At 70.1% G+C, this 55,794-nt stretch carries 49 protein-coding genes, 2 tRNA genes and 1 pseudogene (2 of these 52 only partly in view); 30 read left to right on the top strand and 22 right to left on the bottom strand.

Annotation, left to right across the window (positions count from 1 at the left end):
* Positions 1 to 312: the 3' portion of an L-threonylcarbamoyladenylate synthase gene (locus H566_RS0102400; protein WP_028310169.1), read on the top strand. It extends 861 nt beyond the left edge of the window; only the last 312 of its 1,173 coding nucleotides appear in the window; the start codon falls outside the window, past its left edge; it ends in the stop codon at positions 310 to 312.
* A 117-nt stretch (positions 313 to 429) separates the two neighbouring features.
* On the opposite strand, the gene H566_RS0102395 is transcribed toward H566_RS0102400, so the two are convergent.
* Together H566_RS0102395 and H566_RS0102390 are read right to left on the bottom strand one after the other, a co-directional pair.
* Positions 430 to 696, bottom strand: a complete 267-nt coding sequence (locus H566_RS0102395) for a SemiSWEET transporter (RefSeq protein ID WP_034410673.1) — start codon at positions 694 to 696, stop codon at positions 430 to 432.
* 5 nt (positions 697 to 701) lie between these two features.
* Positions 702 to 1,136: a MarR family winged helix-turn-helix transcriptional regulator gene (locus H566_RS0102390; RefSeq protein WP_028310167.1), complete on the bottom strand. Its 435-nt coding sequence runs from the start codon at positions 1,134 to 1,136 to the stop codon at positions 702 to 704.
* 158 nt (positions 1,137 to 1,294) lie between these two features.
* Here H566_RS0102390 and msrA point away from each other — a divergent pair, with 158 nt between their 5' ends.
* Positions 1,295 to 1,828, top strand: a complete 534-nt coding sequence (gene msrA / locus H566_RS0102385; RefSeq protein WP_034410672.1) for a peptide-methionine (S)-S-oxide reductase MsrA — start codon at positions 1,295 to 1,297, stop codon at positions 1,826 to 1,828.
* Between the two features lie 10 nt (positions 1,829 to 1,838).
* On the opposite strand, the gene pdxH is transcribed toward msrA, so the two are convergent.
* A complete protein-coding gene (gene pdxH, locus H566_RS0102380) occupies positions 1,839 to 2,480 on the bottom strand; it encodes a pyridoxamine 5'-phosphate oxidase (protein WP_028310165.1) in 642 nt (213 codons plus the stop codon).
* A 319-nt stretch (positions 2,481 to 2,799) separates the two neighbouring features.
* On the opposite strand from pdxH, the gene H566_RS0102375 reads away from it, so the two are divergent.
* The 3 genes from H566_RS0102375 (at position 2,800) to H566_RS0102365 (ending at position 4,943) form a co-directional block, all read left to right on the top strand.
* Complete coding sequence (locus H566_RS0102375) at positions 2,800 to 3,399, top strand: LemA family protein (protein ID WP_028310164.1); 600 nt, start codon at positions 2,800 to 2,802, stop codon at positions 3,397 to 3,399.
* A 139-nt stretch (positions 3,400 to 3,538) separates the two neighbouring features.
* Positions 3,539 to 4,429 (top strand): TPM domain-containing protein, encoded by an 891-nt coding sequence (locus H566_RS0102370; protein WP_245591269.1) that lies wholly within the window; start codon positions 3,539 to 3,541, stop codon positions 4,427 to 4,429.
* A 7-nt stretch (positions 4,430 to 4,436) separates the two neighbouring features.
* Positions 4,437 to 4,943, top strand: a complete 507-nt coding sequence (locus H566_RS0102365) for a TPM domain-containing protein (RefSeq protein ID WP_028310162.1) — start codon at positions 4,437 to 4,439, stop codon at positions 4,941 to 4,943.
* A 10-nt stretch (positions 4,944 to 4,953) separates the two neighbouring features.
* Here the strand turns inward: H566_RS0102365 and H566_RS0102360 are convergent, their stop codons facing one another.
* Together H566_RS0102360 and H566_RS0102355 are read right to left on the bottom strand one after the other, a co-directional pair.
* Positions 4,954 to 7,026 (bottom strand): 3-hydroxybutyrate oligomer hydrolase family protein, encoded by a 2,073-nt coding sequence (locus H566_RS0102360; protein WP_028310161.1) that lies wholly within the window; start codon positions 7,024 to 7,026, stop codon positions 4,954 to 4,956.
* 376 nt (positions 7,027 to 7,402) lie between these two features.
* Positions 7,403 to 8,161 carry a gamma-glutamylcyclotransferase gene (locus H566_RS0102355; RefSeq protein ID WP_156924272.1) on the bottom strand — a complete coding sequence of 253 codons (759 nt, stop codon included), beginning with the start codon at positions 8,159 to 8,161 and terminating at the stop codon, positions 7,403 to 7,405.
* A 149-nt stretch (positions 8,162 to 8,310) separates the two neighbouring features.
* Here H566_RS0102355 and H566_RS0102350 point away from each other — a divergent pair, with 149 nt between their 5' ends.
* A complete protein-coding gene (locus H566_RS0102350; RefSeq protein ID WP_084544675.1) occupies positions 8,311 to 9,255 on the top strand; it encodes a tRNA threonylcarbamoyladenosine dehydratase in 945 nt (314 codons plus the stop codon).
* On the opposite strand, the gene trxA is transcribed toward H566_RS0102350, so the two are convergent.
* Entirely contained in the window at positions 9,256 to 10,116 is an 861-nt protein-coding gene (gene trxA / locus H566_RS0102345; protein WP_028310158.1) for a thioredoxin, read from the bottom strand. It abuts the gene before it with no gap.
* Positions 10,117 to 10,518: 402 nt separating this feature from the next.
* Here trxA and ppa point away from each other — a divergent pair, with 402 nt between their 5' ends.
* The gene (ppa, locus tag H566_RS0102340; RefSeq protein ID WP_028310157.1) at positions 10,519 to 11,049 is read left to right on the top strand and encodes an inorganic diphosphatase; all 531 of its coding nucleotides are present in this window, start codon (positions 10,519 to 10,521) and stop codon (positions 11,047 to 11,049) included.
* Between the two features lie 95 nt (positions 11,050 to 11,144).
* Here ppa and H566_RS22465 read toward each other — a convergent pair whose 3' ends face one another.
* The 3 genes from H566_RS22465 to H566_RS22455 all read right to left on the bottom strand — a co-directional run bounded on the left by H566_RS22465 (position 11,145) and on the right by H566_RS22455 (position 14,633).
* Entirely contained in the window at positions 11,145 to 11,642 is a 498-nt protein-coding gene (locus tag H566_RS22465) for a TssQ family T6SS-associated lipoprotein (protein WP_245591268.1), read from the bottom strand.
* A gap of 2 nt (positions 11,643 to 11,644) precedes the next feature.
* Positions 11,645 to 13,456: a serine/threonine-protein kinase gene (locus tag H566_RS27125; RefSeq protein ID WP_084544674.1), complete on the bottom strand. Its 1,812-nt coding sequence runs from the start codon at positions 13,454 to 13,456 to the stop codon at positions 11,645 to 11,647.
* Between the two features lie 67 nt (positions 13,457 to 13,523).
* A complete protein-coding gene (locus tag H566_RS22455) occupies positions 13,524 to 14,633 on the bottom strand; it encodes a GNAT family N-acetyltransferase (protein WP_342668636.1) in 1,110 nt (369 codons plus the stop codon).
* On the opposite strand from H566_RS22455, the gene H566_RS29870 reads away from it, so the two are divergent.
* Both H566_RS29870 and H566_RS0102310 read left to right on the top strand, forming a co-directional pair.
* The gene (locus H566_RS29870) at positions 14,571 to 16,208 is read left to right on the top strand and encodes an NAD(+) synthetase (protein ID WP_245591267.1); all 1,638 of its coding nucleotides are present in this window, start codon (positions 14,571 to 14,573) and stop codon (positions 16,206 to 16,208) included. The two genes, H566_RS22455 and H566_RS29870, sit on opposite strands and share 63 nt — an antisense overlap.
* A gap of 91 nt (positions 16,209 to 16,299) precedes the next feature.
* Positions 16,300 to 16,638 (top strand): P-II family nitrogen regulator, encoded by a 339-nt coding sequence (locus tag H566_RS0102310; protein WP_028310155.1) that lies wholly within the window; start codon positions 16,300 to 16,302, stop codon positions 16,636 to 16,638.
* 108 nt (positions 16,639 to 16,746) lie between these two features.
* Here H566_RS0102310 and H566_RS0102305 read toward each other — a convergent pair whose 3' ends face one another.
* Complete coding sequence (locus H566_RS0102305) at positions 16,747 to 17,394, bottom strand: Smr/MutS family protein (protein WP_028310154.1); 648 nt, start codon at positions 17,392 to 17,394, stop codon at positions 16,747 to 16,749.
* Between the two features lie 14 nt (positions 17,395 to 17,408).
* Positions 17,409 to 18,371, bottom strand: a complete 963-nt coding sequence (trxB, locus tag H566_RS0102300; RefSeq protein ID WP_034410314.1) for a thioredoxin-disulfide reductase — start codon at positions 18,369 to 18,371, stop codon at positions 17,409 to 17,411.
* Between the two features lie 170 nt (positions 18,372 to 18,541).
* Here trxB and H566_RS0102295 point away from each other — a divergent pair, with 170 nt between their 5' ends.
* The 11 genes from H566_RS0102295 (at position 18,542) to H566_RS0102245 (ending at position 30,542) form a co-directional block, all read left to right on the top strand.
* Positions 18,542 to 19,204, top strand: a complete 663-nt coding sequence (locus H566_RS0102295; protein ID WP_051377888.1) for a Crp/Fnr family transcriptional regulator — start codon at positions 18,542 to 18,544, stop codon at positions 19,202 to 19,204.
* Positions 19,205 to 19,326: 122 nt separating this feature from the next.
* The gene (locus H566_RS0102290; protein ID WP_034410312.1) at positions 19,327 to 21,741 is read left to right on the top strand and encodes a DNA translocase FtsK; all 2,415 of its coding nucleotides are present in this window, start codon (positions 19,327 to 19,329) and stop codon (positions 21,739 to 21,741) included.
* Between the two features lie 175 nt (positions 21,742 to 21,916).
* A complete protein-coding gene (gene lolA, locus H566_RS0102285; RefSeq protein ID WP_028310150.1) occupies positions 21,917 to 22,525 on the top strand; it encodes an outer membrane lipoprotein chaperone LolA in 609 nt (202 codons plus the stop codon).
* A 36-nt stretch (positions 22,526 to 22,561) separates the two neighbouring features.
* On the top strand, positions 22,562 to 23,149 hold the full coding sequence (locus H566_RS0102280; protein WP_156924271.1) for a hypothetical protein: 588 nt from the start codon (positions 22,562 to 22,564) through the stop codon (positions 23,147 to 23,149).
* 7 nt (positions 23,150 to 23,156) lie between these two features.
* The gene (locus tag H566_RS0102275; protein WP_028310148.1) at positions 23,157 to 23,801 is read left to right on the top strand and encodes an MBL fold metallo-hydrolase; all 645 of its coding nucleotides are present in this window, start codon (positions 23,157 to 23,159) and stop codon (positions 23,799 to 23,801) included.
* A 330-nt stretch (positions 23,802 to 24,131) separates the two neighbouring features.
* Entirely contained in the window at positions 24,132 to 25,592 is a 1,461-nt protein-coding gene (locus H566_RS0102270) for a replication-associated recombination protein A (protein WP_084544817.1), read from the top strand.
* A gap of 105 nt (positions 25,593 to 25,697) precedes the next feature.
* Positions 25,698 to 26,387 carry a fumarylacetoacetate hydrolase family protein gene (locus tag H566_RS0102265; protein ID WP_034410310.1) on the top strand — a complete coding sequence of 230 codons (690 nt, stop codon included), beginning with the start codon at positions 25,698 to 25,700 and terminating at the stop codon, positions 26,385 to 26,387.
* A 142-nt stretch (positions 26,388 to 26,529) separates the two neighbouring features.
* Positions 26,530 to 27,825: a serine--tRNA ligase gene (gene serS / locus H566_RS0102260; RefSeq protein ID WP_028310145.1), complete on the top strand. Its 1,296-nt coding sequence runs from the start codon at positions 26,530 to 26,532 to the stop codon at positions 27,823 to 27,825.
* A gap of 47 nt (positions 27,826 to 27,872) precedes the next feature.
* Positions 27,873 to 27,962, top strand: a tRNA-Ser gene (locus H566_RS0102255).
* 112 nt (positions 27,963 to 28,074) lie between these two features.
* Complete coding sequence (locus tag H566_RS0102250; RefSeq protein ID WP_028310144.1) at positions 28,075 to 29,448, top strand: cation:proton antiporter; 1,374 nt, start codon at positions 28,075 to 28,077, stop codon at positions 29,446 to 29,448.
* Complete coding sequence (locus H566_RS0102245; RefSeq protein ID WP_028310143.1) at positions 29,445 to 30,542, top strand: DUF1615 domain-containing protein; 1,098 nt, start codon at positions 29,445 to 29,447, stop codon at positions 30,540 to 30,542. Before H566_RS0102250 ends, H566_RS0102245 begins: the two co-directional genes overlap by 4 nt.
* Positions 30,543 to 30,659: 117 nt before the next feature.
* On the opposite strand, the gene H566_RS0102240 is transcribed toward H566_RS0102245, so the two are convergent.
* Positions 30,660 to 31,034 (bottom strand): hypothetical protein, encoded by a 375-nt coding sequence (locus H566_RS0102240; protein WP_028310142.1) that lies wholly within the window; start codon positions 31,032 to 31,034, stop codon positions 30,660 to 30,662.
* 481 nt (positions 31,035 to 31,515) lie between these two features.
* On the opposite strand from H566_RS0102240, the gene H566_RS0102235 reads away from it, so the two are divergent.
* The 7 genes from H566_RS0102235 (at position 31,516) to H566_RS22440 (ending at position 38,500) form a co-directional block, all read left to right on the top strand.
* Complete coding sequence (locus tag H566_RS0102235; RefSeq protein WP_028310141.1) at positions 31,516 to 33,324, top strand: methanol/ethanol family PQQ-dependent dehydrogenase; 1,809 nt, start codon at positions 31,516 to 31,518, stop codon at positions 33,322 to 33,324.
* 89 nt (positions 33,325 to 33,413) lie between these two features.
* Complete coding sequence (locus H566_RS0102230) at positions 33,414 to 33,818, top strand: c-type cytochrome (protein ID WP_028310140.1); 405 nt, start codon at positions 33,414 to 33,416, stop codon at positions 33,816 to 33,818.
* Positions 33,815 to 34,723, top strand: coding sequence for a quinoprotein dehydrogenase-associated putative ABC transporter substrate-binding protein (locus H566_RS22450; protein WP_245591265.1), 909 nt, complete (start codon positions 33,815 to 33,817; stop codon positions 34,721 to 34,723). Before H566_RS0102230 ends, H566_RS22450 begins: the two co-directional genes overlap by 4 nt.
* A 98-nt stretch (positions 34,724 to 34,821) precedes the next feature.
* The gene (locus H566_RS27120) at positions 34,822 to 35,409 is read left to right on the top strand and encodes a hypothetical protein (protein WP_051377886.1); all 588 of its coding nucleotides are present in this window, start codon (positions 34,822 to 34,824) and stop codon (positions 35,407 to 35,409) included.
* On the top strand, positions 35,381 to 36,376 hold the full coding sequence (locus tag H566_RS0102215; RefSeq protein ID WP_156924270.1) for a quinoprotein relay system zinc metallohydrolase 2: 996 nt from the start codon (positions 35,381 to 35,383) through the stop codon (positions 36,374 to 36,376). Before H566_RS27120 ends, H566_RS0102215 begins: the two co-directional genes overlap by 29 nt.
* Before the next feature lie 61 nt (positions 36,377 to 36,437).
* Positions 36,438 to 37,319: a quinoprotein dehydrogenase-associated SoxYZ-like carrier gene (locus tag H566_RS0102210; RefSeq protein WP_028310138.1), complete on the top strand. Its 882-nt coding sequence runs from the start codon at positions 36,438 to 36,440 to the stop codon at positions 37,317 to 37,319.
* A 92-nt stretch (positions 37,320 to 37,411) separates the two neighbouring features.
* Entirely contained in the window at positions 37,412 to 38,500 is a 1,089-nt protein-coding gene (locus tag H566_RS22440; RefSeq protein WP_051377884.1) for an MBL fold metallo-hydrolase, read from the top strand.
* Between the two features lie 22 nt (positions 38,501 to 38,522).
* Here H566_RS22440 and H566_RS0102200 read toward each other — a convergent pair.
* A tRNA-Met gene (locus tag H566_RS0102200) sits at positions 38,523 to 38,599 on the bottom strand.
* Positions 38,600 to 39,005: 406 nt separating this feature from the next.
* Positions 39,006 to 40,112, bottom strand: a pseudogene (locus H566_RS29320) (THUMP domain-containing class I SAM-dependent RNA methyltransferase); the annotation flags it as partial.
* On the opposite strand from H566_RS29320, the gene H566_RS29315 reads away from it, so the two are divergent.
* Positions 40,032 to 41,969 (top strand): hypothetical protein, encoded by a 1,938-nt coding sequence (locus H566_RS29315; protein ID WP_169732481.1) that lies wholly within the window; start codon positions 40,032 to 40,034, stop codon positions 41,967 to 41,969. The pseudogene H566_RS29320 and the gene H566_RS29315 sit on opposite strands and share 81 nt — an antisense overlap.
* On the opposite strand, the gene H566_RS0102190 is transcribed toward H566_RS29315, so the two are convergent.
* The 3 genes from H566_RS0102190 to H566_RS0102180 are packed head-to-tail and all read right to left on the bottom strand — an operon-like array spanning position 41,956 to position 45,394.
* The gene (locus H566_RS0102190; RefSeq protein ID WP_028310137.1) at positions 41,956 to 42,396 is read right to left on the bottom strand and encodes a CopD family protein; all 441 of its coding nucleotides are present in this window, start codon (positions 42,394 to 42,396) and stop codon (positions 41,956 to 41,958) included. The genes H566_RS29315 and H566_RS0102190 overlap by 14 nt on opposite strands.
* Positions 42,397 to 42,437: 41 nt before the next feature.
* Positions 42,438 to 44,105, bottom strand: coding sequence for an ArnT family glycosyltransferase (locus H566_RS22430; protein WP_051377881.1), 1,668 nt, complete (start codon positions 44,103 to 44,105; stop codon positions 42,438 to 42,440).
* A gap of 5 nt (positions 44,106 to 44,110) precedes the next feature.
* Entirely contained in the window at positions 44,111 to 45,394 is a 1,284-nt protein-coding gene (locus tag H566_RS0102180) for a glutamate-5-semialdehyde dehydrogenase (RefSeq protein ID WP_034410308.1), read from the bottom strand.
* Between the two features lie 148 nt (positions 45,395 to 45,542).
* Here H566_RS0102180 and H566_RS0102175 point away from each other — a divergent pair, with 148 nt between their 5' ends.
* Together H566_RS0102175 and H566_RS22425 are read left to right on the top strand one after the other, a co-directional pair.
* A complete protein-coding gene (locus H566_RS0102175) occupies positions 45,543 to 47,309 on the top strand; it encodes a bifunctional aminoglycoside phosphotransferase/ATP-binding protein (protein WP_084544668.1) in 1,767 nt (588 codons plus the stop codon).
* A gap of 94 nt (positions 47,310 to 47,403) precedes the next feature.
* Entirely contained in the window at positions 47,404 to 48,432 is a 1,029-nt protein-coding gene (locus H566_RS22425) for a glycoside hydrolase family 16 protein (RefSeq protein WP_051377879.1), read from the top strand.
* Between the two features lie 56 nt (positions 48,433 to 48,488).
* On the opposite strand, the gene holA is transcribed toward H566_RS22425, so the two are convergent.
* The 5 genes from holA to H566_RS0102145 form a co-directional block, all read right to left on the bottom strand.
* Entirely contained in the window at positions 48,489 to 49,751 is a 1,263-nt protein-coding gene (gene holA / locus H566_RS22420; RefSeq protein WP_156924269.1) for a DNA polymerase III subunit delta, read from the bottom strand.
* 76 nt (positions 49,752 to 49,827) lie between these two features.
* Positions 49,828 to 50,547: an SDR family NAD(P)-dependent oxidoreductase gene (locus H566_RS22415; RefSeq protein WP_051377877.1), complete on the bottom strand. Its 720-nt coding sequence runs from the start codon at positions 50,545 to 50,547 to the stop codon at positions 49,828 to 49,830.
* Positions 50,548 to 50,653: 106 nt separating this feature from the next.
* A complete protein-coding gene (locus tag H566_RS0102155) occupies positions 50,654 to 51,238 on the bottom strand; it encodes an LPS-assembly lipoprotein LptE (protein ID WP_245591264.1) in 585 nt (194 codons plus the stop codon).
* A 13-nt stretch (positions 51,239 to 51,251) separates the two neighbouring features.
* Positions 51,252 to 53,963, bottom strand: coding sequence for a leucine--tRNA ligase (gene leuS, locus H566_RS0102150; protein ID WP_028310133.1), 2,712 nt, complete (start codon positions 53,961 to 53,963; stop codon positions 51,252 to 51,254).
* A 284-nt stretch (positions 53,964 to 54,247) separates the two neighbouring features.
* Positions 54,248 to 55,794 carry the 3' portion of a chemotaxis protein CheW gene (locus tag H566_RS0102145; protein ID WP_028310132.1) on the bottom strand. 1,078 nt of this gene lie beyond the right edge of the window, so only the last 1,547 of its 2,625 coding nucleotides appear in the window; its start codon lies off the right edge, out of view; the stop codon is at positions 54,248 to 54,250.

The raw sequence follows: 55,794 nt of genomic DNA, 5'->3' as shown, positions 1-55,794 counted from the left end.
CCCAGGGTGTCGGGCTCGCTCGATTCGCATTACGCCCCGCGCAAGCCACTGCGGCTGATGTCGTCCGACGAGATTCGCGCCATTGCCGATCCGGCCGACTGGGCGCTCCTAGCCTTCGACGTGCCCGCCGGCGACTGGGCCTGGCAGGTGGCGGCGCCGCGCGATCCCGCCGCCTTCGCCCACGGCCTGTACGCCTGGTTGCATGCGATGGACGGCTCCGGCGCCGCCCGGTTGGCCATCGAGCACCTGCCCGTGGGCGAGGACTGGGCGGCAGTGGCCGACCGCCTGCGCCGGGCTGCCTTCAACGGCTGACCGTTCACCGTGCCCGGCCGAGGCGGCCTCATCGCCGAACGCTGCCGTCATCCACGGCGCGGCTTCAGCCCGGACGGGCCTTCTTCTTCAAGACCGGGCCTCCGACCAGAGGGGCCGTCAGCCGAAGCGCAGCTTCATTCCGAGAATGAACAGCGCGAGTCCCAGCGTCACCGCATTCGCGATCGTCACCGGCCAGGAGCCAATCATCACGCCATAGGCCAGCCACAGCGCCACGCCGGTCGTGAAGATCGAATACATCCCGAGCGACACACCGTCGGCGCGTCGTGTGCGCCAGGTGAGCAGTGCCTGTGGCACGAAGGCGCCTGTGGTGCACAGCGCGGCGAGATAGCCGACGACTTCGAGCTGGAATGCGGTGAGGGCCATGAGCGTCATTCGCCGTCGATCATGCGGCGCAGCAATTTCTTGAGGGTGTCGATCTCGTCGTCGGAAAACTGGCGCAGCGCCGCCGATTCGGCCATGCGCGCGCGGCGCAGCAGGTCGCGCACCAGTTCCTTACCGGCGTCGGTGGTGAAGATCGTGGTCTGGCGCTTGTCGATCTCGCCGGTCTTGCGCTCGACCAGCCCTTGCATCGACATGCGGTCGATGATCTTCGTGACAGTCGGTTGCTTGGCCATGACGATCTCGGCGAGTTGTCCGATCGTCAGGCCGTCGCCGTCCGACAGCGTCGCGAGCACGCGCCACTCGGTAGGTGCAAGCTTTTGCTTCTCGACTTCCCTGAGAAACTCCGACGAAATCGCATGGCTCGCCCGCGTCAGCAGCGACGAAAGAAAATCATCGACGAAGCGGGTACGTTTGCGACTCATCTCGGCTCCAGGGCGTCGCGTCAGGGACTTGAAACTTCCGCGTGGCGATATACCTAGGAACCATCATATATGAAAATTCATCCAAGACGGGTCACGGCTTCCGGGTGGAACAAACCGTCCGGCCCGCGCAAGGGGAGGAGACAGCAATGAGCGAGGCGATGGCAGGCGAGGAAATCGCAACCCTGGGTGGCGGCTGCTTCTGGTGCATCGAGGCGGTGTTCGTCGAGGCGGCGGGCGTGCTCGGCGTCGAGTCGGGCTATGCCGGCGGCGATGTCGATCATCCGACCTACCGCGACGTGTGCAGCGGCCGTACCGGCCACGCGGAGGTGGTCAGGGTGCGCTTCGACCCGAGCAAGGTCAGCTACCGCGAGCTGCTGGAAGTGTTCTTCGCGGTGCACGATCCGACCACGCTCAACCGCCAGGGCAATGACGTGGGCACGCAGTACCGCTCGGTCGTCTACTTCCATTCCGACGAGCAACGCGCGACGGCCGAGGCCGTCATCCGCGAGCTGGCTGCCGAACTGCGCCGGCCGATCGTGACCGAGTTGTCGCCCGCGCCGCGCTTCTGGCCGGCGGAGGACTATCACCAGGGCTATTTCGCGGCCAATGGCCACGAGCCTTACTGCCAGTTCGTGGTCGCGCCCAAGGTGGCCAAGTTCCGCGACAAGTTTTCCGAACTGCGGCGGCGCTGAGCGGCCTGCTTCAGGGCGCGAGCCGCTCGATGCGCCAGCCGCCGGCCTCGCGCACATAGCGCAGCCGATCGTGCAGGCGCGAGGGGCGGCCCTGCCAGAACTCCATCACGTCGGGCACGAGGCGGTAGCCGCCCCAGTGCTCGGGGCGCTGCGGGCTGTCGCCGAGCCTGACGCGGTATTCGGCCTCGCGCGCTTCGAGAAAGGCGCGGTCCGGAATCACCTGGCTTTGCGGGCTGGCCCAGGCGCCGAGGCGCGAATTGACCGGCCGCGAGTGGTAGTAGGCGTCGGATTCGGCGGGCGAGAGCTTTTCGACCTTGCCCTCGATGCGCACCTGCCGCTCCAGCTGCACCCAGTGGAACTGGAGCGCCGCGAACGGATTGGCGGCCAGTTCGCGGCCCTTGTTCGACGTGTAGTTGGTGAAGAAGCTGAAGCCGTTGTCGAGGCCCTTGACGAGCACGACGCGCGACTTGGGCCGGCCGTCGAGGCCGATCGTGGCGAGCGTCATCGCGTTCGGCTCGGGGATTTCGGCGCGCTGGGCTTCGGCGAACCATTGCGCGAACTGCGCGAGCGGATCGGCATGGACGGCGGCCTCGTCGAGCGCGGCGCGCGCGTAGTCGGTGCGGATGTCGGCGAGGCTGAGAGGCGTGGTCATGGCGTGCTTTCGGTGTTGCGGAGGTACGGGGGCTGCCGATCGGAAGTCGGCACTGAGGCCGGAGTGCGGCGAGGCGCGACGGCTGGTGCCGGTCCGGTCGGCAGACTTCGATCCGATTGTAGGAGTCGGGTTCGACGGGGGCTTGACGGTCGGCAAGCAGGTGGCGGCGTCGGCCCGCGCCCGGGTGGGCCGTACCGCTTTGGCTACTCCGGCGTGCGCGCGGGATGGCGCCCCGCCGCTTGCCCTTCGCCCCGCCTGCGATGACGATGCCGGCGGTCGCATCCCGGGCCACCGACCGGCCCGCTTTCACGGAGGAAACATGGTTTCGCGTCTTTGGCTCGTGTTCGCGGTGCTCGCCGGCCTTCTGCTCGGCGGCTGCGGCTACAACGATGTGCAGCGCCAGGATCAGGCGGTGAAGGCGGCCTGGGCCGAGGTGCTGAACCAGTATCAGCGCCGCACCGACCTCATCCCGAACATGGTGGCGACGGTCAAGGGCGAGGCCAACTTCGAGCAGGAGACGCTGACGCGCATCGCCGATGCGCGCGCCTCGGTGGGCCGGCTGAACGTGTCGCCCGAGACGCTTGACGATCCGGCCGCCTTCGCGCGCTTCCAGCAGGCGCAGAGCCAGCTCGGTGGCGCGCTGTCGCGGCTGCTGGCGGTGAGCGAGAACTATCCCAACCTCAAGGCCAACGCCGCCTTCCAGGACCTGCGCGCCCAGCTCGAAGGCGCCGAGAACCGCATCGCCATCGCGCGCAAGCGCTACATCGACGCCGTGGCCCAGTACAACACCACGATCGCGCTGCTCCAGAACAAGCTGGGCGCCACGCTCGCGGGCGCGAAGGAGAAGCCGCAGTTCACCGTGGCCGACGAGGCGGCGGCGAGCCGGCCGCCGACGGTGGATTTCGGCGGCGGCAAGTAAGGCCGGCGCCATGCACGTGAAGGCGTTATGGCTTGTGCGGGCGTCTGGCGATCTGGGTCCTGTCGGAGCGGCGGCACGGCCCGGCGGGCGACCCGGGCGGCAGTTGGCAGGCGCATGGCTCGCCCGCGCCTGGGCCATCTTGCTGGCCGTCCTGCTGGCGCTGCCGGCCGCCTTCGCGCAGGAACTCGTCGCGCTGCCGCCGCTCGCGCGCGTGACCGACACGACGGGCACGCTCACGCCGGCCCAGCGCGAGGCGCTCGACCACAAGCTGGCCGGGTTCGAACTGGCTCATGGCAGCCAGATCGCGGTGGTCATGCTGGCGAGCACGAAGCCGGAGCCGATCGAGATGTTCGGCAACCGGCTGGGCGAGGCCTGGAAGCTCGGCCGCAAGACGGAAGGCGACGGGCTGCTGCTCATCGTCGCGCGCGACGACAAGCGGGTGCGCATCGAGGTGGCGCGCGCGCTCGAAGGCGCGGTGCCCGATGCGGCGGCGGCGCGGATCATCCGCGAGCGCCTCGGGCCGGCGTTCTCGAAGGGCGACTTCTACGGCGGCATCGACGGCGCGCTCGACGCGATCTTCGAGCGCATCGAGGCCGAGGGGTTGACGCCGGGCCAGGGCGCGGACGGATCGGGCACGGCGGAACCGGATGCGGCGCGCCGCGCCGCATCCGACCTTGCGCCGCTGCTGCTGCCGATGTTCCTGGCCGGCCTGATTGGCGGCGTGGTGCTGAAGGCCATCTTCGGCCGCTTCGGCGCGCTGCTCGCCGGCGGTGGCGTGATGGCCGGTGCGCTCGTTGTCGGCCTCTCGCTCGTGCTGGCGCTCGCGGCCGGGCTGTTCGTGCTGATGCTGGTGCTGGCCATCGGAAGCGGTCGGGGCGGCGGTGGTTGGGGTGGCGGCCTGCCGGTGGTGATTGGTGGCGGCTCGTCAGGCAGCTCGGGCTGGAGTTCGGGTTCCGGTGATGGCGGTGGCTTCAGCTCGGGCGGTGGTGGCGACTTCTCGGGCGGTGGCGCGTCCGGTTCCTGGGATTGAGATGGCGATGACGATTTCGCGCTGGCGCCGGCTGTTGCGCCATCTGGCCTGGCCGTCGTGGCGCGTGCGGCGCGCGCTGGACGCGGCCGTGCTCGACGCGATCGCCGCGAGCATCGCCGCCGGCGAGCGTCGGCATGAGGGTGAGCTGCGTTTCGTGATCGAGGGCGGCCTGCCGCTGGCCGAGCTGCTCGCCGGCACCTCGCCGCGCGCGCGGGCGGCGGCGCTGTTCGCGCGGCTCGGCGTCTGGGACACCGAGCGCAATACCGGCGTGCTCGTCTACGTCGGGCTGGCCGACCGGGCGGTGGAGATCGTTGCCGACCGGGGCGTGGCGGCCGCCGTCGGCGCGGCCCGCTGGGCCGGGATCTGCGCCGCGATGCAGGCCAGCTTCGCGCGGGCCGACTGGCGTGGCGGCGCCGAGGTCGGCCTTGGCGCCATCCACGACGCGCTGGCCGAGGTAGCGCCGGCGCGGCCGGGCAATCCCAACGAGCTGCCCGATCGGCCGGTCCTGCTCTGACGGCGCAGCTTCAGTTCGGCACGTTCAGCCGGTTGTTGCTGAAGCTGATGAGGTTGCCCGCGTCCACCGAGCTGGAGATGGCCGGCAGGTTGGCCGTCGTGAGCGCTGGCGCCGCGCCGTCCGAGCCGCCGCGCGGCGTTGCGCGCACCACCTGCGACACCGGCAGCGCGGCGTTCGACTTGAGCTTCGCCCACATGAGGTTGAGCGCCTGGAGGTTGTAGTAGTGGACGGGAATGAAGCGCGTGTCGAAGCCCGCCAGCCCCAGGAAGCCGTCGAAATGCTGGCCGTTCGTGACCTCGATGTAGCTCAGCTTACTGCTCGCGCCTTCCACCGACTTGTTCGCCGCCAGATAGGCGCGCGAGGCATGGTTGACCGGCACCAGCGCATCGGAGCGGCCCTGCACGATCAGCGCCGGCTTGCCGTGCAGGTTGCCCGTCAGGCGGATCTCGGCCACGCCGGCCTTCACGCGCTGGGCCAGCGCCGAATTGCCGGTCCACAGCGTGCGCAGGCAGTCCGCGCCCACGTAGCCGAAATCGCCGTTGGCGAGGTAGTGGCGGATCGGGCCGCCGGTGGCCGAGTTGAGCACCAGGTTGACCGTGGACGACGGCGGCACGCCGTTGCCGCTGGCGAAGATCGTCGGCATCGGCGAGGCGGCGGGCGCGGCCGGCCTGCCGTTGCTGTCGACGGTGGCGAAGCTGTAGTCGCACAGGTTGTCGAGCACCGACGAGCGGCTGTAGGCGTTGGCATAGGTCACGGCCACGGCCTGGGTCGCGCTCAGCGCGAAATGCGAGGCATGCAGCAGATCGCTCTCGCTCTCCCAGCCGGCCGCGTGCAGCGCCGCGAGCGCCGCCGCCGACTGCGCGGCGAAGCTGCCGCCGCTGATGTAGCCGCCCGCCACGAGCGCCGCGCAGCGCGCCTGGGCATCGGCTTGCGTGACCGATGCCTGGAACGGCGAACCGCTGGCCGCTGCCGCCCAGGCCGCGCAGGGCTGCATGAGGTTGGCGACCGTCACGTAGTCGTAGAGCGGCCGGCCCGCGCTCGGCACCGTCACGCCGTTGCGCGCGATGCTCACGCCCGCCGGCAGGTTGACGTACACCTGCGGCTCGCCCACGACCACCGCGTCGATGAGGCCGGACGTGTCCTGCTCGGCCGCCGCCAGCGCCGCGCCGCCGCCGTTCGACACCGATGACGCGATCACCGTCGTGTTGGCGGCGGTGAAGGTGCGCAGCGCCTTGTTGTCGCTGTTGCGATCCCCCTTCAGCTCGTTGAGCTGGTAGAGCGCGAATTCGATCGCGCGCAGCGTCGACTTGCCCCAGTCCTTCTCCGGGTTCTGCTGCGAATGCGCATGCTTGTAGGCATAGCGGTTGGGCCAGGTGGTATTGAACGCGCTGCGCTGGGCGCTGGTGATGTCGGCGGTGAACAGGCTGTCCTTGCCGGCCGTCGTCGCATTGGCCGTGAGCCCGTTGATGAGCGTGACCGTGTTGCTGCCCAGTTCGTGCGCGCCGTTGCCGCTGCCCTTGTCGGTATAGGCCACGGCGCAGCCGCGCTTGAGGCCCCATTCGCCGGCCGCCGACACCGCGCCGTACACGCCGCGCGAGCCGGACGAGGTGGCAGTGACGATGCAGGGGTTCGCCTTGCTGAAGCTGGCGGGGATCTGGACCATGACCGTCACGTTCTGCGCGCCGTTGCCGTCGTCGGCGAAGGCGAGCGATTCGGTCCCGGCGATCTTGCCCGCGCCCAGCGTGTCATTGCCTTCGAGGTCGATGTTCGGGCCCCAGAGCCGGCCGTAGCCGCCGTTGGTGGTCATGTCCACCAGCGCGCGGTAGTTCACGTAGATCGTGTTCTTGCGGATCTCGGCGGCGGTGGGTGAGGCGGCATTGGCATAGCCGGGCGCCGCGCCCGCGAGGCCGTCCTTGCCGAGGCCGGCGGTGAGCAGGTCGTCGCTGCCGCCGTCGTAGCTGGCGGTGCTGACGCTGCCGAGCCAGCTTGGCTTGCTGTTGAGGTCGTTGTCGTTGCCATCGACCTCCCAGCACGCGCCTAGCGCGAGCGGGGCGATGAGCGCGAGCCAAAGCCTGTTCTTCATGAATCGATCTCCCTGGATGGCCGGCGCGCCGGATGTGGCGCCGCGGGCGGCGCGCGCCTGCGATGGGCGCGGTCGGCGCCGGCCGCGCAAGCTTGGTTGCGCGCATGTTGCGCGACCAATCGGGAAATCACCTCGGCTGAAACAGCCGTCACGCTTCACGCAAACATGCTGGGGCGACGTGGCTCGCCGGCCGCGCTGCGGCCGCTGTCGGCCCGGACGGTCGCGACCATCGCGGCCCAAGCGGCCCAAGCGGCCCAAGCGGCCCAAGCGGCCCAAGCGGCCCAAGCGGCCCAAGTGGCCCAAGTGGCCCAAGCGGCCCAAGTGGCCCAAGTGGCCCAAGCGGCCATCGCGGCCCAAGCGGCCGGAGGGGCTCGCGTCAGCCGAGCAGCGCGGCGACCCGCTCCAGCCCGGCATCGTGGATGCCGTGGCCGCGCAGCGCCGCGACCGTGTGCAGCACGTAGTCGCGGCTGCTGCCGCAGCGGCCATGGGCGGCGCGGCGCAGCACCTCGGCCACCTGGGCGTCGCCGAGATGGCCGGCATAGCAGGGCAGCTCGCGGTTTATGGCGAAGGCAAGGGCACTGATCGGGCCGCGCTCGGTGCGTGTGCGCAGGAACACGGGCAGATAACTGCCACGCTTCATCTCGCGCTGCCACAGCCGGGTGAAGGCGTCGCGCACGTCGCGCGCCGGCAGGCGGTAGGCCACGCCGTCGCAACTGCCGCCGGCGTCAAGCCCGAGCACGAGGCCCGGTGCGGCGCAGGTGCCGCGCGTCAGCGTGCTCCACAGGCAGAGTCGGCGATGCAGGCCGTGCACCCGCGCGCGGCGCGCTTCGATGTGGGCGAATTCTGGCTTCCAGATCAGCGAGCCATAGGCGAAGACCCAGACATCGCTCGCTCCATCCCAGCCGTCGAGCGTGGCGTCGATGCTGGCGCCGAGCCGGGTGTCGTCCCAGATCGGCGTGGCGGCGATGAGGGCGCCGATGCGTGTGAGGTCGAGCGGCGCGGTGGCGGGCGGGAAGGCGGGCGTGGCCGGGGCGGCGTCATGCCGCGCGGCCGGTTCGCAGGGCGGCGCGTCGTCATCGCGCCGGGCTGGCGGCTCGGCGGCGGGGACGAAGGCGTGATCGAGACGGTCTGACATGACGGTGCAAGGCGCGCGTGGGCGAAACGGCCATCGGATTGTAGGTCGCCGCCGACGCGCCGACCGGTGCTCGAAACCGCGATGAGCGGCGGCGTCCGGCGGCATTTGGGACAATCCCGCCCCCGCAAGCCACGACCCGCGAAGCACCGATGACTGACCAGAATCCGGCAGCACCCGCCCTCCAAGCAGGGATCGCGCCGCCCTCCGCCGTGCATCCCGCACCGGCCCTCAGTGGCGATGCGACTGGCGCGGCCCCGGCGGATGCCGTCGCCGATCGGGCCGACGCGCCAGCCGCCCAAGCCACGTCCGCCGAAGCCGCAGCCGACCATGAGGACTTGCGGGCGCGCCGCATCGGCGGCATCGCGCGGCTCTACGGCGCGCCCGCCGCCGCGCGGCTCGACGCGATGCGGGTGGGCGTCATCGGCATCGGCGGCGTGGGCTCGTGGGCGGCCGAGGCGCTCGCGCGCTCGGGCGTCGGTACGCTGCGGCTGGTCGATCTCGACCACATCGCCGACTCCAACATCAACCGTCAGGTGCATGCGCTGGAAGCCGAGGTCGGCCGCGCGAAGGTCGAGGCGATGGCCGCGCGCATCGCGGCGATGGGCACCGGCTGTGCGGTGGAAACGGTCGATGACTTCCTGACGCCCGACAACCTCGCCGAAATCACCGCCGGCTGCGACGCGGTGCTCGACTGCATCGACGACATCAAGGCCAAGACGGCGCTCGCCGCGCATGCGCGCAAGGCGGGACTGAAGCTGATCGTCTGCGGCGCGGCGGGCGGCAAGCGTGACGCCACGGCGGTGCGTATCGACGATCTGGCGCGGGTGCGCAACGACCCGCTGCTCGCGCGGCTGCGCACGAAGCTGCGCAAGGAACACGGCTTTCCGGCCGGCGGCGCGAAGAAAGTAACGGCCTTCGGCGTGATGGCGGTGTTCGTGGATGAACCGCCCGCCGCCGCTCCGGTGGCCGCCTGCGCGCCCGGCGCGGCGCTGGCCTGCGCCGGCTACGGCTCGGCCATGCATGTCACCGCGACGGTCGGCCTTGCGGCGGCGGGCTGGCTGCTGGATATGGCGGCGCGCGAGGCCGCCGTCTGATTACTTGAGGATTGCCGACGACAGCGCGCGGCGGAAACGGCTCACGAGCGGCGCGTTGTCTGCCGCGAGGTCGAACACCTGGATCATCGTGCGACGGCCGTAGTCCTCGTCGAAGGCGCGGTCGGCCTGCACGATTTCCAGCAGCTGCTCCAGCGCCTGCTCCCAAGCCTGGTGGGAGATGTACAGCTGGGCCAGCTCCTTGCGCGCATCGAGATCGCGGCCGTTGGCGGCGATGCGCGCCTCCAGTTCGGGTGCGGCGGGCAGGGCGTTCTGCTGCTTGAGCGCGTCGAGATGGGTTTGCAACGCCTGGATGTGCGGCGCGAACTCGGGGTCGGACTTGGTGCGCGGCGACAGCGCCGCGAGTTGACCCTCGGCGCCGTTGGCGTCGCCCTTGTCGAGCAGCAGGCCGATCAGGTCGAGGCGCGGCATGTCGTTGGCCGGGTCGAGCGCAAGCGCGGTGCGCAGCGCCTCGATCGCGCCCTCGACGTCGCCCTGCTCCAGCAGGTCGCGCGCCTTGGCGTGCTCGACGTCGCTCGGATTCGGCACCAGCCGCTCGATGAACTGGCGCAGCTCGCCTTCGCTCACCGCGCCCATGAACTGGTCGACCGGCCGGCCGCCGGAAAACGCGACTACATACGGAATCGAGCGGATGCGGAAGGCTTGCGACAGCTCGGGGTTCTCGTCGGAATTGATCTTCACGAGCTTGAAGCGGCCGGCGTATTCGGCTTCGAGACGTTCGAGCATCGGGCCGAGCGTCTTGCAGGGGCCGCACCACGGCGCCCAGAAGTCCACGAGCACGGGCTGCTGCAGCGAGGCTTCGATGACGTCCTGCTGGAAGGTGGCGATGGTTGTGCTGCTCATGGCGGAATCCGATGCTGTGAAGTAGTACGGAACAGGTGAAGGCGTGGCGTGCAGGCTTCAATGCCGGGAGAAGCGCGGCATTCGTCCTCCTTGGCCGGGCTTTTGCGGGCAAAGTTCACGTAAGCGCGCCGCCCGATTATCCCGCAGGCTGCCTGCCGGACCGGCCTCGACGCTGCCTGTCGAAGCTTCCTGCGATGCAAAACGTGCTGGCTATAATCCGCGCGCCTCGCAACCGGGCCGGCCGATGCGATCCATCCGATCCGGCCCGCAGCCACCAGAACAGACCCGCGCCAGCGAGCGACGGGCGCTCCTCCGGGAAGCCGTCTTCGCCCGTCGCGCGCCATCCGCGATCCGGATTCCAGTTCCGCCGAACCCGATTCACTACCACTGCAAAGCCATCCCATGAGCTTCGACAAAATCCCCGCCGGCAAGTCCCTGCCCGAAGATTTCAACGTCGTCATCGAGATTCCGATGAACGCCGACCCGATCAAGTACGAAGTCGACAAGGACTCGGGCGCGCTGTTCGTCGACCGCTTCATGATGACCGCCATGCACTATCCGGCGAACTACGGCTACATCCCGCAGACGCTCGCGGGCGATGGCGATCCGGTGGACGTGCTCGTGCACACCCCGTTCCCGCTGCTGCCGGGCGTCGTCGTGCGCTGCCGCGCGGTCGGCATGCTGCGCATGGAAGACGAAGGCGGCGTGGACGCCAAGCTGCTGGCCGTGCCGGTCGACAAGATCTGCCCGCTGTTCACGCACTGGCAGGGCATCAAGGACGTGCCGGAAATCCGCCTGAAGCAGATCCAGCATTTCTTCGAGCACTACAAGGATCTCGAAGCCGGCAAGTGGGTCAAGGTGCTGGGCTGGGACGACAAGGAAGCCGCCCACGGCGAAATCCTCGACGGTCTCAAGAACTACAAGGCCGAGTGATGCGGCGCCGCCCCCACGCGGGCGGCAATGGCAGTGCCGGACGGCGGACTCCTCCTCGGGAGTTCGCCGTCTTTTCTTGCCGGCACGCCGCAGGGCTAGGGCGTGCCGGCTCTGCGCGGCATTGCCGGCGGCACGACCGGCATCTCGATGCCGGCGGCGGGCGCCGTGCCTCGCACCCGGCGATACACCGGCCCCCAGGCGGGATGGCCCTCCTCGGCGCGGCTGAGCGCGAAGCGCGGATCGGCGTCGATCGCGGCGCGGAAGGCCAATTCGCAGGCGCTTTCGCGGCCCGAGGTGCAGTAGATGAAGGCGAGGTACTTCTGCGCCGTGGCCTTGTCGCGCGGGGCGCGCAGGTCGAGCACCAGTGAGCGTTCGAGTTCGCGCTCGGCGGCGGGATAGTCGCCGTCGTCGTACAGGCGCATGCCGGTGAGCAGCGCCTGCTCGGCCGGGCGCGCGAGCATCTCGGTGACGGAAGGCGGCGGCGGATTGATGACGGCGCACGCCGACAGGGCGAGCGCGACGAGACTGGCGGCGAGCGCCGCGCGAGCCTCCGGACGCCTGCGACGCGCCGGGGCGGAAGTGTGTCGATGCACGGTCAGAACTTGTGACGGATGCGGGTGGTGCCGTTGGACTGGATGTCGGCGCTCGTGCGGTAGGTCGGGAAGTCGCCGTTGCGGATCTCGATGCTGTAGCTGCCCGGCGCCAGCTTGAGCGACGACAGCGGCGGCGTCAGACCGCGCGACTGACCGTTGATGAAGACTTCACCCCAGGGGCTGACCGCGACTTCAAGTGTGCCGGCGATGACGGCCGGCGCGGGCGCGGGCAGGTCGCGCACCGCCGGGCGGACGGGCGCTGGCGCCGACCGCGCGGCGCGGCTGGCGGACGGGGCCTTTGCCGGCTCGGCCGGCAGGCCGGCGACAACCCGCGGCGGATCGCGGGTGCCGGCGGCGCTCGTGGGCGGAAGCGCGTCGGGCGCGAGGCCGGTGACGCTGGGGACGGACGGCGGCGGCAGCGCGCGCGGGGCGGCGCTGGCCGGGGTGGCGGCGGTGTTTGGGGTGGGCGCGGCGCCGACCACAGGGCCGGCAGGCAGGCTCGACGGTGGCGGGGCCGAGGGCGCGGCCTGCGGATTGGCCTGGGCGCCGGCCGTGGCGGGAAGCGCGGCGCCTGTGGCCGGCTCGGGCGGGCGGGGCGCCGGGTCGGCTCCGGCGGCTGTGGTGACCGGCGCCGCCGTGGCGGTCGGCGCCGGCGGGGCACCATCGCGTCCGGCATGCACCGCAGCCGTGCCATCGGTGGAGCCGGGCTCGCTCGGCGGCGAGGTCGCCGGTGCCGGTGCCGGGATGGGCTGGCGTGCGCCGGCCGTCGCGCCGGTTTGCGGCGGTGTCGCGGTCGTCGCGCCCGACGAGCTTTCGCGCCCCGACTGCCACAGCGCCACGCCGGCCGCCACCATCAGCGCGGTCGCGAGTGCGAGGCTGCGGCGTCGCGTCGGCGTGCGCACTACCGAGTCAGGCAGGGCGGCGCCGATGCGGTTGACGAGCCGCTGCACATCCAGCCGTTCGAGCTGGTGGCGCAGATCGCTGGCGAGGGCGCGCGCATCCGGATAGCGCTGTTCGGGCTGGCGGGCGAGCGCACGCGACACGATGGCCGCGATCTCGATCGGCACCTCGGGATTGAGCGTCTGAGGCGGCGCGATCGGGGCGCCGACGATGTTCTGCGTCAGCTCGTCGAGCGTGCGGCCGCTGAACGGCAGCCGGCCCGTCAGCACCTCGTACATCACGACGCCGAGCGAGAACACATCCGAGCGGCCGTCGAGCGGCCGGCCCTGGATCAGCTCGGGCGACATGTAGTTGGGCGTGCCCACCAGCGCGCCGCGCCCGCGCTGCGCCACCGGCTGGCCGAGCGACGCCGCCTGGGCGATGCCGAAATCGAGCACCTTCGGCCCCGACTTGGTCGTGAGGAAGATGTTGGCCGGCTTGATGTCGCGGTGGACGATGCCGTGGCGGTGGGCATAGTCGAGCGCGTCGGCCACGCGCGTGAACAGTTCGAGAAACTCGCGCAGCGGCATCGGCGTGTCGCGCTGGAGCCGCTGCTTCAGCTCCTGGCCGTCGAGCCGTTCCATCGCGATGTAGGGCACGCCGTCCGAACGACCGGCGTCGTACACGGTGATGATGTGCGGATGGTTGAGCCGGGCGACGGCGCGCGCCTCGTTCAGCAGGCTGTCCTCGAACACCCGCGCCTCGGCGGGCGCGAGATGCACGCTCAGCGTCTTGATGGCGAGCGCGCGATGCAGCACCGGGTCATGCGCGAGATAGACGGTTCCCATCGAGCCGACCCCTAGGGCCCGCTCGATCCGGAAGCGCCCGATCGTCATGACGTCGGGCAGGGGAATCGCGCCGCTCGCTGCATTCATGGCGACCGATTATAGGCGGGCACATTTCTCTCACCCGCCGCAATAAGCCGAAGTTTCGCCTGTCGGTTCAAGGGCTTGCATCAGCCGCCGGGCGGTCGAATTTATCGGTTTGACGAAAGGGGGCATGCGCTTCGAGTTCGTCGATGTAGCGCTCGATGCCGGCCGATTCGCGTTCCAGATAGCGCTGGACGGCATCGGAGAATTCCTGATGCGCAAGCCAGTGAAAGCTCCGCATCTCCGTCGGGAGAAATCCGCGCGCGAGCTTGTGTTCTCCCTGAGCGCCACCCTCGAAATGCCTGATGCCGCGCTCGATGCAGAACTCGATCGCCTGGTAGTAGCAGGCCTCGAAATGCAGGCAGGGGATGTGGGCGAGCGCGCCCCAGTAGCGGCCGTAGAGCGTGTCGGCGTCGAACAGGTTGAGCGCGGCGGCGACGCGCTGGCCGCCGTGGCGGGCGATGACGAGCAGCGCCTGCTCGCTCATGGTGGCGCCAAGCCGGGCAAAGAATTCGAGGTTCAGATAGGGCCGCGAATTGTGCTCGCGGTAGGTGTTGACGTAGCAGCGATGGAAAAAGGCCCAATCCTCCGGCGTGATGTCGGCGCCGGTCAGGCGCTCGAAGCTCACGCCGGCCGCCGCGACCTGGCGTCGTTCGGCACGGATCTTCTTGCGCTTGGGCTGGGCGAGGCTGGCGAGGTAGTCATCGAAGCCGGCCCAGCCCGGGTTGTGCCAGTGGAACTGCACGTTGCCGCGCCTGAGCAGGCCGGCTTGGTCGAGCAGGGCGGATTCCTCGGCATCGGTGAACAGCAGGTGCAGCGATGACAGCCCGCTTTCCTGCGCATGCCGCAGCAGCGCGCGGGCCAGTTCGGCGCGGGTGTCGGCATCGACCGCGAGCAGCTTGGGCGCGCCCACCGGCGTGAACGGGATCGCGCACAGCAGCTTGGGGTAGTAGTCGAGGCCGTGACGGTCGTAGGCCTGGGCCCAGGCCCAGTCGAACACGTACTCGCCCCAAGAGTGGTGCTTGCGGTAGAGCGGGGCCGCGCCCACCAGCTCGCCGCCACGCCAGAGCGTGAGATAGCCGGGCTCCCAGCCGGTGGCGGGCGACGCGCTGCCGCTTTCATGGAAGGCGTGCAGATACTCATGCCGCAGCGCTGGGTGGAGCCGCCCGGTTGCCGTCCGCACCAGCGCATTCCAGCGCTCGGCGCCGATCTCGGCGAGGTCGGCGACCAGCCGCGTACCATCGTCCGCATTCCCGGTTTGCATCGCGACGCTCATGGCGATCGAGTCCTTCCCGGCCGGCGCAGTCCGGCCAATGTGCCTGTGGTGTTCCGAAGCCCGCGGCGGTGCCGCATGACGCTGAAGATCGCGCTCGCCCAGATTGGTTGCGTGCCCGACGATCCCGACGGCACGCTCGACCGCGCCATCGCGGCCTGCCGCGAGGCGGCGGCGTGCAAAGCCGACATCGTGCTGCTCCCTGAGGCAACCGTGCAGGGTCCGTGCCCGGACGGGCCGCCCGAGCGCCTGCGCGCGGCGCTGGCCGACTGGCCCGACCTCGCCGTGGTGCTCGGCTGCCGGGGGGGCGGCAGCGTCCTGCTCGGCGGACGCGAGCTGGCGCGGCTGCATGACGGCAGCGACGAGCCGCGCCGCGTCGCGCTGCCGGGCGTGACGGTGGCGATCGTGTTTCCCGACGAATTCTTCGCGCTGGCAGAAGGCATCGCGGGGGTGGCGCCGATCGAGACTTCGGTTGCAGTGCTCGCGCCCCGGCTCGCGGGCGCCGAACTGCTGTTGACGCCAGCGGCCTGGCCGGCCTTCATCGACGAACTCGACTCGTGCGAGCGGGTACCCGCCGAGGTCGCGGCACGGCTGCGCCTGCCGCTGCTGTGCGCGAACGCGGTCGGCGGCGACGACCGGTTGCGGTTTGCCGGCGCCTCGTTCGCGCTCGATGCCTACGGCCGTCAGCAGGTGCGGCTGCCGCTGGCGACGCCGGCGCTCGCGCTGGTCGAACTGGACCCAGCCGGGCCTGCCGACGACCGTCATCTCGCGTTGCGCCGGGGCGTCGTGGCGCCGCTGCTCGCGCCCGAGGCGCAATGGCACCGGCTGCTGATCGCCTTCCTGCGCGAGCGCGTGCGCGGCACGGCGCGGCTGGCGGATGACGGCGACATCGGCGCGGCGGTGCTGAGAGCGCTGTGCGCTGAGGCGTTCGATGCCGGCACGGTCGCTGCGCGCTCGATCAGGCACGGCGAGGACGGCTTGCCCACCGATGCCGCCGATGCCGCCGATGTCGCTCCGACGCTGCTGCTCCCGGCCGACCGAAGCAGCCTTGCCGTCGGTGCGCGTCCCGTTCCGACGGCCCGGGGTGATGTGTCGTCCGGCGTCGGAGCGGCTGCTGCGGGAGCCGTCGTCCCGCGCCGTCTCGCGCCGCTCGGCAACCTCTATCGCGGCGAAGTCATCCGGCTCGCGCGCTGGCTGATGGAGCAGGGCCTGGCCGACATCCCGCGCGACCTGCAGCTCGTCGCCCGTGCCAGCCTGCGCGATGCCGGCGGCTCGCCGCTGCCGCCCTGCGACATCGTCGATGCCATTCTGACGCTCGAACTCGACGCGTCCGAACCCGAGGGCCGCATCCGCGCGGGCGGCTACGAACCGGACGTCATCGACCGCCTGCTGGCCGCCGTGCGTCGCATCGACGCACAAGGATCGGACGTCATCGTCATTCCACGTTGGCGCCGATGCCAACTAGCGGGAATGAAAGAGGGCTGACAGGGCATACTCCGGCGCAGTCGTGCATCCAGAGGCGGGACGCCGCCAACCCTCCATGTCCGCCCAGATCATTCCCCTCCGGAGAACCAACATGAAAAAGATCATCGCGATCATCAAGCCGTTCAAGCTCGAGGAAGTCCGCGAGGCGCTCGCTGTGGTCGGTGTCACCGGCCTCACCGTCACCGACGTCAAGGGCTTCGGTCGCCAGAAGGGCCACACTGAGCTGTATCGCGGCGCCGAGTATCTGGTCGACTTCCTGCCCAAGGTGCGCGTCGAGGTGATCGTCACCGCCGACAAGGTCGATCCGATCATCGAAGCCATCATCGCCGCAGCCCGCACCGGCAAGATCGGCGACGGCAAGATCTTCGTGCAGAGCGTCGAGCAGGTTCTCCGCATCCGCACCGGCGAGACCAACGAGGCTGCCATCTGACCGACAGGTCGGCGCGGCGGGCGGCATCGGCCGCATCCGCGAAGGCCGGCGGTCCGCCGGCAGAGTTTCGGCACCGGTCCACCTCGCGCGCACCGGTTCGTCATGCCCTCAGCGCGTTGCGCGCAGCAGCACGATCAGCGCTCCCGCCCCGCCATCCGGGGCACGCGCCTGGCAGAACGCGATGACTTCGTCGCGCTGTACCAACCAGCGTTTCACCTTTCCCTTCAGTACCGGCTGCCGGTCCTTCGAGCCCAGGCCCTTGCCGTGCACGACCCGCACGCAGCGCAGGCCGCTTCGCAGTGACTGACGCAGGAAATCCCCCAACAGTTCGCGTGCCTCGTCGGTGCGTGCACCGTGCAGGTCGAGTTCGGCCTGGATGACCCAGTGCCCGCCCCGCAGCTTGCGCACCACTTCCGGTCCGAGCGTCTGGCGATGCCAGCCGAGGTCGGCGTCCGATTCGAGCAGCGACGCCGGATCGAAATCGTCGGATAGCGTCTGCGCGAGCGCCGCGCGTTCGTCGGCCTCGCGCTGGCGCGGCTGGGGATCCGACGGCGGACGGGGATGCTCGGCCGTCGGAGGCCGTTGCAGCGGGGTCACCGCACCGACGGCCCGCTCGAACTCGCGCGCGGCGGCATCGCGCCGCGCCGCTTCCTCACGGGCCAGCCGTTCGGCCTCGGCGCGGGCGCGTTGCTCGGCTTCGAGCGCCTTGCGCAGTCCGCCCAGTTCCGCCAGCGAATTCACCCGCTTCGCCGTCATGCCCGGTCCCGTGGTCAGTGACCCGTGTCGAGCGCTTCGAGATAGCGCTGGGCGTCGAGCGCGGCCATGCACCCGGTGCCCGCCGACGTGATCGCCTGACGGTAGATGTGGTCCTGCACATCGCCGGCCGCGAACACGCCGGGCACGCTGGTTGCCGTCGCCATGCCGTTCTGACCGCCGCGGGTGCTGATGTAGCCGCCGTTCATCTCGAGCTGACCTTCGAAGATGTCGGTATTCGGCTTGTGGCCGATCGCGATGAACACGCCCATCAGTGCGATGTCCTCGGTGCTGCCGTCGAGCGTGCTGCGAATACGCACGCCAGTCACGCCGCTGTCGTCACCTAGCACTTCATCAAGGGTGCTGTGCAGCTTGAGGACAATCTTGCCCTCTCGCACCTTCTCCATGAGCGTATCGACCATGATCGGCTCTGCGCGGAATTTGTCACGCCGATGAATAAGAGTAACTCGACTCGCGATGTTGGAAAGGTATAGCGCCTCCTCGACTGCGGTATTTCCACCACCGACCACGCACACCTCACGCTGCCGATAGAAAAAGCCGTCGCAGGTGGCGCAAGCCGAAACACCGCGGCCGTGGAAGGCGGTTTCGGAAGGCAATCCAAGATATTGGGCGCTCGCTCCGGTCGCGATAATCAGTGCATCGGCAGTGTATTCGCTGCTGTCGCCAATCAGCCGTATCGGCTTTTCATGCAGCTTTACGGTGTGGATATGATCGAAAACGATTTCGGTATTGAAACGCTGTGCATGTTCCAGAAAGCGCTGCATGAGCTCCGGCCCTTGCACGCCCTTGGGGTCAGCAGGCCAATTGTCCACTTCGGTCGTGGTCATGAGTTGGCCGCCTTGCGCAATTCCGGTCACCAGCACGGGATTGAGATTGGCTCGCGCCGCGTAAACGGCGGCGGTGTAGCCGGCAGGTCCGGAGCCGAGAATCAATACCCGGCAATGTTTCTGATTCGCCATGTTGTTCCGATGCGATACGGGGAAAGTCTTATCAGTGCCGCGCTTGCGTCATGCAAGGCGTTTCACACTGAGGGTCCAAAACGTCGAGCATTGAATGGACATTTGCCAAGCCTTTGATTATAAAAGGCCGAGATAGAACCTTTCCGTATTCGAGTTTTCGTCAGGTCACAATGTCCACCAACGTCGAGATGCTGCGCCGGGTGCCGCTTTTCTACGGCCTCGATGATGTTCAGCTTGAACTTCTCACACGCACCCTCGTGCGCAAGGCGTTCCCGAAGAACCGGGTCATCGTCACCGAGGGTCAGCCGGCTGACAACATGTTCATCATCATCGCCGGTCGCGCCAAGGTGCAGATCGCTGATTCCGATGGCAAGGAAGTCATTCTGGCCGTGCTCGGGCCGGGCGAATTCTTCGGTGAGATGAGCCTCATCGACAATAATCCGTCGTCGGCATCGGTCATCACCATCGAACAGTCGCATTTCATCGTCGTCAGCAAGGATGACTTCCGGCGCCATCTCGCCGGCAACCCCGAGGTGGCGATGAACATCATGCGCGGCCTCGTGCGCCGTCTGCGCGTGGCCGACAAGAAGATCGAGACGCTCGCGCTGCTCGATGTCTACGGCCGCGTGGCGCGCGTCCTGCTCGATTTCTCCGAACTCATCGATGGCAAGCGTGTTGTCCGCCACAAGCTGCCGGCACGCCAGGAAATCGCCAAGATGATCGGAGCTTCGCGCGAGATGGTTTCTCGGGTCATGAAAGACCTCGAAAACGACGGCTATTTCGTCGAGCGCGATGACGGCACGATCATCATCAACGAGCGCGAACCGGCCTGATCGGCCATTTGGCCTCCAGGGCGAGACCTATAATCGGTCTCATGCCTTCTGCTGCATCTCCCTCGTCACGCCGCCGGGCCAATAGCGCCGCCTGCGGCGAAGCCTTCATTCCCAAACGTCCGATGGCCGGCGATGCCGAGCCTGCGCATCTGCTCGAACTGGTCGCGGAGGCCCGCTGGATCGTGTTCGCGGTGCTGGCCATCTATTTGCTTACCATTCTCGTCACCTTCCATCCCGGCGATCCAGGCTGGAGTCAGGACACGGGCAATCCGGTGCTGAACAAGGGGGGACGGTTCGGCGCCTGGCTGGCCGATCTTCTCCTCTACTTGTTTGGCGTGTCGGTGGCGTGGTGGGGTTTCCTCTGCGGTCGCCATGTGCTGCTCGGCCTGATGCGCCTACGTGCGAGGTTGAGCGGCGAGGCAGTCCCGCCGGTGGCCGATCGCCGTCAGTTGGCGGTGTCGGCCGGGGCCTTCCTGCTGCTGCTGGGCGCGAGTGCCGGCTACGAGGCGTTGCGCTGGCGTGATGCCGGCTGGCATCTGCCGTATACGGGTGCCGGACCGTCGGGTGCGGGTGGCTTGCTTGGCGGTGCGATCGCGAGTCATGCGCAGACTTGGTTCGGTGACTTCGGCGCGTATCTCGCGCTGCTGACGGCCTTCTTCATTGGCTTCTCGTTCTATTTCCATGTGAGCTGGCTGGAGGTTTCCGAGCGAATCGGGCTGGCTGTCGAGCATGGCATTGAGCGCGCGCGGGCCTGGATCGAAACCCGGCGCGACCGTCGCGCGGGCGAGGTGGCGGCACAGGAGCGCGAGGCCATGGTGGCTGTCGAGCGTGCGCATTTCGAGGTGGCTAAGGAAACCAGGCCTCCGGTCATCGAGACGCCGAGGCTCGAACCTTCCGTGGGCGACCTCGACATCGATCCGGAACTCTCGGACCCGCTGCCGTTCGAGCCATCGGTGCCCGGGGCGCCCGTCGGCGTGGCGCCGAAGTCGGAGCGCGTCGCGCGCGAGGCGCAGAAGCCGCTGTTCGCCGAGCTGTCCGATTCGTCGTTGCCGACGGTCGATCTGCTCGATCCGCCGTCGCCGACACAGGAGTTTGTCAGCACCGACACGCTCGAATTCACCTCCCGCCTCATCGAGAAGAAGCTCAAAGACTTCGGCGTCGAGGCGACGGTGGTGGCGGCCTTTCCCGGCCCGGTCATCACGCGCTACGAGATCGAGCCGGCCACGGGCGTGAAGGGCGCACAGATCGTCAATCTGGCCAAGGATCTGGCGCGGGCGCTGACGCTCACGAGCATCCGCGTGGTCGAGACGATCCCGGGCAAGAACACCATGGGTCTGGAACTGCCTAATCCCAAGCGCCAGACCGTGCGGCTGAGCGAGATCCTCGGCTCGACCATCTACGACGACGCGCCGTCGCGCCTGACCATGGCGCTCGGCAAGGACATTGCCGGCAAGCCGGTGGTGGCCGACCTTGCCAAGATGCCTCACCTGCTGGTGGCCGGCACGACGGGCTCGGGCAAGTCGGTGGGCATCAACGCGATGATCCTGTCGCTCGTCTACAAGGCGACGCCGGACCAGGTGAGGCTCATCCTCATCGACCCGAAGATGCTCGAAATGAGCGTGTACGAAGGCATCCCGCACCTGCTCGCGCCGGTCGTCACCGACATGAAGCAGGCTGGCCACGCGCTCAACTGGTGCGTGGCGGAGATGGAGCGCCGCTACAAGCTTATGAGCAAGATCGGCGTGCGCAACCTCGCCGGCTACAACAACAAGATCGACGAGGCGGCGAAGAAGGAAGAGAAGATTCCCAACCCGCTGTCGCTCACGCCGGATGCACCCGAGCCGCTCGACAAGCTGCCGACGATCGTCATCGTCATCGACGAGCTGGCCGACCTGATGATGGTGGTCGGCAAGAAGGTGGAAGAGCTGATCGCGCGCATCGCGCAGAAGGCGCGGGCGGCGGGCATCCACCTCATCCTCGCCACGCAGCGGCCGAGCGTCGACGTCATCACCGGCCTCATCAAGGCCAACGTGCCGACGCGCATTTCCTTCCAGGTCAGCAGCAAGATCGACTCGCGCACCATCCTCGACCAGCAGGGCGCCGAGGCGCTGCTCGGCATGGGCGACATGCTCTACATGGCAAGCGGCACCGGTCTGCCGATGCGCGTGCACGGCGCCTTCGTGAGCGATGACGAAGTCCACCGCGTGGTCGAGCAGCTCAAGAAGGCAGGGCCGCCCGACTACGTGGACGGCATCCTCGAAGGCGGCGTCGAGAGCGACTACGCGGTCGATCTGGGCGCGGGCAGCGGCGTGGGATCGGGTGCCGAGGGCGGCGAGGATGTGGCGCTGTACGACCAGGCCGTGGCCGTCGTGCTCAAGAACCGCAAGGCGTCGATCTCGCTGGTGCAGCGCAACCTGCGCATCGGTTACAACCGCGCCGCCCGCCTGCTCGAACAGATGGAACAGTCGGGCCTCGTCTCCGCGATGCAGACCAACGGCAACCGCGAAATCCTCGTCCCGATCTCGGGCAACGAGTGACGCGCGATCCGGCGGCAGGCGCGGCTGCCGCTCCAGCTTTCCTCCCATGACCCAACACATGCAAGTCCGCGCCTCGCGCGGCATCGTCGGCGCGGGTGCGTCGACGCAGGACGACTCGCAAGGCTGTCCGGATGACCTCACGCGGCAGCGCGGCGCCAGCCCATGGCGCCGCCGCATGCTCGCGACGATCGTCGTGGTGGCAGGCGGCGCGTTCTGCGTCACCGCCGAAGCCGGCGCGCTCGACCAGCTCAAGGCCTTCACCACCAACACGAAGTCGGCGCGCGGCGAGTTCACCCAGAAGCTCGAACGCGGCGGCGCGCCGGCCCGGTCGCAATCGGGCAGCTTCGCGTTCTCGCGGCCGGGCAAGTTCCGCTGGAGCTACACCAAGCCCTTCGAGCAACTGCTCGTGGCCGATGGCCAGAAGCTCTGGATCTACGACAAGGACCTAAGCCAGGTAACGGTCCGCAAGCTGGGCAGCGCGCTGGGTGACTCGCCGGCGGCGATCCTGTTCGGCAGCAATGATCTGGAACGAAACTTCACCCTCAAGGAAACCGGCGAACGGGACGGCCTCGAATGGCTCGATGCAACGCCGAAGCTCAAGGATTCCAGCTTCGAGCGCGTGAGCATCGGCTTTCGCGACGGTCTTCCCGAGGCAATGGAATTGCGTGACGCTTTCGGACAAGTGTCCCGGCTCAGCTTCGGCAAGATCGAGCGCAATCCGCCACTGGCGGCCGACACTTTCACCTTCGCGCCGCCCAAGGGCGCGGAGGTGCTCGAACAATAGCGACAGCGCCCCGAGGGCGCGGAAGGCCTCCGACTCATGGGCGCAGGAAACGGTTTCTCGATGCAGGGCAGCGGCGGGCGTCTGGCGCGCATCGCGGGAGCGGGCATGGTCGTGGTGCTGGCCGCCTGCGCGACAGCGCCGGAACGGCCGTTCTCCGTGACGGACGCGCGCACCGAAAGCCGTTTCGGCGATGCGCGCAACACCGCGCGCGGCGCCGAACTGCTGATGGCCGACGACAGCTTCGCGCCGCCGCTGCCCGACCGGCTCGTCGCGGCAATGCAGGAAGCCTTCGGCAAGCAGCTCGCGGGCAGGGCGCTGCGCATCGAGCGCGCCGACGCGACCATGACCGTCGACGGCGCTCATGTGCAGATGTCGCGCGCGAGCTTCATCGACCGGCTGCGCCGCTTCAGCCTGAGCGGCGGCGATGTGCCCGTGTTCCGCGACGTCCCGCTCAACGCCGAGCGCCGCGTGATCGTGCGTTTCGCCGCCTCGGTCGATGGCCAGCGCTTCGCGGGAGAATCGGTGGCCTCGTGGCGCGGCGAGGGCGGCGATGTCGAGATCGCCAATGCCGTGCGCGCCGCGCTCACCAACCTCACCAACGACGCCCGCGCCAAGCTGCGCTGAAGCCGCCATGAACTGCACGATCATCTCCGTCACGCCCTTCCAGCAGAACTGCTCGCTCATCTGGGACGAAACCACCATGAAGGGCGCGCTCGTCGATGCCGGCGGCGAGGCCGAGCGCCTGCTGGCCGCCGCGCAGCAGAAGGGCATCACGATCGAGAAGCTGCTCGTCACCCACGGCCACCTCGACCATTGCGGCGCCGTGGCCGACCTGGCCGAGCAACTTGGCGTGCCGGTCGAGGGGCCGCATCGCGGCGACGATTTCTGGATCGACGGACTGGCCGAATCGTCCAAGCGCTGGGGCTTTCCGCCGTCGCGCAGCTTCGTGCCGACGCGCTGGCTCAAGGACGGCGACACGGTGACGGTGGGCGGCATCGAACTCGAAGTCATCCACTGCCCGGGCCACACGCCGGGCCATGTGGTGTTCCTCAACCGCGCGGGCAAGCTGGCCTTCGTGGGCGATGTGCTGTTCAAGGGCTCGATCGGTCGTACCGACTTCCCGCGCGGCAATCACGACGACCTCATCAGCTCCATCCGCGACAAGCTCTTCCCGCTCGGCGACGACATCCGCTTCGTGCCGGGCCACGGGCCGCTGTCCACCTTCGGCGCCGAGCGCGCCGACAATCCCTTCGTCGCGGACGAGAACTTCGGCTGAGGCGGTTCGGCCGGCGCGGCGGTGACGTCCGCCGTCGCGGCCGGGCGGCCGGCCGGTCCGAAGGAGGCGTCGGCGCTGACGGCGCCAGGTCGCTGCCCGACACGCGCATGGCGCCGATCGCCGGACGCCGCGCCTCGGTCCGATGCGAGAATCGCCCGCATGGCTGCACGCAAAACCCCGCCCCCGGCCGCCGGCGATTCGCTGTTCGGCGATCTCGATCTTCCCGTTCCCGACCCGCGCGACCCTCTCGCGCCTGACGCAGGCTCCGGTCCGTCCGACCGCGCGACCGCCTCCGGCCGCGATTCGGCGCCGGACGCATCGCGCGCCGGGATGCGCGCTGATGCCGGCGAGGCGCGCCCCGGCCGCGATGCCGCCGCCCGCCACCTGTCGCAATCCGCCCCGCTTGCCGAGCGCCTGCGCCCGCACACCATCGCCGACGTGATCGGCCAGCGTCATCTGCTCGGCGAGGGCAAGCCGCTCGCGGTCGCCTTCGCCTCGGGCCGGCCGCATTCGATGATCCTCTGGGGCCCGCCCGGCGTCGGCAAGACCACGCTCGCGCGGCTCATGGCCGACGCCTTCGGCTGTGCCTACATCGCGCTGTCGGCGGTGCTCGCGGGCGTGAAGGACATCCGCGAGGCGGTCGCCACGGCCCAGGCCACGCGCGACGCCACCGGCCGCCAGACGCTGCTGTTCATCGACGAGATCCACCGCTTCAACAAGAGCCAGCAGGACGCGCTGCTGCCGCATGTGGAGAGCGGGCTGTTCGTGTTCGTGGGCGCGACCACCGAGAACCCGAGCTTCGAGGTGAACTCGGCGCTGCTGTCGCGCGCGGCGGTCTACGTACTGGCCTCGCTCGACGAGCCGGCGCTCGGCGAGATGATCGACCGCGCCATCGCCGCGCCCGAGGCGCCCGAGCTGCACGGCATCGTCTTCGAGCCGAAGGCGCGCGAGCTGCTGCTGCGCTCCAGCGACGGCGACGGCCGCAAGCTGCTCAACAACCTGGAGATCGTCGCGCGGGCGATTCCGGCGCCGCGCGCGGCGACAGCCGGGCAGGGCAGTGGCGCCGAACCGGCCGCCGATGCCGGCGCCGTCGCCGAGCGCGCCGCCGAAGAGCCACCCGCCCGCCTCATCGACGAAGCCGTCCTCGCCCGCGCCCTGAGCGAGAACCTGCGCCGCTTCGACAAGGGCGGCGAAGCCTTCTACGACTCGATCAGCGCGCTGCACAAGAGCGTGCGCGGCAGCCAGCCCGACGCCTCGCTCTACTGGTTCTGCCGCATGCTCGACGGCGGCGTGGACCCGCGCTACCTCGCGCGTCGGCTGATCCGCATGGCCAACGAGGACATCGGCCTCGCCGACCCGCGCGCGATCGAGGTCACGCTCGCCGCCGCCGACACCTACGAGCGGCTCGGCTCGCCCGAGGGCGAGCTGGCGCTGGCCCAGGCGCTCGTCTATCTCGCGGTCGCGCCCAAGTCGAACGCGGTCTACACCGCCTACAAGGCCGCGATGCGCTTCGTGAAGGAGGACGGCTCGCGCCCGGTGCCGCTGCACCTGCGCAACGCGCCGACCAAGCTTATGAAGAACCTCGGCTACGGCCACGACTACCGCTACGCCCACGACGAGCCCAACGCCTACGCCGCCGGCGAAACCTACTTCCCGGACGGCATGCGCGAGCCGAGCTTCTACACGCCCACGCCGCGCGGCCTGGAAGCGCGCATCGCCGAGCGGCTCGCCTACTGGCGCGGCCTCGACGACGAGGCGCGCGGCAACGAGCCGTCGTCACGCGGCGACTAGCCGTGCTCGACGTGCGCGGTGCCGCGAGGCGCCCCGCCGGGCCGCGCGCCTTGCCCCCGATCTTCGCGGCCTGCGCCGCCCGTCCGACCTGACAGGAACCTCGCCATGAACACCGTCATCCCCGCGCCCGTCGCCGCCGTCATCCCGGTCGCCGGCAGCGACGCCGTCTTCCCGGTGCGCCGCATCTACTGCATCGGCCGCAACTACGCCGACCACGCGCGCGAGATGGGCGCCGATCCCGGGCGCGAGCCGCCGTTCTACTTCATGAAGCCCGCCGACGCCGTCCGCCCGAGCGGCGCGCGCCTGCCGTTTCCGGGCCAGACCGCGCGGCTCGACCACGAGATCGAGCTGGTCGCCGCGATCGGCACCGGCGGCAGCGACATCGCGGTGGAAGACGCGCTCGCGCACGTGTGGGGCTACGCGGTCGGCATCGACATGACGCGACGCGACCTCCAGTCGGCCGCCAAGGCCAAGGGCCATCCGTGGGAGCCGGCCAAGGGCTTCGACGCGTCGGCGCCGGTCTCTGCGCTGCATGCCACCGCCGACATCGGCCATCCCGCCCGCGCGCGCATCTGGCTCACGGTGAATGGCGAACCGCGCCAGACCGACGACATCGCCGACATGACGTGGTCGCTCGCCGAGGTCATCGCCCATCTGTCGAAGCTCAACCGGCTGGAGCCGGGCGACCTGATCTTCACCGGCACGCCGGCCGGCGTCGGCCCGGTGAAGCCCGGCGACCTGATCGAGGGCGGCGTGGATGGCGTGGACACGGTGAGCGTGACCTACGGCGGCTGAAGCGCCGCCGCCCGTCCGCTTGCACCGCCGGGCGCCGCAGGGCAGGGCGTGCTTTCCCGGCGTGAAGCGCCGGCATGGCAGCCGCCGGACCGCACCTGCCCCCGGCTTAGAATGGCCGCCCCCTACAAGGCACAGCATCGACATGCTCGACATCGCCCTCCTACGCAAAGATCCCCAGGCGGTTGCCGCGCGCCTCGCGCTCGGCGGCCGCTACCAGCTCGACATCGACGCCTTCCAGGCGCTCGAAGCCGAGCGCAAGCAGGTCCAGACCCGCACCGAAGAACTCCAGGCCCGCCGCAACGCGCTGTCCAAGCTCGTCGGCATGAAGCGCGGCAAGGGCGAGGACGCCTCGGCCGAGATGGCCGAATCGGCCGCCATTCCCGACCAGCTCAAGGCCCTCGAAGCCCAGCTCGGCGACATCCGCGCGAAGCTCGACAACTTCCTCATGACCGTGCCGAACCTGCCGCACGACAGCGTGCCGGACGGCCGCAGCGACGCCGACAACGTCGAGCTGCGCCGCTGGGGTACGCCGCGCGAGTTCGACTTCGAGGTCAAGGACCATGTGGACGTCGGCGCCAGGCTCGGTCTCGACTTCGACATGGCGGCCAAGCTCTCGGGCGCGCGCTTCGCGTTCCTCAAGGGGCCGGTCGCCCGCCTGCACCGCGCGCTCGCGCAGTTCATGCTCGACGTGCAGACCCAGGAGCACGGCTACAGCGAGTGCTACACGCCCTACATCGTCAACACGGCCACGCTGCTCGGCACCGGCCAGCTGCCGAAGTTCAAGGACGACATGTTCTGGGTGACCAAGGGTGGCGCCGACGACAAGGAAGATCTCTATCTCGTCAGCACCTCCGAGATCACGCTCACGAACACCGTGCGCGACACCGTCGTGCCGCTCGACCAGCTGCCGATCCGCCTCACTGCGCACACGCCCTGCTTCCGCAGCGAGGCGGGCAGCTATGGCCGCGACACGCGCGGCATGATCCGCCAGCACCAGTTCGACAAGGTCGAGATGGTGCAGATCGTCGAGCCGTCCACCTCCTACGAGGCGCACGAGCAGATGACCGCCCACGCCGAAGCCATCCTGCAGAAGCTCGGCCTGCCGTACCGCGTGATGCTGCTGTGCGCGGGCGACATGGGCTTCGGCGCGGCCAAGACGCATGACCTCGAAGTCTGGCTGCCGGCCCAGGGCACCTACCGCGAGATCAGCTCGGTGTCGAACTGCGAAGGCTTCCAGGCCCGTCGCATGAAGGCGCGCTTCAAGAATGCCGCCGGCAAGAACGAGGACGTGCACACGCTCAACGGCTCGGGCCTCGCGGTCGGCCGCACGCTCGTCGCCGTGCTGGAGAACTACCAGCAGGCCGACGGCAGCCTCGTCGTGCCGGAAGTGTTGCGCCCTTACCTCGGCGGAATTGAACGGTTTTCGCCGAACCTCTGATATAGTCTTGGGCTTCGCTGATGACCAACAGCGAAGCAGCAAAAGCAGGAGAGGTGGCAGAGTGGTCGAATGCGCCGGACTCGAAATCCGGTATACGGGCAACCGTATCGTGGGTTCGAATCCCACCCTCTCCGCCAGATTTCATGAAAAGCCCCGGACTCACCTCCGGGGCTTTTTCGTTTGCGCTTCCCGCGTATCACGCGGTGACGCGCCGCGCCTTGCCGACGGCCTCGCCGGCACCATCCGCCGATGCAATTCGCCCTGTGGACAGCGATCGTCGGTGGCCTGCTCGTCTTCATGGCGCTCGCGGGTTCGGTGCTCGCGCGGCTGCCGCTCACGGGCTCGATGGTCTATGTGGCAGTCGGCGTGGCGGTCAGCCCGGCTTGGCTGCATCTGTCGGCGTTGCGCCCCGTCGAAAGCGCCCATCTGCTCGAACACCTCACCGAAACGGTCGTGCTCGTTTCCCTCTTCACGGCCGGGCTCAAGCTCAGCGCCGGTTTGCAGGATCGGCGCTGGCTGCTGCCGCTACGGCTCGCGAGCCTGTCGATGGTGGTGACGGTGCTGCTCATCGTTACGGCGGGCGTGCTGCTGCTGCATCTGCCGGTCGGCGCGGCGGTACTGCTCGCGGGCATCCTCGCGCCGACCGATCCGGTCCTCGCTTCCGACGTGCAGCTCGCTGAGCCGGGCGACCGCGACCGGCTTCGCTTCGCGCTGACGGGCGAGGGCGGCCTCAACGATGGCGCCGCCTTCCCGGTGGTGATGCTCGGGCTCGGCCTGCTTGGCATGCGAGACATCGGCGCCTTCGGCTGGCGCTGGCTGCTGGTGGATGTGCTGTGGGCTGTGTCGGCGGGGCTGGCGGTAGGCGCGCTGTTCGGCAGCCTGATCGGGCGGCTCGTGCTGTATCTGCGGCTGCGGCACCGCGAGGCGACCGGGCTGGATGACTTCCTGGCGCTCGGGCTGGTGGGGCTGTCGTATGGCGTCGCGGTGCTGATCGATGCCTACGGCTTTCTCGCGGTGTTTGCCGCTGGCGTGGCCTTGCGGCGGACCGAGCAGCGTGGCAGCGCGCGATCGGCGGCGAATGATGCGAATGATGCGACGGCGCCCGATGGTCCGGCCATGACCGGCGCTTCGCCCGATTACCTGCCCGCCGCCGCCCGGCCCGCCACGCCTTCCTCCGACCTCTCCCCCGCCACCGACCCGCGCCACGCGCCGGCCTTCATGGCGCATGCGGTGCTCAGCTTCAACGAGCAGATCGAGCGGATCGGCGAGGTGGCGGCGGTGATCGTGGCCGGCGCGCTGCTGTGGGCGATCGACTGGCGGCGAGTGGACTGGTGGTTCGTGGCGCTGCTGCTGCTCGTCGTCCGGCCGGTTGCGGTGGCCGTGGGGCTCGGGGGCGCACGCGCAAGCGGGTTGCAGCGCTGCCTGATCGGCTGGTTCGGCATCCGCGGCATCGGCTCGCTGTACTACCTCAACTACGCCATCACTCACGGCCTCGGCGCCGATCTGGCCGCCACGATCGCCGCTGTCACGCTCGCGGCGGTTGTCGCCTCCATCGTCGCGCACGGCATCTCGGTGACGCCGCTGATGCGCCTTTACTCGCGCCGTCCGGGAGGGCAGGGATGAAGTGGCTCGCCATCGCCTCGGTCGTGCTGCTCGCGGCCTGCGCCGGCCCGGTGCGCGAGCCGGCGCCCGAACTCACGGCCGCACAGGCGCGAGCCCTCGCCGCGCGGGCGATCCCGCCCGGCGTGGCCGATGGCGACGGCTGGGCCGCCGACATGCATGCCGCCTTCACCGTGCTCGGCATCGCGCCGACGCCGTCGAACCTGTGCGCGGCGGTGGCGGTGATCGGGCAGGAATCGGGCTTCCAGGTCGATCCGCCAGTACCCGGGCTTGCCGACATCGCTTGGCGCGAGATCGATTTGCGCGCGGCGCGTGCGGGTCTGCCGGCGATCGTCGTGCGCACGGCGCTGCGCATTCCGTCGCCCGACGGCCGCAGCTATGCCGAGCGCATCGACGCCGCGAAGACCGAGCAGGACCTGAGCCGCGCTTTCGACGACATGGTCGGCAGCCTGCCGCTCGGCCGCCGCCTGTTCGGCGGCTGGAACCCAGTGCGCACTGGCGGGCCGATGCAGGTCGGCATCGCCTTCGCCGAGGCGCAGGCGCGCGAGCACGAATACCCCTATCCGGTCGCGCGCTCGTTGCGCGACGAAGTGTTCACGCGGCGCGGCGGCCTGTACTTCGGCATCGCGCATCTGCTCGACTATCCGGCCGACTATGACGCGCCGATCTACCGCTTCGCCGACTACAACGCCGGTCGCCACGCGAGCCGCAATGCCGCGTTCCAGAACGCGGTGAGCGTGGCCTCGGGCATTCCGCTCGACCTCGACGGCGACCTCATCGCGCATGACGGCGACGCATCCCGCCCGCCGGGCGCCACCGAGCTTGCCGTGCGCTCGCTGGCCGCGCGGCTCGATCTCGACGCCGGCGACATCCGCCGCGCGCTGGAGCAGGGCGACTCGGCCGACTTCGCGCGCACCGATCTGTACCGCCGCGTCTTCGCGCTCGCCGACCGGTCGGCCGGCAGGCGCCTGCCGCGCGCGATGCTCCCGGTCATTGCGCTCAAGAGCCCGAAGATCCGTCGCCCGCTCACCACCGAATGGTTCGCGCGCCGTGTTGACGAGCGCCACCGGCGTTGTCTTGCGCGGCTCGCCGGATAGCGACTGTCAGGCGGCCGGGCGTCAGGCCGGACGATCCTCCGGCCGGTCCGGATCCGGTGAGAGCGGGCCGCCGGGAGCCTCCGGACGCAGGGGGCGTGGTCGGCCGGATGCAAGCCCTCAGCGCCGCTTCAATCCGCATTCCGAATACGCCTTCGACTCCAGTTCGCGGTAGCCGCGCGCGGTCTTCTTTGCATCGTCGGTGTCGCGGAAGATGCCGCCGCCTTCGCCGGGCAGGGTGGCGTAGCGGGCAAAGGTCGAGGCCTGCACGTAGTCGTCATAGGGAAGCGCGTTCGCAATTTTGTCGATCGCGCAAGAGCATTTGTACAGACTCACGAAATCACCCCCCTGCCCGTTGACGCATTCCTGGACGTACTCGACGCGAGCTGTGGTCGGGTAGTTGAACCTGGGTGGTTCGTCGGCGGATGCCGCGCCGCTTGCAAGCGCTGTCACGCAGGCGAGCAGGCGGACGGCGAGGCGGATGCGAGAGGTCAAGATGGTCTCCTTGGTTGTTGTTGGTGACGACGACGCAATTGCCGCGCCGGCCCCTGTCGGGCGCGCGCGGCCGGCGGGCGATGACAGATTGCGCGGAGCGCTCCTTGGGGCGCGGCTCAAACTGTCACAGCTGCCGTGCATGCCGCAGTGCACACCCGCGCGGGTACCCCTCGGCCCTCGCATGGAGCCAGCTCGCACGAGTGACGCGAAGCCCCTGTTTCCCTAGGGAAAGACCAGTGGCACCGGCTTTTCCCTGATGCCGTTTGCAAGACCACTGGCACAGAAAGTGATTCAAGTCAGCGCAATTGATGCCCTCCTCCGAACGGGCTGGCCGCGTGATTTCACGGGGTCTGCCTGCGGCGTATCCAGCCTCCGTCAGAGCGGCGGAACGCCAGGGGTTCTCAAGCCGAACCGGGTTCGCATCCGGTGATGCGGGAATTCGATTGAACGAGCGGGACGACAAAAAACCTGGAGGAGACACATGACCATCCGTTACGCAGTGGCGGGCGCGACAACGCTCGCGATCACGATGCTGTCGCAGCCGGCCCTGGCCGACGCGCAACTCGACAGCGCCATGAAGAACCCGGCCAACTGGGCGGCTCAGGCCGGCGATTACGCCAACCAGCGCTACAGCGATCTCAAGCAGATCAACGCTTCCAACGTCGGCAAGCTGCAGGCCGCGTGGACCATCTCGACGGGCGTGCTGCGGGGCCATGAAGGCTCGCCGCTGGTCGTCGGCGACACGATGTACATCCACTCGCCGTTCCCCAACAAGGTCGTGGCGGTCAATCTCAAGGACCAGACCTACAAGTGGAAGTACGAACCGAAGCAGGATGCGGCGGTCGTGCCCGTGATGTGCTGCGACACCGTCAACCGCGGCCTGGCCTATGGCGACGGCAAGATCTTCCTGCAGCAGGCCGACACGACGCTGGTCGCGCTCGATGCCAACACCGGCAAGGTCGTGTGGTCGGTCAAGAACGGCGATCCCAAGATCGGCGAAACCAATACCAACGCGCCCCATGTGTTCAAGGACAAGGTCATCACCGGCATCTCGGGCGGTGAATTCGGCGTGCGCGGCCGCGTGACCGCCTACGACATCAAGACCGGCAAGGTGGCCTGGAAGGGCTACAGCGTCGGTCCCGACAACGAGATGCTCATCGATCCCGACAAGACCACGACCTGGGCCGACGGCAAGGTCGTGCCGGTTGGCAAGGACAGCTCGATCAAGACCTGGCAGGGCGACCAGTGGAAGATCGGCGGCGGCACGACCTGGGGCTGGTACAGCTACGACCCCAAGCTCAACCTGATGTACTACGGCTCGGGCAACCCCAGCACCTGGAATCCCAAGCAGCGCCCCGGCGACAACAAGTGGTCGATGTCGATCTGGGCCCGCGATGTCGATACCGGCAAGGTCAAGTGGGTCTACCAGATGACGCCGCATGACGAGTGGGACTTCGACGGCATTAACGAGATGATCCTCGCCGACGTGTCGGTCAAGGGGCAGAAGGTGCCGGCGCTGGTCCACTTCGACCGCAACGGCTTCGGCTACACGCTCAACCGTGAAACCGGCGCGCTGGTGGTGGCCGAGAAGTACGACCCGGCCGTCAACTGGGCCACGCATGTCGACATGAAGACGGGCCGTCCGCAGGTCGTGTCCCAGTACTCGACCGAGCAGAACGGCGAGGACGTGAACAGCAAGGGCATCTGCCCGGCGGCGCTCGGCTCGAAGGACCAGCAGCCGGCCTCGTACGACCGCAAGAGCGGCCTGTTCATGGTGCCGACCAATCACGTCTGCATGGATTACGAGCCGTTCCGCGTCGAGTACACGGCCGGCCAGCCCTATGTGGGCGCGACGCTGTCGATGTTCCCGGCGCCCAACAGCCATGGCGGCATGGGCAACTTCATCGCCTGGGACGCGGGTACCGGCAAGATCGCCTGGAGCAAGCCCGAGAAGTTCTCGGTCTGGTCGGGTGCGCTCACGACGGCCGGCGACATCGTCTTCTACGGGACGCTCGAGGGCTACCTCAAGGCCGTGAGCCCGAAGGACGGCAAGGAACTGTGGAAGTTCAAGGTTCCGTCCGGGATCATCGGCAACGTCTTCACCTATGAATACGCCGGCAAGCAGTACGTGGGCGTGTATTCGGGCATCGGTGGCTGGGCCGGCATCGGCATGGCGGCAGGCCTCGAGAACTCGACCGACGGCCTCGGCGCCGTGGGCGGTTACAAGGACCTGGCGAAGTACACCGACCTCGGCGGCACGCTGTTCGTGTTCGCGCTGCCGAGCAACTGATCGCAGTCGCGCGAGCCGCCGGGCAAAGACCCGGCGGTGCCCGGGCCGCGGTCCTGCGGCCCGGGCTTCACAACCCTGGGAGACATCCGATGAAACCGCTGTACAAGCTGCTCGCCGCCACCGTGATCGCCGCAGGTGTGATCACCACGGCCAGCGCGCAGGACGCCAATGCGCCGTATCAGGTCGTGGACGGCAACAAGGTCGATGCCAACACCCTGAAGGGCTGGAAGACCTGGCGTTCCCTGGCTTGCGAGCGTTGCCATGGCGCGCAGCAGGAAGGCCTCGTCGGTCCGTCGCTCGTCGATTCGCTCAAGAAGCTGTCGAAGGACGATTTCCAGACGACCGTGATGAACGGCCGCATCGAGAAGGGCATGCCGAACTTCAGCGGCAGCGAGCAGATGCAGCAGAACTGGCAGAACCTCTACGCCTATCTGAAGGGCCGCTCCGACGGCAAGATCCAGCCGGGCAACCTGAAGCCGATGGACCCGCAATGAACGCCTGCCGCCGCGCGATGAACACGCGCTACCGCCCGGGCCGGCGGATCGCGGCGCTGCTGACGGCCCTGCCGGCGCTGCTGGCCTTGCAAACGCATGCAGGCGCGCAGGAAGTGGCTGTCGACGACAAGCTGCTGCGCGTCTGCGCCGATCCGCACAACCTGCCGCAGTCGGACGATCGTGGCGCCGGCTACGAGAACGCGATCGCCGCGGCGATGGCCAAGGATCTCGGGCGCGAGCTGAGCTACACCTATTTTCCGCAGCGCATGGGCTTCGTGCGCCAGACGCTGCGCGCCAAGGACACGACGACGCAGCGCTTCAAGTGCGACCTGATCGTCGGCGTGCCCAAGGGCTACGAACTGGCCGCCACGACGCGGCCGTACATGCATTCGACCTACGCGCTGCTCTACCTCAAGCGCGGCGTGCTCGCCGGCGTGGGTTCGGCCGACGAGGTGCTGGCGCTGCCGCCGGCGCAGCGCGCCAAACTGCGCTTCGGCTACTTCGCGCCGTCGCCGGCGGTGGACTGGTTGCAGCGCAACGGGTTGTTCGAGCAGTCGATCGCGCATGCGACGCTCAACGGCGATCCCGAGGAAAGCCCGGGCCGGATCATGGAGCGCGAGCTGTCCAGCGGCCGCATCGACGTGGCCGTGGTCTGGGGGCCGGTGGCGGGCTATGTCGCGCGCGAGCGCGGCGGTGACTGGGCCACGCTGCCGCTCAAGTCGCCCGATCCGTCGATCAAGTTCGACTACGAGATCGCCATGGGCGTGCGCTTCGGCGAACCGCAATGGAAGAGCACCGTCGACAACTGGATCGCCGGCAACCGCGAGCGCATCGACGCCATCCTCGCGAGCTATCGCATTCCGCTCGCCGATGACAGCGGCGCGGTGCGCGCGGAGTCGAAGTGATGGACGCCGGGCGCCGCCGCTTGGCGCACGCGGCGTTGGCGGCATTGCTCGCGCCATTCTCTTTGCAAGGGATTGCAGCCGAGCCCGAGCCGGGTGCCGTGGGCAGCGCGCCCAGCCCGGCCGAGACGCTGCTCTTTCTCGACGATCACATGGCCGGCGTGACGCCGGGCAGGCGCATCGACTATCGCTTCGAGCATCGCGGCGCGACGCCGCCGGCCGATGACGAGGCGCTCACGCTGGGAGCGACCGGCAGCCGAGGTCATCGCGGCCTCGCGCTGATCGACCGGCGCGGCGAGTTCGCGCTGCCGGGCGGCGAGGGCGTGACGCCCAATCCGATGATCGTGTACTTCCTCGAGCGCGAGGTGGCGGCGATGGAGCGGGCCACCGGCGGCCAGCGCCGGCATTTCAACCGGCTCATCCGCAGTGCGCTCGCGCGCGGGCCGGAGATCCGCGAGGGCAGCGTCGAGCTGGACGGCAAGCCCGTGGCGGCGCGCGAGATCGTGATCGAACCGTATCGCGATGACGGCCAGCGCGCGCGCTATCCGGAGCTGGCGCGCAAGCGCCTGCGCTTCGTGCTGGCCGACGGTCTGCCGGGCAAGGTGGCCGAACTGCATGCGGAGCTGCCGGGCGCCGAAGGCGCGTCGGTGGCAACCGACGATGCGCTGCGCTTCGTGGCCGCGCGCTGAGCGACGACGGCAATGGCTGCCGCGGCTCGCGCTGTTCGCGGCGGCGCTCGTGGCCGGACTGATGGTGGGCGCCCGCGCGGCCTCGCAGGATGAGGCACGGCCGGCGCGCTTCGAACTGAAGCCGATCGCGCCTGGCGTCTTCGTGCATGAAGGCCGGCAGGAGGAGAGCGCCGCGGCCAATCGGGGCGACATCGCCAATCTCGGCCTCGTGGTCGGCCGGCGTTGCGCCGCCGCGATCGACAGCGGCGGATCGCTCGCCGTGGGCCGGGATTTCGTCGCCGCCATCCGCCGCGTGACCGACCTGCCGGTGTGCGTGCTGATCAACACCCACGCGCATCCCGACCACGTGCTCGGCAATGCGGCCTTCGCGGAAGCGTGGCCGACGCTGGACATCGTCGGGCATGCGCGGCTGCCGGCGGCGCTCGCCGCGCGAGGTCCGGCCTACCTGCATGCGCTTGCACGCGATCTCGGGCCGGTGGCCGAGGGTAGCCGCATCGTCACGCCGACCGTGACCGTGGTCGATCGCGGTCGCATCGACCTTGGCGGGCGGACACTGGCGTTGCGAGCCTGGCCGACCGCCCACACCGACTGCGACCTGAGCGTGCGCGACGAGCCGAGCGACACCCTGTTCACCGGCGACCTGCTGTTCGTCGAGCGCATTCCGGCGCTCGATGGCAGCCTCGACGGCTGGCTGGGCGTGCTCGCGGCGCTGCGCGAACCGGTACCAGCGCATGTCGTGCCCGGCCATGGTGCGGTTGATGCGCCATGGCGCGCGGCGCTCGACCGCGAGGCCGGCTATCTGGGGCTGCTGCGCGACGAGGCGGGCGCGGCGCTGGATGCCGGGCGCGGGCTCGGCGCGACGCTCGCGGCCGAGCTGCCCGAGGCGGCCCGGCAATGGCGGCTGGCGCCGCTGTACCACCGGCGCAATCTGACCGCCGCGTATGCCGAGCTGGAATGGTCGCGCTGACGGACGGGCGGTGATGCAAACCTTTGCATGACCATCCGGCCGCGATCCTGGGGAGACGACGATGGGCAACCAAGCGGATTCAGGCAAGGACAGGGGGCGGAAGCTGCGGCGGCGGCTCATCGGCGCGGGGCTGATCGGCGTGCCGCTCGGCGCACTGCTGCTGCCGCGTCGCGCGCGGGCGCGGGAGGCGAGCGATCCGTCGCCGGCCTGGGAGCGGCTGCGCGTCGCGCTGTTCGGCGACCGGCCGATCCGCGTCGATGACGGCAGCCTGCTCCGGCTCGACGCGCCGGGGCGTGCCGAGGACGCGGCCATCGTGCCGATCGGCGTCGAGGCTGCCGAGCCGAGGTCGGCCGCGCAGGCCGTGCGGCGGCTCGTGCTCGTGGTCGACAACAATCCGGCGCCGCTCGCGGGCAGCTTCGAGTTCGGTCCGGCGAGCGGGCAGGCGGCGATCGAGACCCGGCTGCGCGTCGAGGAATACAGCCATGCGCGCGCGATCGCCGAGCTGGCCGATGGTTCGCTCGTGATGGCATCGCGCTTCGTCAAGGCCTCGGGCGGCTGCTCGGCACCGGCGGCCAAGGACCGCGAACGGCTGCTGGCCAACGTCGGCCGCATCCGGTTGCGCGTGCCGACGCCGCTGCGCCTGGGCGAGCCCAATCCGGCCCAGCTCATGATCGGTCATCCGAACGATTCCGGCCTCGCGATGGATCAGCTCACGCGGCTCTATGCCTCGCCGTGGTATGTGCGCGAGCTGACGATCGAGTACGCAAGCCGGCTCGTCCTGCGCGGCGAGACGAGCTTCGCGATCAGCGAGAACCCGAATTTCAGATTCAGGTTCAGGCCCGAGGGGGATGGTGATCTGGTCGCGCGTGTCGAGGACACGAAGGATGCGGTCTTCGATACCCGCCTCGCGGTCCGGGGCGGGCAGCCTCAGGTGGCGGGATGAAGGACGCGGCGCGCCGGTGGGCGGGCAGGGCCTTTCTCAGCCGCGGGGTCGCAGCCGGTTGCCGTGGCGCGTATGCCGCGTTCCGGCGCGACATGGGCGCTGGTGCGCCGCTCGCGGCGGCGGTCCTGCTGCTGGCGGGGTGCGCGGGTTTCGCATCGGTGGGCGGCGTGGGCGTCGGCATCGGCGCGCCGCGCGAATGCCGGGCCGATGGTCGCTTCGGCTGGGGCGCGACCGAGCCTTGCCCCTTCGACACACCGGCTTTCGCGCCCGCGCCGGTCGAGCTGCGCGCCGAGCCGGTAGCGGCTGGCGTCTGGGTGCTGCGCGGAATCGATGGCGAGGCGACTGCGGCCAATCGCGGCTGGGTCGCCAACATCGGCGTGATCGTCGGGCCGTCGGGCGTGGTGCTGGTGGATACCGGCACGTCCCGCGCCCAGGTCGAGGCGGCGCTGGCGGCGGTGGCACGGCTCAGCCCGCTGCCGGTGGTGATGGCGGTGGTCACGCATCAGGCGCCGGAATTCGTGTTCGGCGCCGGCGCCTTGCGCGAGCGCGGCATCCCGCTGGTCACCCACGCGCGGGCGGCGGAGCTGATCGGCCAGCGCTGCGAAACCTGCCTGAACAAGCTGCGTGACGCGCTCGGCATGCGCGAGATGAGCGACACCGAGGTGACGGTGCCCGAACGCACGATCGCCGGTGACGCGACGATCACGGTGGGCGGACGCGAGATCGAGCTGATCGATCTCTCGCAGTCGCGCGGCACCGGCGACATTGCCGTGCTCGACCGCGCGACCGGGGTGCTGTTCGCGGCCGGGCTGGCGTCGGCGGGACGCCTGCCTGAATTGCGCGACGGCGAGATCGACGGCTGGCTCGCGGCGCTAGGCCGTCTTGGCGCGCGGCAGCCGCCGGTCGTGGTGCCGGGCTTCGGTCCGCCGGGCGGCGTCGAGCGCCTGACCGATACCGCGCGTTATCTGACCGGACTGGATTCGGCGGTGCGCGCCGCGCTCGCGCTCGACACGAGTCTCGTGCAGGCGATGAATGGCGCGGTGACCGTGAGCGGTTTCGAGTCCTGGGCCGGACAGACGACGATCGGCGCGCAGAACCTGCAAAAGCGCTGGATGGCGTTGGAGGCGGCCGCGGCGGATGGGCCGGAACCGGCGTCGCAAAAGAAAAACCCCGACCGGTGAGGATCGGGGTTTTCGGAAAACCTGGTGGTGAAAGAGGGACTCGAACCCTCGACCTCAGCATTATGAGTGCTGCGCTCTAACCGGCTGAGCTACTTCACCAACATGTCCGCGAGGTCACGCGGAAAGCACAAGATTATGCGTACTGTCTGGTGACCTGTCAACGTTGGTCGTGCGCTTCGGGGCCGGCGGGCGTCGGATCGGACTCGGCATCCGCGTCGGCGCCGGCCGGTGGTGTGCCTGCGTCGGCATCGACGTCGGCCGGCGATTGCGGCACTTCGGGGTCGGTCGTCGGGGCAATCGTCGGGTCCGTCTCATGGTCGGCCGCCTCGGTCGCGGGCGGCGCGGCGGTCGCTTCGTCGGCGTTGTCCTCGACGCTCAAGTCGCCTTCGACGACCACGCTCTCGACGGTAACGTCATCTTCGGCGGCGCTGTCCTCGACATCGGCGTCATCCTCGACGAGCCGGTTGCCGAGCGCCTTGGCTTCTTCCGCGTCGAAGTCGGCGCCCGAGTTGGCGTGGATCTCGAAGATGTGCAGCTTGCAGGCAAGCGCGCCGTTGAACAGCGCAATGCTGCGCGAAGGCTTGAGCCGCAGCTTGCCGACGATGTTGGGGTCGCTCGACAGGATGGCGACGCGCCAGCCGGTGAAGCGCTCCTTGAGCGCGCGGCCGAATTCCTCGAAGAACTCGCGGTCGTCCCCGTCTTCCTGCTCCACCGGGCGGCCGCGCACGTGGATGCGCTCGCCGTAGGGCGGGTTGCAGAGGATGAGGCCGGGCTCGGCGGTGGGCGGTTCGGCCTGGCGGGCGTCGATCTGGCGCCATTCGATCTCGACACCGGCGCGTTCGGCGTTGGCCTTGGCGGCGGGCAGGGCGGCGATGGAGATGTCGCCGCCGAAGATGCGCGCGTCGGCTTCGTCGTTGATGCGCGCGCGCGCATCTGCGAGCAGCGCATCCCAGACCTTGCCGTCGAAGCCGGCGAGGTGGCGGAAGGCGAATTCGCGCTCCAGGCCCGGCGCTCGACCGAAGGCGATGTGCGCGGCCTCGACCGGAATGGTGCCGCTGCCGCAGAACGGGTCGAGCAGCGGCTTGTCGGCCGTCCAGCCGGCCAGCGCGATGAGGCCGGCGGCGAGGTTCTCGCGCAGCGGGGCGGCCACCTTGTCGAGGCGCCAGCCGCGCTTGAACAGCGCTTCGCCGCTGGTGTCGAGATAGAAGGTGGCGTCGCGCTCGTCGCAGAAGACGTTGATGCGCACGTCGGGCGTCGAGGTGTCGATGCTCGGGCGTTCGCCGGTCTCGTCGCGGAAGCGGTCGCAGATCGCGTCCTTGATGCGCAGCGTGGTGAATTCGAGGCTGCGCAGCGGCGAGCGCTGGGCGACGAGTTCGACCTTGATCGTGCATTCGGGGCTGAACCAGGCGGCCCAGTCGATGCCGGCGGCGATGGCGTTGAGGTCGTGCTCGTCGCGGTAGGGCGCGTCGTGGATCGCGCGCAGCACGCGGCTGGCGATGCGCGATTCGAGGTTGACGCGCATGCCGAGGCGGTGGTCGCCGGTGAACTTCACGCCGCCGGGGACGATGGCCACGTCGCCAGCGCCGATGGCGACGAGTTCGTCGCGCAGCACGGGTTCGAGGCCGCGCGGGCAGGGCGAGAACCAGCGCGCGATGCCTTCGGCCAGACCGGCTGGCGCGGGCTTGGGCGCGGGCGCCGGACGGGCGCCGGCGGGGCGTTCGTTGCGCTCGAAGCGGGGGCGGTCGCCGCCTTCGCGGTTGTAGCGCGGGCGATCGCTGTCACGGTCGAAACGGGGGCGGTCGTCGCGCTCGAAGCGCGGACGGTCGCCACGGTCCTGGAACGGGCGGTCGCCGCGCTCGTGGAAGGGCTTGCGGTCGCCGCCGTCGCGTTCGCCGCGTTCGCGGAAGCCACCCTCGCGGCGCTCGCCGAAACCGCCGCCTTCGCGGCCACGGAAGCCGCCTTCGTCACGACCACGGAAGGGCGGACGGTCGCCGCCTTCACGGTTGAACGGCGGGCGGTCGCCACCCTCGCGGTTGAAGCGCGGACGATCACCGCCCTCACGGTCAAAGCGCGGGCGGTCGCCACCTTCACGATCGAAACGCGGACGGTCGCCGCGCTCCTGGAACGGATGATCGCCGCGCTCGTGGAAGGGCTTGCGGTCGCCGCCGTCGCGTTCGCGGAAACCGCCTTCGCGGCGCTCGCCGAAACCGCCGCCTTCGCGGCCACGGAAGCCGCCTTCGTCACGGCCACGGAAGGGCGGGCGGTCACCGCCTTCGCGTTTGAACGGCGGGCGATCTCCGCCCTCGCGGTTGAAGCGCGGACGCTCGCCGTCGCGCTCGAAGCGGGGCCGGTCGCCGCCTTCGCGATCGAAACGCGGACGGTCGCCACGCTCCTGGAACGGACGATCGCCGCGCTCGCGGAAACTGCCTTCGCGACGCTCGCCGAAAGGCTTGCGGTCACCGAAATCGCGCTCGCCGCGCTCGCGGAACGGGCGGTCCTCGCGGTTGCCGCCTTCGCGGAAACCACCCTCGCGGCGCTCGCCAAAGCCGCTCCCCTCGCGGCGTTCGCGGAAGCCGCCTTCCTCGCGGCCACGGAAGGGCGGACGGTCGCCGCCTTCACGGTTGAACGGGGGGCGATCGCCGCCCTCGCGATTGAACGGCGGCCGATCGCCACCCTCGCGGTTGAAGCGCGGACGATCACCGCCGTCACGCTCGAAACGCGGGCGGTCGCCACGTTCGCGATCGAAGCGCGGGCGATCGCCGCGCTCGTGGAAGCCGCCTTCGCGACGCTCGCCGAAGGGCTTGCGGTCACCGAAATCGCGCTCGCCACGCTCGCGGAACGGACGGTCTTCGCGCGCACCACCTTCGCGGCGCTCGCCGAAGCCGCCGCCTTCACGACGCTCGCGGAAGCCGCCTTCCTCCCGGCCACGGAAGGGCGGACGGTCGCCGCCTTCGCGGTTGAACGGCGGCCGATCACCGCCTTCGCGGTTGAAGCGCGGCCGATCCCCACCTTCACGATCGAAGCGCGGCCGATCCCCGCCCTCGCGATCGAAACGCGGCCGGTCGCCACGCGGCGCGAAGCTGCCCTCGCGCCGCTCGCCGTAAGGCTTGCGATCGCCAAAGTCACGCTCGCCGCGTTCGCGGAAACCACCTTCGCGGCGCTCGCCCGAGCCGCTGCCTTCACGGCCACGGTAGCCACCCGCGTCACGGTTGCGATAGCCGCCGTCGGCGCGGTCGCGCGGCGCGCTGTCGTCACGCGCCGGACGTTCGTCGCGCGGCGGGCGGGGCGGGCTGGCTTCGCGGGCGCGTTCGAGCGCCTTGCGCGCGCGCGGGCCGCTGCGCGTGCCGGTGTCCCAGGAATCGTCCTTGCGCTCGGGGCGCGACAGGGTGGGGCGCGACGGCTTGTTGTCGTCGTCGCGGGAATCGTTGTCTTGATCGGCCATGGCAGGCTCGCTTTCAGAACGGCTTGAAGATCACGAGCGCGACGGCACCGATGAGGATGGGCAGCGCGGGGATTTCGTTGAGCCAGCGGTAGAACACATGGCCATGGCGGTTGCGGCCATGGCGGAAATCGATCATCAGCTTGCCGAGGTACACATGCACGGCAACGAGGATCAGCACGAGGCTGGCCTTCGCGTGAATCCAGCCATTGCCGGGCAGCTTCCACATCGGATAGCCCAGCCACATCACGAGCCCGAGCGCGATGGCGATCACCGCGGCCGGGGTCATGATGCCCCAGTAGAGCTTGCGCTCCTGGGTCTGAAGACGCTCGATCCCGACCGGGTCGGAAGCGAGCGAGTGATAGACGAAAAGCCGGGGCAGGTAGAACAGCCCCGCGTACCAGCTGACGACGAAGACGATGTGGAAGGTCTTGATCCAGAGATAGGCGGTGTCCATGCGCGCGTCCGGCGACGAAAACCCGCCAGTCTAGCCGCAGCTCACCGCCCGCGATGCCGGAACAGCGCGTAATGCCGGTAACTGCCGATCAGCTCGATGCGGTCGCCGAAGCGCGCCGCCAGCTCGGGCGCGATGGCCGGCCCCTTCGGATCGTCATGGCTGAAGGCCAGATAGACCGTGTCCGGCCCGTCGGCCAGCGCCAGGCCTTCGTCGTCACCCACGGCGCGCGCCGTCGCCCGCGAATAGAACTTGGCTGAATGCGGCAGCCCGTCGCGCACGAACACCAGCTCGCCCGGCGCCGCCACCGAGGCCGCGCGCCAGTCGGCCACCAGCCGCGCGACCGAGCGGCCGTCAGCGTACTTCGGCGCCCAGCCCCAGAAGCCGACCGCGAACACGAGCGGCAGCACCATCGCCATCCGTCGCAGCGCCGGCGCGAACCGGTCTTGCCCCGCGAACCACGGCGCCAGCAGCAGCGCGAGCGGCGGCAGCGCCGGCAGCGAATAGGTCCAGATCAGGTTGCCCGACATCGTGAAGAAGGCCTGGGCGCAGACGGCACCGAGCACGAGATAGAACAGCTCGTCGCCCGACCACGGCACCGGTTGGCGATCGGCGTTGTTGCCCGACAGCCCGCGCAGCCAGCGCGCGCCGCCGATCAGCCCGAGCACGATCGCCGCCTCGGCCCAGGGCGCCGCGCCCGCGAGCCAGTCGATCCAGATCTGCCCGTGCGGCTCGGTGTGGGCGTTGCCATAGCGGTCGCCAGTCCAGCCCGGCTCGGTGAAGCGCTTGTAGTGCTCGCCGATGAAGAAGTATTCCCAGTAGCCCGGCGTGCGGATCTCGGCCGCGATGTACCAGGGCGCGCAGATGAGCGCCGCGAGCAGCGTGCCGCGAACCCAAGGCAGGCCGCGCCACAGGTCGATCCAGCGGTTGCGCAGCAGCGTCCAGGCAAAGATCGGCATGCCGGCGTACACCAGCGCCACCGGCCCCTTGGCCAGCATGCCCAGCCCCGCCGCAACGAAGAAACCCCAGCGCCACACCGGCGCGGCCGGCGCGTCGCCGCGCGCGCGGGCCACCACGGCGAAGCGGTATGCCGCGAGCAGCCAGGTGGTGCAGAACAGCAGCGAGGCCTCGGTCATGATCGCGCCCGCGCTCACGAAGGCGAGCGGCATGGTCGAGAGCAGGAAGACGGCGGCCAGCCCGGTCGCGCGGCCGAGCGCCGTGTGCGCGGCGGCGGCGGCATGACGGCCGGCGGCGTCATAGCCGAGGCCCGGCGCGGACGGCCGGTAGGCGGGCGGCGGCACGAGCGCGCGGCCCCAGGCGAACACCATCGCGCAGGCGCCGGCGAAGAACAGCAGCGACGGCAGCCTCACCGCGAATTCATTGACGCCGAAGATCGCCATCGACGCCGCGCCGGCCCAGGCGTAGAGCGGCGGCTTGGCCCAGAACGGCACGCCGGGGTCGTTCTGCGGCGTGATCCAGTCGCCGGTGGCGAGCATCAGCCGGGCGACCTCGCCGTAACGCGCCTCGGTCGTGTCGTACAGGACGTAGGCGCCCAGCGTGAACAGCCGGATCAGCCCGAGCGCGATGACGAGCCCGAGCAGCCAGCGCGCCGCGCGCTGCTGTGGCGAGGCGCCGGCGGGCAAGGCGGGCGATGACAGCGGCGCCGGCGCATCGGCGGGGCCGTGGCCGTGCCGGCCGGCGTCGCGGTTCACCGCGCTCAGACGCGCACCTGACCGCTGCCGAGCACCACGTACTTGAGCGACGTGAGCCCGTCGAGGCCGACCGGCCCGCGCGCATGCAGCTTGTTGGTGCTGATGCCGATCTCGGCGCCCAGCCCGTACTCGAAGCCGTCGGCGAAACGCGTGCTGGCATTGACCATCACCGACGACGAATCCACCTCGCGCAGGAAGCGCATCGCCTTCGAGTAGTTCTCGGTGACGATCGCCTCGGTGTGCTGCGAGCTGTAGGCGTTGATGTGGTCCATCGCCGCGTCCACGTCGGCCACCAGCCTGATGGAGAGGATCGGCGCGAGGTATTCGGTGCGCCAGTCTTCCTCGGTCGCGTCGACGAGGCCGCTGAAGCCGGCTGCCTCCAGCACCGCGCGGGTGTCGGCGCAGACGCGCAGCTCGACGCCCTTGCTTTCGTAGATGCGGCACAGCGGCGGCAGCACGGCGGGCGCGATCGCGGCGTTGACCAGCAGCGTCTCCATCGTGTTGCAGGGCGCGTAGCGCTGGGTCTTGGCGTTGTCGGCGATGCGCACCGCCTTGTCGAGATCGGCCTCGTCGTCGATGTAGACGTGGCAGATGCCGTCGAGATGCTTGATGACCGGCACCGTCGCCTCGCGCGCGATGCGCTCGATCAGGCCCTTGCCGCCGCGCGGGACGATCACGTCGATGTACTCGGGCATGGTGATCATCGCGCCGACGGCGGCGCGGTCGGTGGTCTCGATCACCTGCACGCCGTCTTCGGGCAGGCCGGCGGCGGCGAGGCCGTCGCGCACGAGCTTCGCCAGCGCGGTGTTGCAGCGGATGGCCTCCGAGCCGCCGCGCAGCACGGTGGCGTTGCCGCTCTTGATGCACAGGCCGGCGGCATCGACGGTCACGTTCGGGCGGGCTTCGTAAATGATGCCGATGACGCCCAGGGGCACGCGCATCTGGCCGACCTGGATGCCGCTCGGGCGGAAGCGCAGGTTGCTGATCTCGCCGATCGGGTCGGCAAGCGAGGCGATCTGTTCCAGGCCCTCGGCCATGGTGTCGATGGCCTTGTCGCTCAGCACGAGGCGTTCGACGAGGGCCGGCGCGAGGCCGGCGGCGCGGGCGGCCTCGACGTCGGCGTCGTTGGCGGCCTTCAGTTCGGCGCGCTGGGCGCGGATGGCGGCGGCGATGTGCAGCAGCGCGGCGTTCTTGCGCGCGGTGTCGGCGCGGGCCATGAGGCGGCTCGCGGCGCGCGCGGCGGCGCCGATCTGGCGCAGGGTGGTGACGATGTCGGTCTTGCTGTCCATGGCGGGCCTGCGGGCATGGCGGGGAAACCCCGGATGTTAGTCGAGTCGCGCGGCGCGGCTTGGGCTGCATCAAGCCGGCGCGCGCGGCGGCGATGCCGGGCGGCGCGATGGGCGCGAGCATCGGGACGAGGCATTCGCGGAGCACGACATGGATGACAACGAATCGAGCGGGACCGCCGGCCCCGGCCATCGCCCGCCTGGCGCGGCCCTGCCGGCATCGGCTGGCGCGCCGGCCATCGACACTCCGTCGGCCGCCGATGCCGGGCGGATCGCCGACGAACTGCCCGCCGACCTCGCCTGCCTGCCGCCGCACATCGTCGCCTTTGCCGCCGAACTTGCGCGCCGCCACGGACTGCCGCCGCGCCTGCTCGAAACCCACATATCGTGGCTGCTGCTCGACGGCGACTGCGCCTGGAAGCTCAAGAAGCCGCTGCGCCTGCCCTTCCTCGACGCGAGCACGCCGGCGCTGCGCGAACGGCTTTGCGCCGAGGAGCTGAGGCTCAACCGCCGGTTCGCGCCCGCGCTCTATCTCGGCGTGCGGCCGCTGCGCGACGCGGGCGGCGCGGTCGTCGATCACGCGGTGCGGCTGCGCCAGTTCCCGGCCGGCGCACTGGGCGGCGAACTGCTCATGGCCGGGCGGCTCGACGGCGCGCTCATCGACGGCCTTGCCGTCACGCTCGCCGACTTCCACCGCGATGCCGCGCCCGCCAGCGCGCCAGCCGACGCGCCGCGGGTGGCGGCGCTCGCGCTGCTCGATCAGCTCGCGGCAGCGGAAGCCGCGGCGGCGGAAGCGGGCACCACCGCGGCAGCGAAGGCGGCAGACGCGAATCCGGCCGGACACGACGACAGGGACGGCGACCGCCTCGCCGCCCTGCGCGCCTGGCTCATCCGCGAGGCTGCCCGGCTCGCGCCGCTGTGGATTCGCCGTCGCGCGGAAGGCCGCCTGCGCGACTGCCACGGCGATCTGCACCTCGCCAACCTCGTGCTGCTCGATGGTCGTCTGCTGCCCTTCGACTGCATCGAATTCGATCCGGCGCTACGCGCGCTCGACCCGATCGCCGACCTCGCCTTCCCGGTCATGGACCTGATCGCGCGCGGCCGCGCCGACCTCGGCTGGCGGCTGCTCGACGGCTGGCTCGCGCGCGGCGGCGATTTCGCGGGCGTCGCGGCGCTGCGCTTCCATCTCGTCGAGCGCGCGCTGGTGCGGGCACTGGTCGCGCGGCTCACGCCCGGTGGCGGCGGGCCGGACTACCTCGCGCTGGCCGAGGCGTTGACGCGGGCGGCCGCCGGACCGATGGCGGGCGCCGCCGTGGCGAGCGCGGCCGCCACTCCCGCATTCGCCTTGCCCGCCGACGCGCGCCTGCTCGTCACCCACGGCCTGTCGGGCAGCGGCAAGAGCCGACTCGCGCTGCAACTCGTCGAGCGCACAGGCGCGATCCGGCTGCGCTCGGATGTCGAGCGCAAGCGGCTGTTCGGCCTCGCGGCCGACGCCCGCTCGCAGGCCAGCGCGGCGCTCGCGGCGGCCGGCGGCATCTACACGCCCGATGCCACGCGCGCCACCTTCGACCGGCTCGGCGCGCTCGCGGGCGGTCTGCTCGACGCCGGCTGGCCGGTCGTCATCGATGCCGCCTGCCTGCGCCGCGCCGAGCGCGACGCCTTCCGCGCGATTGCCGTCGCGCGCGGCCTGCCGTCGCTCATCCTCGATTGCGACGCCGATCCGGCCGTGCTGCGCGAGCGCATCGCCATGCGCGCCGCCGCCGGCGGCGACCCGTCCGAAGCCGACGCCGCCGTGCTCGCGCGCCAGCAGGCGACGCGCGAACCGCTCGGCGCCGACGAAGCCGCCCGCGCGATCCGCGTCGACACTGGCGCGCCGGTCGACGCCGACGCGATCGCGCGCGTCTGGCTCGCAGCCTGACGGTCGGCGCCGTGCCGCATTGCCTTGGCGCGCCGTGCCAGGCGCGGCAAGGTCGCCGCTCCTCCACGCCGGTCGCCATGCACGACCCTCCGCCATGTGTCTCGCCCCCTTCTGCGCCGCGTCGCCGCGCGCCGCCCTCGGACGCGCGCTTGCGTTCGCCGGCGCCTGGCTCGCCCTCGTGCTCGCAGCCTGTTCCGACCTCGGCCCGCGCCCGGCGTCCGTTCCCACCCGCATCGCCGAGCGCATCGAGCTGGCCATTCCCGTCGGCGCCGCGCCGGTCGGCCGCTGCGGCCAGGTCGAGACCGGTGCCGTCACCGCGCCGCTCGCGCTCGACCTCAGCTTCCGCGACGACTTCGACCGTCTCGTCCTCGGCGACGCCGGCTGGCTGCCCCATTTCGACCTCGGCCGCGATCCGGTCACCGGCGGCTGGCGCGGCGCCGACCAGCCGCGCAACCGCACGCTGCCCGGCAACCGCGAGCAGCAGGTCTATGCCGACCCCGGATTCACCGCCGGCACCGGCGCGCCGCTCGTTCTCGACCCCTTCCGCGTCGAGAACGGCGTGCTGTCGATCGTGGCCGAGCGTCTGCCCGCGCGCGTGGCGACGGCGCTGCCCGGCTTCGACTACAGCTCGGGCCTGCTCAGCTCCCGCGCAAGCTTCGTGCAGCGCTACGGCTACTTCGAGATGCGCGCGCGCATCCCGGCCGGCAAGGCGCTCTGGCCCGCGTTCTGGATGCTGTCGGCCGAGCGCGTCTGGCCACCGGAAATCGACATCCTCGAAGTCGTGGGCCAGCAACCCGAACTCATGGTGACGACCGCGCATTGGAGCCTGCCCGAGGGCAGGCGCGGCCACGGTGGCTGCCGCACGCGGCTGCCCGATGCGTGGAACGGCTTCCACCTGTTCGGCGCGTTGTGGACGCCGGAGCGCATCGTCTGGTTCATCGACCGCCGGCCGGTCGCGCAGATCGCCACGCCCGCCGGCTTCGACCGGCCGATGTATCTGCTGCTCAACCTCGCGGTCGGCGGCAGCATGGTCGGCCGCGCCGATGCCGACACGCCAGTGCCGGCGCGCTACGACATCGACTGGGTGGCGGCGTGGAAGCTGCCGGAGCCGGCGGCGCGCTGAACGGTGGCGGCCGAACGAGTTGACCGGCGGACCCGGCCGTCGGCGCGCCTGTCGGATCAGCGTCCGGGCCGCCCGGGCGGCCGACGCAACGCGGCCAGTGCCGCCGCCGCGTTCGCGCCCCGGTCGGCGCCGGGCCGCTCGCGGCCGGTCGTCGCGCCGCCGGAGCCGCTGCCGGAGCCGCTGCCGGGCGCGCCGGTTCCGGCGCGCCCGGGCTGGCCATCGCCGTGCACGCCCGCACCGGTTCCGCCACCCGCCTTCGCGCCGCCGGTGTTCATGAGCCCGAGCCCAAGGGCGAGCAGGTCTGCCCACACGTCGCCCGTCAGCCCTTCCTCGGCGGCCACCTGCGGCAGCCCCTTGGCGATCTTGTCGAGCGCGGCGCACTTGCGCACCGCGTCGCCGATCGTGGCCTTGTCGAGCCGCGCCACCGCCTTCGGCAGCAGCTTCTCGCGCACGCCCCAGATGCGCAGTTCCTTCATCGCCACGCCCACCGGCCGGCCGGCGTCCATCGCCGTGCGCAGACGCCAGAGCGTGCGCAGGTCCTCGGCCACGGCCCAGAGCACGAGCGGCAGCGCCGCGCCTTCGCCTTCGAGGCCGGCCAGCATGCGCGCATAGCGCGGCGCGTCGGCGCCGAGCAGCGCCTCGCTCAGCTTGAACACGTCGTAGCGCGCGACGTTGAGCACCGCGTCCTTTACCGCCTCGGTGTCGAGCCGGCCTTCGGGATGCAGCAGGCCGAGCTTGAGGATTTCCTGGTGCGCCGCGAGCAGGTTGCCCTCGACCCGATCGGCGATGAATTGCAGCGCCTCGGGCGTCGTGGTCTGGCCCTGGCCCGCGAGCCGCTGCGCGATCCATTGCGGCAGGGCGGGGCGCTCGACCGGCTCGATCTGGAGCACGCGGCCGGCGTTCAGCAGCGCGCCGAACCATTTGGTGTCACGCATCTCGCGGTCGGCGCGCGGCAGGGTAATGACCGTGAGCAGCGAATCGTCGTCATCGCGCAGACCGGCTGCAAAGGCTTGCAGCACCTGGCCGCCGTCCTTGCCCGGCTTGCCCGAGGGTATGCGCAGTTCGACGAGCTTGCGGTCGGCGAACAGCGACAGGCTGCTGCTTGCATTCGTGAAGCCGCTCCAGTCGAAGCGCGGCCCGACGGTCGTCACCTCGCGCTCGCTGTAGCCGCAGCGGCGAGCGGCGGCGCGGATCGCATCCACCGCCTCGATCTGCAACAGCGGCTCGCCGCTCGCCACCACGTACAGCGGCGCGAGCCGGCCCGCCTTGGCGGACTGGGCGAGATGGCCGGGGAGATCGTCGAGACGGAGAAGAGGCATGTCGGAAGCGGGTTCGGTGCGTCAGCGTGACGGTGCTGGCGGGTGTGTGGTGTGGCGTGCGGCCGGCAGGCGCCGGTCAGCGGTGCGTGGCGGTGTCGATGCGGCCGCCGCCCTCGGTCACGCGGGCCAGCTCGCCGAGGATGATCACGGCGACCGTCTCGGGCGCGCGCAGCATGCCGGCGGCCTGGAGGCCGTGAAAACGCTCGACCGCCGGAAAGTCGTCGATGCCGGTCGCGCGGATCGCCGCCTGCATCTCGGTGTCCATCACGCCCGGATCGACGTTCACCGCCAGCACCGGATGCGCCTCGCCCGCCTGCTCCAGCGCGATCGAGCGGACGTGGTTCTCCAGCCCCGCCTTGGCCGCGCAGTACAGCGACCAGCCCGCATAGCCCTTGAGCGCCGCGCCCGACGAGATGTTGGCCAGCAGCTTGCGCGCCGCATGGCGCTGGAAGTGCTTCACGAACAGCGCCGCGAACAGCACCGGCGCCTTGAGATTGAGATCGAGATTGCCGAGCACCTCGGCCGGCGGCTTGCGCGCCGTCGGGCCGATCGGCGCGAGCGTCGCGGCGTTGAGCACCGCGAGCACCTCGTCCCAGTCGCGCGCGGCCAGCTCGGCCAGCTTCGCGTCCAGCACCGGCCCGCTCGCTGCGAGGGCACCGAGATCGACCTTGACCGAGCAGGCATGCGGGGCCGCGCGCGAGAACTCGACCACCTCCCAGCCCTCGGCCTGCAATTGCGCGACGAAGGCGGCGCCCAGTCCGCGCGAGCCGCCAGTGATGAGTGCGAGTCTGGCCATCGTTAGCTCCTGGTGCCCGATCGGGCGTGACGAGATGACGGTCGGGCGCCGGCGCGCCCGGACCCGGCCGGAGGCTCGCGGCGCGCCGGCCGCGAGCCCGGCCCGATCAGCGCTTGATGAGCGCCAGCCGGCGCACGATCTGCTGCGCCATGTCGGTCTGCATGTCGCGGTACAGGAAGGCTTCCTGGCTTTCCTGGGCGAGGATCTGGTCCTCGATGTTGGTCGTGTCGCGCTTGAGCGTCAGCTCCGACACCGGCACGAAGTCGCGGCCCTTGCCGTCGCTCACGCGATAGCTGGCCGAGTAGTAGAGCCGGTATTCGCGGGCCCGGCCGGCCGCGTTGTACGACACGATCTCGCGCCGCCGGTTCTCGCCGAGGAGGTCGAGGCGCGCCTCGGCCTGACCCGGCTCGTTCACGATCGTCACGTTGCTGCCGTGCACGAGGTTGCGCCGCAGTTCCGCGCCGAGCGCCGAGCCGTCGGGCACCGCGAGGTAGAGCGTGCCGAAGGGCAGCTCGGCCGTGCCGCGCCGGCGGAAGCCGCAGCCCGACAGCGCCGCCGCCAGTCCGAGCGCCGCGCCGCCGAGCAGCGCGCGCCGGCGGGCGTCGGGCAGCGCCGCCGAGTCGCGTGCCGGCACCACCGCGCCATCGCGCGCGCCTGCAAGCGTTTGCAGACCGTCGTCTTGCGGGAACACCGGCGCGCCCACGTCAGACCACCACGTTCACGAGCTTGCCCGGCACCACGATGAGCTTCTTCACCGGCTTGCCCTCCATGAACTTCTGGACGTTCTCGTCGGCGAGCGCGGCGGCCTCGATCGCGGCCTTGTCGGCGCCGGCCGGCACGGCGATGCTGCCGCGCAGCTTGCCGTTCACCTGCACGACCAGCGTGATCTCGTCCTGCACCAGCGCGGCCTCGTCCACCTGCGGCCAGGGCGCGTCGATGAGGTCGCCGTGGATCGCCATGTAGCCCAGCTCGCTCCACAGCGCATGACCGATGTGCGGGCAGGCCGGGTAGAGGATGCGCACCAGCACGCCGAAGCCCTCGGTGATGACCGCGGCGCGCGCGCCGTCGGCCTCGGCCTCGTCGGCGGCGGCCGTCGCGGCGGCTTCGAGCGTGTTGAGCAGCTTCATCGCCGCCGAGACGACGGTGTTGTACTGCATGCGCTCGTAGTCGAACGTGGCCTGGCGCGTGATGAGGTGGACCTCGCGGCGCACCGCCTTGAGCGGCTTGGTCAGCTCGGCCGGGATGTCGAACACCGCCTTGCCGTGCACATGCGCATGCGCGAAGGCCCAGACGCGGCGCAGGAAGCGGTTCGCGCCTTCCACGCCGGCGTCGTTCCATTCCAGCGTCTGCTCGGGCGGCGCCGCGAACATCGTGAACAGCCGCGCCGTGTCGGCGCCGTACTGGTCGATGAGCGCCTGCGGATCGACGCCGTTGTTCTTGCTCTTGGACATCGTGCCGATGCCCTGGTAGTCGATGGGCGTGCCGGCCGGCAGATCGCCCACGGCCACCTTGAGCTTCGCGCCGGTGATCTTGCCGCCCGCGTCCACCACGTTCTCGACGTCATGCGGCCAGAAGTATTCGATGCCGCCCTTGTCGGTGCGGCGCGAGTAGATGTGGTTGAGCACCATCCCCTGCGTCAGCAGCTTCGTGAAGGGCTCGCTCACCTTCGTCAGGCCGAGGTCGCGCATCACCTTGGTCCAGAAGCGCGCGTACAGCAGGTGGAGGATCGCGTGCTCGATGCCGCCGATGTACTGGTCCATCGGCATCCAGTAGTCGGTGCGGCCGTCCACCATCGCGGCGTCGTAGCCGGGCGCGTCATTCGCCAGCGTGTAGCGCATGAAGTACCAGGAGCTGTCGACGAAGGTGTCCATCGTGTCGGTCTCGCGGCGCGCGGGCTTGCCGCACTTGGGGCACGAGCACTTGAGGAAGGCTTCGTTCTTCGCCAGCGGATTGCCGCTGCCGTCGGGGATGCAGTCTTCCGGCAGCACGACGGGCAGGTCGCTCTCGGGCACGGGCACCGGGCCGCAGTCGTCGCAATGGATGATGGGGATGGGCGTGCCCCAGTAGCGCTGGCGGCTGATGCCCCAGTCGCGCAGGCGGAAGGTGGTCTTCTTGTCGCCGAGGTCCTTGAGCAGCAGCGTGGTCGCGACCGAATCGACGGCCTGCTTGTAGCCCAGACCATTGAAGGCGCCGCTGTTGACGGTGACGCCGCGCTGCTTGTCGCCGTACCACTCCTGCCAGGCGTCGAGGCTGAAGCTTTCGCCTTCGACGGCGATCACCTGCCTGATCTCGATGCCGTACTTCCTGGCGAAGGCGAAGTCGCGTTCGTCATGCGCGGGCACGCCCATGACGGCGCCGTCGCCGTAGCTCATGAGCACGTAGTTGCCGACCCACACGGGCACCTGGGCGCCGGTGATCGGGTGCGTGACCGTCAGGCCGGTCGGGCGGCCTTCCTTTTCCTTGAGCGCGAGTTCGGCCTCGGTCGTGCCGCCCTTCTTGCATTCCTCGATGAAGGCGGCCAGCTCGGCATTGCCGGCGGCGGCGTGCACCGCGAGCGGATGCTCGGGCGCGACGGCGCAGAAGGTCACGCCCATGATCGTGTCGGCGCGCGTCGTGAAGACGTAGAGCTTGCCGTCCTGGATCTTCTCGCCGTCGGCGCCGGTGATTTCGTGCGGGAAGGCGAAGCGCACGCCCTCGCTCTTGCCGATCCAGTTCTCCTGCATCAGGCGCACGCGCTCGGGCCAGCCCTTGAGGTAGTTCGGGTCTTCGGGGTTGGCGACCGCGCCGAGCAGCTCGTCGGCGTACTTGACGATGTTGAGGTAGTAGCCGGGGATCTCGCGCTTTTCCACCAGCGCGCCCGAGCGCCAGCCCCGGCCGTCCACCACCTGCTCGTTGGCGAGCACGGTCTGGTCCACCGGGTCCCAGTTCACCACTTGCGTGCGGCGCTCGCAGATGCCGGCTTCCAGCATCTTGAGGAAGAACCACTGGTTCCAGCGGTAGTAGGCAGGCTGGCAGGTGGCCAGTTCGCGCGACCAGTCGATCGCGAGGCCCATCGCCTGCATCTGCTTCTTCATGTAGGCGATGTTGTCGTAGGTCCACTGCGCGGGCGGGACCTTGTTCTTCATCGCCGCGTTCTCGGCCGGCAGGCCGAAGGCGTCCCAGCCCATCGGCATCAGGACGTTGTGCCCGTTCATGCGCAGGTAGCGCGCGAGCATGTCGTTGATCGTGTAGTTGCGCACATGGCCCATGTGCAGCTTGCCCGACGGGTAGGGAAGCATCGAGCACGCGTAGAACTTGCCCTTGGTGAAGCGGGCGTCGTTCTCGTTCACGCGATAGACCGAGGTGGCGGGGTCATCGGCGCGCCAGTGGGCACGGGCGGCGGCTTCGATGTCGGCGGGGGAGTACTTGTCTTGCATGGTCTCGGGGCGGCGCGGCCGGCGGTTGCGCGAAACCGCGCAGTATAGGCGAGCGCCCCGGCAAAGCATGATTGTTCATGCTTATAAACGAATTGGCGGGGATGGCGGGTAGTTTGACGGCATCACGGAGCGCCACCCGCCCGGCCCGATCCGCGTTCGCAGCCTCGGTCCGCCGCAAGCCGGCGTGGCATGACTCGTCCGGGCGCGACGCGGCTCCCGGCATGGCCCGGCGCAACCCGGCGTGATTCGAGGCGATCTGGCGTGACGCCGCTTCCGGCGCCGCCTCAGAACGTGAACTCGTCCGCCGTCGGCTCGCCCATCGGATCGGTCGCGTCGATGAGGCCCATCTCCTCCAGCAGCTCGAGGCTCGGCAGCGCGTCGCCGGCCTGGATCTTCTGCGCGTCCACGATGGCCACGAGCGGCCCGCCCGAGGCATCGCCGCGCGCCGTCACCATGCCCGCGAGCCAGGGCGTGTTGCGCGCGAACTCGGGCGCAGGCTTGACGCGCGACGGCGCCACCGAAGCCACCGTCATCAGCCGGTCGACGCGCAGTCCCAGCTCGCGCGCGCCCTGGCGGACCACGACGATGGTGATCTCGCCCGTGTCGTCGCCGCAGTCGTGGCCGAGCCGGAAGTCGATCACCGGCACCAGTCGCGTGCCCTCGACCGAGTGGTGCTCGACCAGCCCCGCGAGCTGGCGCGCGCCCGGCATCGGCACGATGCGCGGCGGCCGGATCGCCTCGACGATGTCGCCCACCGGGATGCCGAGCACCAGCTCGCCGCTGCGGAACAGGCCCAGGCGAAGCGCCTCGTCGTCGCCGCCGCCGAGCGTGTCGTAGCGGACTTCCTCGGGCGTGGTCTGGCGTACCGGCAGCGGTTGCAGCACGAGGCTGAGCATCGGCTCGTGATAGCCGTCGCTGCGCTTGAACTCGCGGTAGCCGCCCGAGCTGGCCACGCCCGCGAGATAGCGCGCGCCGTCCAGCACCACGAGCTGCATGTTCGACTCGCCCGGGCCGGGCGCCGTCAACTGCGCATGCTCGGCAAACACCTCGCCCTGCGCCCAGCGCTCGTCCGACGAGCCGATCACCAGGCCGTCGGGCCGGATGAGCAGGGCGATCATGTCCTGGAGCGGCGGGATGGCGCCGGCCGACATCGCGCCGAACTCGGCCTTCGAGTCGAAGGCCAGCACCACGCTGCCAAGGTTGCGCCGCGTGACCGGATCGCGCACCTGGGCTAGGTAGAGATAGGTCGGCTCGCCGTCGCACAGCGGCGTCGGCTCGAAGGCCGAGACCGCGTAATCCTGCGAGGTGGCGAGCGCGGCGTTGGCGCGCACCAGTTCCTCGGGCAGGCGCCAGTCGGGCGGCAGTGCGTCGGCCGGGCGCGAGACCGCGAGCACGCGGCCCTCGGTGTCGCACAGCGCGACGCGGCGGTACACGGTGTAGAGCGCGTTGAGCCGGCCGAGCACGGCGGTGGCGCGTTCGGCGGCGGCGGTGTCGTGCGGGTCGGCGCGCAGCGCGGCGAGCGTCTCGGCCAGCGCGCCGTTCAGCGCCCACCAGCGACAGTCGTTGGCGCGCTCGTACAGGTTGCGGTCGACGATGTTGATCGTCACCACGGCGCGCGCGCGCAGCTGCTCGCGGCGGCCGTCGGCCACCAGCGCGCACAGGCGCCGGATGCCCTCGGCAAAGATGCGCGTGGTGCGCCGGCCGGCCTCGCCGATCTGGTCGAGCACGGCGCTGGCCGAGCCGGTCGTGTCATTGCTGCCGCGCGCCTGTTCGAGCTTGCCGTTCCAGATCACATGCTCCAGGCCGCGCTCGATGGCGGTGGCCTGCTCGA

The sequence above is a fragment of the Derxia gummosa DSM 723 genome (assembly GCF_000482785.1).
In the GTDB taxonomy this organism is placed as follows: Bacteria; Pseudomonadota; Gammaproteobacteria; order Burkholderiales; family Burkholderiaceae_E; genus Derxia; species Derxia gummosa.
The sequence above is the reverse complement of the archived record's forward strand: the minus strand, read 5'-3'. Positions and strand labels throughout refer to the sequence as shown.

What these genes read in the sequence shown, in the direction of transcription:
- H566_RS0102395 (WP_034410673.1), bottom strand. Translation starts at nt 696, where the DNA reads ATGGCCCTCACCGCATTCCAGCTCGAAGTCGTCGGCTATCTCGCCGCG.
- H566_RS0102390 (WP_028310167.1), bottom strand. Translation starts at nt 1,136, where the DNA reads ATGAGTCGCAAACGTACCCGCTTCGTCGATGATTTTCTTTCGTCGCTG.
- msrA (WP_034410672.1), top strand. Translation starts at nt 1,295, where the DNA reads ATGGCAGGCGAGGAAATCGCAACCCTGGGTGGCGGCTGCTTCTGGTGC.
- pdxH (WP_028310165.1), bottom strand. Translation starts at nt 2,480, where the DNA reads ATGACCACGCCTCTCAGCCTCGCCGACATCCGCACCGACTACGCGCGC.
- H566_RS0102375 (WP_028310164.1), top strand. Translation starts at nt 2,800, where the DNA reads ATGGTTTCGCGTCTTTGGCTCGTGTTCGCGGTGCTCGCCGGCCTTCTG.
- H566_RS0102365 (WP_028310162.1), top strand. Translation starts at nt 4,437, where the DNA reads ATGACGATTTCGCGCTGGCGCCGGCTGTTGCGCCATCTGGCCTGGCCG.
- H566_RS0102360 (WP_028310161.1), bottom strand. Translation starts at nt 7,026, where the DNA reads ATGAAGAACAGGCTTTGGCTCGCGCTCATCGCCCCGCTCGCGCTAGGC.
- H566_RS0102355 (WP_156924272.1), bottom strand. Translation starts at nt 8,161, where the DNA reads ATGTCAGACCGTCTCGATCACGCCTTCGTCCCCGCCGCCGAGCCGCCA.
- H566_RS0102350 (WP_084544675.1), top strand. Translation starts at nt 8,311, where the DNA reads ATGACTGACCAGAATCCGGCAGCACCCGCCCTCCAAGCAGGGATCGCG.
- trxA (WP_028310158.1), bottom strand. Translation starts at nt 10,116, where the DNA reads ATGAGCAGCACAACCATCGCCACCTTCCAGCAGGACGTCATCGAAGCC.
- ppa (WP_028310157.1), top strand. Translation starts at nt 10,519, where the DNA reads ATGAGCTTCGACAAAATCCCCGCCGGCAAGTCCCTGCCCGAAGATTTC.
- H566_RS27125 (WP_084544674.1), bottom strand. Translation starts at nt 13,456, where the DNA reads ATGAATGCAGCGAGCGGCGCGATTCCCCTGCCCGACGTCATGACGATC.
- H566_RS29870 (WP_245591267.1), top strand. Translation starts at nt 14,571, where the DNA reads ATGGAAGGCGTGCAGATACTCATGCCGCAGCGCTGGGTGGAGCCGCCC.
- H566_RS0102310 (WP_028310155.1), top strand. Translation starts at nt 16,300, where the DNA reads ATGAAAAAGATCATCGCGATCATCAAGCCGTTCAAGCTCGAGGAAGTC.
- H566_RS0102305 (WP_028310154.1), bottom strand. Translation starts at nt 17,394, where the DNA reads ATGACGGCGAAGCGGGTGAATTCGCTGGCGGAACTGGGCGGACTGCGC.
- trxB (WP_034410314.1), bottom strand. Translation starts at nt 18,371, where the DNA reads ATGGCGAATCAGAAACATTGCCGGGTATTGATTCTCGGCTCCGGACCT.
- H566_RS0102295 (WP_051377888.1), top strand. Translation starts at nt 18,542, where the DNA reads ATGTCCACCAACGTCGAGATGCTGCGCCGGGTGCCGCTTTTCTACGGC.
- H566_RS0102290 (WP_034410312.1), top strand. Translation starts at nt 19,327, where the DNA reads ATGGCCGGCGATGCCGAGCCTGCGCATCTGCTCGAACTGGTCGCGGAG.
- lolA (WP_028310150.1), top strand. Translation starts at nt 21,917, where the DNA reads ATGCTCGCGACGATCGTCGTGGTGGCAGGCGGCGCGTTCTGCGTCACC.
- H566_RS0102280 (WP_156924271.1), top strand. Translation starts at nt 22,562, where the DNA reads ATGGGCGCAGGAAACGGTTTCTCGATGCAGGGCAGCGGCGGGCGTCTG.
- H566_RS0102275 (WP_028310148.1), top strand. Translation starts at nt 23,157, where the DNA reads ATGAACTGCACGATCATCTCCGTCACGCCCTTCCAGCAGAACTGCTCG.
- H566_RS0102270 (WP_084544817.1), top strand. Translation starts at nt 24,132, where the DNA reads ATGCGCGCTGATGCCGGCGAGGCGCGCCCCGGCCGCGATGCCGCCGCC.
- H566_RS0102265 (WP_034410310.1), top strand. Translation starts at nt 25,698, where the DNA reads ATGAACACCGTCATCCCCGCGCCCGTCGCCGCCGTCATCCCGGTCGCC.
- serS (WP_028310145.1), top strand. Translation starts at nt 26,530, where the DNA reads ATGCTCGACATCGCCCTCCTACGCAAAGATCCCCAGGCGGTTGCCGCG.
- H566_RS0102250 (WP_028310144.1), top strand. Translation starts at nt 28,075, where the DNA reads ATGCAATTCGCCCTGTGGACAGCGATCGTCGGTGGCCTGCTCGTCTTC.
- H566_RS0102245 (WP_028310143.1), top strand. Translation starts at nt 29,445, where the DNA reads ATGAAGTGGCTCGCCATCGCCTCGGTCGTGCTGCTCGCGGCCTGCGCC.
- H566_RS0102235 (WP_028310141.1), top strand. Translation starts at nt 31,516, where the DNA reads ATGACCATCCGTTACGCAGTGGCGGGCGCGACAACGCTCGCGATCACG.
- H566_RS0102230 (WP_028310140.1), top strand. Translation starts at nt 33,414, where the DNA reads ATGAAACCGCTGTACAAGCTGCTCGCCGCCACCGTGATCGCCGCAGGT.
- H566_RS22450 (WP_245591265.1), top strand. Translation starts at nt 33,815, where the DNA reads ATGAACGCCTGCCGCCGCGCGATGAACACGCGCTACCGCCCGGGCCGG.
- H566_RS0102215 (WP_156924270.1), top strand. Translation starts at nt 35,381, where the DNA reads ATGCGCTGCGCTTCGTGGCCGCGCGCTGAGCGACGACGGCAATGGCTG.
- H566_RS0102210 (WP_028310138.1), top strand. Translation starts at nt 36,438, where the DNA reads ATGGGCAACCAAGCGGATTCAGGCAAGGACAGGGGGCGGAAGCTGCGG.
- H566_RS22440 (WP_051377884.1), top strand. Translation starts at nt 37,412, where the DNA reads ATGGGCGCTGGTGCGCCGCTCGCGGCGGCGGTCCTGCTGCTGGCGGGG.
- H566_RS0102190 (WP_028310137.1), bottom strand. Translation starts at nt 42,396, where the DNA reads ATGGACACCGCCTATCTCTGGATCAAGACCTTCCACATCGTCTTCGTC.
- H566_RS0102180 (WP_034410308.1), bottom strand. Translation starts at nt 45,394, where the DNA reads ATGGACAGCAAGACCGACATCGTCACCACCCTGCGCCAGATCGGCGCC.
- H566_RS0102175 (WP_084544668.1), top strand. Translation starts at nt 45,543, where the DNA reads ATGGATGACAACGAATCGAGCGGGACCGCCGGCCCCGGCCATCGCCCG.
- H566_RS22425 (WP_051377879.1), top strand. Translation starts at nt 47,404, where the DNA reads ATGTGTCTCGCCCCCTTCTGCGCCGCGTCGCCGCGCGCCGCCCTCGGA.
- holA (WP_156924269.1), bottom strand. Translation starts at nt 49,751, where the DNA reads ATGCCTCTTCTCCGTCTCGACGATCTCCCCGGCCATCTCGCCCAGTCC.
- H566_RS22415 (WP_051377877.1), bottom strand. Translation starts at nt 50,547, where the DNA reads ATGGCCAGACTCGCACTCATCACTGGCGGCTCGCGCGGACTGGGCGCC.
- leuS (WP_028310133.1), bottom strand. Translation starts at nt 53,963, where the DNA reads ATGCAAGACAAGTACTCCCCCGCCGACATCGAAGCCGCCGCCCGTGCC.